37 protein-coding genes, 2 tRNA genes, 1 pseudogene and 1 riboswitch are annotated in these 41,706 nt (G+C 70.3%); of the genes and pseudogenes, 22 read left to right on the top strand and 18 right to left on the bottom strand.

Annotated elements, in window-relative coordinates:
* Window positions 1-2,387: arabinosyltransferase domain-containing protein (locus ABZ342_RS41605; RefSeq protein WP_360485465.1), on the top strand; the 2,387-nt coding region annotated here is incomplete at its 5' end.
* Here the strand turns inward: ABZ342_RS41605 and ABZ342_RS41600 are convergent.
* Genes ABZ342_RS41600 through ABZ342_RS41580 form a run of 5 tightly spaced genes read right to left on the bottom strand, consistent with a single transcriptional unit; the run spans window position 2,384 to window position 6,525 of the window.
* On the bottom strand, window positions 2,384-3,109 hold the full coding sequence (locus ABZ342_RS41600) for a GNAT family N-acetyltransferase (RefSeq protein ID WP_360485462.1): 726 nt from the start codon (window positions 3,107-3,109) through the stop codon (window positions 2,384-2,386). The genes ABZ342_RS41605 and ABZ342_RS41600 overlap by 4 nt on opposite strands.
* Window positions 3,088-4,578, bottom strand: a complete 1,491-nt coding sequence (locus ABZ342_RS41595; RefSeq protein WP_360485459.1) for a precorrin-2 C(20)-methyltransferase — start codon at window positions 4,576-4,578, stop codon at window positions 3,088-3,090. Before ABZ342_RS41595 ends, ABZ342_RS41600 begins: the two co-directional genes overlap by 22 nt.
* On the bottom strand, window positions 4,575-5,198 hold the full coding sequence (locus ABZ342_RS41590; RefSeq protein WP_360485456.1) for a precorrin-8X methylmutase: 624 nt from the start codon (window positions 5,196-5,198) through the stop codon (window positions 4,575-4,577). Before ABZ342_RS41590 ends, ABZ342_RS41595 begins: the two co-directional genes overlap by 4 nt.
* Entirely contained in the window at window positions 5,195-6,259 is a 1,065-nt protein-coding gene (locus ABZ342_RS41585) for a precorrin-3B synthase (protein ID WP_360485453.1), read from the bottom strand. Before ABZ342_RS41585 ends, ABZ342_RS41590 begins: the two co-directional genes overlap by 4 nt.
* Window positions 6,260-6,264: 5 nt before the next feature.
* Window positions 6,265-6,525: a DUF6191 domain-containing protein gene (locus ABZ342_RS41580; RefSeq protein WP_360485450.1), complete on the bottom strand. Its 261-nt coding sequence runs from the start codon at window positions 6,523-6,525 to the stop codon at window positions 6,265-6,267.
* 162 nt (window positions 6,526-6,687) lie between these two features.
* On the opposite strand from ABZ342_RS41580, the gene ABZ342_RS41575 reads away from it, so the two are divergent.
* From ABZ342_RS41575 to ABZ342_RS41565, 3 genes are read left to right on the top strand one after another with little or no spacing between them, the layout of a single operon-like run.
* Complete coding sequence (locus ABZ342_RS41575; protein WP_360485447.1) at window positions 6,688-7,614, top strand: ABC transporter ATP-binding protein; 927 nt, start codon at window positions 6,688-6,690, stop codon at window positions 7,612-7,614.
* Window positions 7,611-8,462, top strand: a complete 852-nt coding sequence (locus ABZ342_RS41570; RefSeq protein WP_360485444.1) for an ABC transporter permease — start codon at window positions 7,611-7,613, stop codon at window positions 8,460-8,462. The genes ABZ342_RS41575 and ABZ342_RS41570 overlap by 4 nt, the downstream gene beginning before the upstream one ends.
* 3 nt (window positions 8,463-8,465) lie before the next feature.
* Complete coding sequence (locus ABZ342_RS41565; RefSeq protein ID WP_155541712.1) at window positions 8,466-8,699, top strand: helix-turn-helix transcriptional regulator; 234 nt, start codon at window positions 8,466-8,468, stop codon at window positions 8,697-8,699.
* On the opposite strand, the gene ABZ342_RS41560 is transcribed toward ABZ342_RS41565, so the two are convergent.
* The gene (locus ABZ342_RS41560; protein WP_360485440.1) at window positions 8,696-9,424 is read right to left on the bottom strand and encodes a hypothetical protein; all 729 of its coding nucleotides are present in this window, start codon (window positions 9,422-9,424) and stop codon (window positions 8,696-8,698) included. The genes ABZ342_RS41565 and ABZ342_RS41560 overlap by 4 nt on opposite strands.
* 91 nt (window positions 9,425-9,515) lie before the next feature.
* Window positions 9,516-9,628, top strand: a riboswitch (cobalamin riboswitch).
* A gap of 49 nt (window positions 9,629-9,677) precedes the next feature.
* Between ABZ342_RS41560 and cobN the strand changes: the two genes are divergently transcribed.
* Entirely contained in the window at window positions 9,678-13,241 is a 3,564-nt protein-coding gene (gene cobN / locus ABZ342_RS41555; RefSeq protein WP_360485437.1) for a cobaltochelatase subunit CobN, read from the top strand.
* Here the strand turns inward: cobN and ABZ342_RS41550 are convergent, their stop codons facing one another.
* A complete protein-coding gene (locus tag ABZ342_RS41550) occupies window positions 13,242-14,000 on the bottom strand; it encodes a hypothetical protein (protein WP_360485434.1) in 759 nt (252 codons plus the stop codon). It lies immediately after the preceding gene.
* 58 nt (window positions 14,001-14,058) lie between these two features.
* Here ABZ342_RS41550 and ABZ342_RS41545 point away from each other — a divergent pair, with 58 nt between their 5' ends.
* From ABZ342_RS41545 to ABZ342_RS41530, 4 genes are all read left to right on the top strand, one after another.
* Window positions 14,059-15,912: a glycosyltransferase family 39 protein gene (locus tag ABZ342_RS41545; RefSeq protein WP_360485431.1), complete on the top strand. Its 1,854-nt coding sequence runs from the start codon at window positions 14,059-14,061 to the stop codon at window positions 15,910-15,912.
* 35 nt (window positions 15,913-15,947) lie between these two features.
* Window positions 15,948-16,604 carry a response regulator transcription factor gene (locus ABZ342_RS41540; protein ID WP_360485430.1) on the top strand — a complete coding sequence of 219 codons (657 nt, stop codon included), beginning with the start codon at window positions 15,948-15,950 and terminating at the stop codon, window positions 16,602-16,604.
* Window positions 16,601-17,683: a HAMP domain-containing sensor histidine kinase gene (locus ABZ342_RS41535; protein ID WP_360485427.1), complete on the top strand. Its 1,083-nt coding sequence runs from the start codon at window positions 16,601-16,603 to the stop codon at window positions 17,681-17,683. Before ABZ342_RS41540 ends, ABZ342_RS41535 begins: the two co-directional genes overlap by 4 nt.
* A 273-nt stretch (window positions 17,684-17,956) precedes the next feature.
* On the top strand, window positions 17,957-19,165 hold the full coding sequence (locus ABZ342_RS41530) for a chitinase (RefSeq protein ID WP_360485424.1): 1,209 nt from the start codon (window positions 17,957-17,959) through the stop codon (window positions 19,163-19,165).
* 57 nt (window positions 19,166-19,222) lie between these two features.
* Here the strand turns inward: ABZ342_RS41530 and ABZ342_RS41525 are convergent, their stop codons facing one another.
* Window positions 19,223-20,314, bottom strand: coding sequence for a dihydrofolate reductase family protein (locus ABZ342_RS41525; RefSeq protein ID WP_360485421.1), 1,092 nt, complete (start codon window positions 20,312-20,314; stop codon window positions 19,223-19,225).
* 54 nt (window positions 20,315-20,368) lie between these two features.
* Here ABZ342_RS41525 and ABZ342_RS41520 point away from each other — a divergent pair, with 54 nt between their 5' ends.
* Together ABZ342_RS41520 and ABZ342_RS41515 are read left to right on the top strand one after the other, a co-directional pair.
* Window positions 20,369-20,620, top strand: a complete 252-nt coding sequence (locus ABZ342_RS41520) for a hypothetical protein (protein WP_360485418.1) — start codon at window positions 20,369-20,371, stop codon at window positions 20,618-20,620.
* Between the two features lie 301 nt (window positions 20,621-20,921).
* On the top strand, window positions 20,922-21,095 hold the full coding sequence (locus ABZ342_RS41515) for a hypothetical protein (RefSeq protein WP_360485415.1): 174 nt from the start codon (window positions 20,922-20,924) through the stop codon (window positions 21,093-21,095).
* Here ABZ342_RS41515 and ABZ342_RS41510 read toward each other — a convergent pair.
* The 3 genes from ABZ342_RS41510 to ABZ342_RS41500 form a co-directional block, all read right to left on the bottom strand.
* Complete coding sequence (locus ABZ342_RS41510; RefSeq protein ID WP_360485412.1) at window positions 21,092-22,324, bottom strand: aldehyde dehydrogenase family protein; 1,233 nt, start codon at window positions 22,322-22,324, stop codon at window positions 21,092-21,094. The genes ABZ342_RS41515 and ABZ342_RS41510 overlap by 4 nt on opposite strands.
* A gap of 117 nt (window positions 22,325-22,441) precedes the next feature.
* Window positions 22,442-23,215, bottom strand: a complete 774-nt coding sequence (locus ABZ342_RS41505; RefSeq protein WP_360485409.1) for a M50 family metallopeptidase — start codon at window positions 23,213-23,215, stop codon at window positions 22,442-22,444.
* Window positions 23,216-24,236: 1,021 nt separating this feature from the next.
* On the bottom strand, window positions 24,237-25,139 hold the full coding sequence (locus ABZ342_RS41500) for a DNA-3-methyladenine glycosylase 2 family protein (RefSeq protein WP_360485406.1): 903 nt from the start codon (window positions 25,137-25,139) through the stop codon (window positions 24,237-24,239).
* Window positions 25,140-25,281: 142 nt separating this feature from the next.
* On the opposite strand from ABZ342_RS41500, the gene ABZ342_RS41495 reads away from it, so the two are divergent.
* The 3 genes from ABZ342_RS41495 (at window position 25,282) to ABZ342_RS41485 (ending at window position 28,517) form a co-directional block, all read left to right on the top strand.
* A complete protein-coding gene (locus ABZ342_RS41495) occupies window positions 25,282-26,034 on the top strand; it encodes a methyltransferase domain-containing protein (RefSeq protein WP_360485403.1) in 753 nt (250 codons plus the stop codon).
* Window positions 26,035-26,073: 39 nt separating this feature from the next.
* Window positions 26,074-27,396 carry a M20 family metallopeptidase gene (locus ABZ342_RS41490; protein ID WP_360485400.1) on the top strand — a complete coding sequence of 441 codons (1,323 nt, stop codon included), beginning with the start codon at window positions 26,074-26,076 and terminating at the stop codon, window positions 27,394-27,396.
* Between the two features lie 98 nt (window positions 27,397-27,494).
* Complete coding sequence (locus ABZ342_RS41485; protein WP_360485397.1) at window positions 27,495-28,517, top strand: trypsin-like peptidase domain-containing protein; 1,023 nt, start codon at window positions 27,495-27,497, stop codon at window positions 28,515-28,517.
* A gap of 114 nt (window positions 28,518-28,631) precedes the next feature.
* Here the strand turns inward: ABZ342_RS41485 and ABZ342_RS41480 are convergent, their stop codons facing one another.
* Together ABZ342_RS41480 and ABZ342_RS41475 are read right to left on the bottom strand one after the other, a co-directional pair.
* On the bottom strand, window positions 28,632-29,009 hold the full coding sequence (locus tag ABZ342_RS41480) for a DUF3224 domain-containing protein (RefSeq protein WP_360485394.1): 378 nt from the start codon (window positions 29,007-29,009) through the stop codon (window positions 28,632-28,634).
* Between the two features lie 71 nt (window positions 29,010-29,080).
* Window positions 29,081-30,616, bottom strand: a complete 1,536-nt coding sequence (locus tag ABZ342_RS41475) for a helicase HerA-like domain-containing protein (protein WP_360485391.1) — start codon at window positions 30,614-30,616, stop codon at window positions 29,081-29,083.
* Between the two features lie 102 nt (window positions 30,617-30,718).
* On the opposite strand from ABZ342_RS41475, the gene orn reads away from it, so the two are divergent.
* From orn to proP, 3 genes are all read left to right on the top strand, one after another.
* Window positions 30,719-31,318: an oligoribonuclease gene (gene orn / locus ABZ342_RS41470; RefSeq protein WP_155541695.1), complete on the top strand. Its 600-nt coding sequence runs from the start codon at window positions 30,719-30,721 to the stop codon at window positions 31,316-31,318.
* A 76-nt stretch (window positions 31,319-31,394) separates the two neighbouring features.
* A tRNA-His gene (locus tag ABZ342_RS41465) sits at window positions 31,395-31,470 on the top strand.
* A gap of 130 nt (window positions 31,471-31,600) precedes the next feature.
* Window positions 31,601-33,007, top strand: a complete 1,407-nt coding sequence (gene proP, locus ABZ342_RS41460) for a glycine betaine/L-proline transporter ProP (RefSeq protein WP_360485387.1) — start codon at window positions 31,601-31,603, stop codon at window positions 33,005-33,007.
* Here proP and ABZ342_RS41455 read toward each other — a convergent pair.
* Window positions 33,004-33,675, bottom strand: coding sequence for an alpha/beta fold hydrolase (locus ABZ342_RS41455; RefSeq protein WP_360485384.1), 672 nt, complete (start codon window positions 33,673-33,675; stop codon window positions 33,004-33,006). The two genes, proP and ABZ342_RS41455, sit on opposite strands and share 4 nt — an antisense overlap.
* A 119-nt stretch (window positions 33,676-33,794) precedes the next feature.
* On the opposite strand from ABZ342_RS41455, the gene ABZ342_RS41450 reads away from it, so the two are divergent.
* Window positions 33,795-34,133, top strand: coding sequence for a helix-turn-helix domain-containing protein (locus ABZ342_RS41450; RefSeq protein WP_360485381.1), 339 nt, complete (start codon window positions 33,795-33,797; stop codon window positions 34,131-34,133).
* On the opposite strand, the gene ABZ342_RS41445 is transcribed toward ABZ342_RS41450, so the two are convergent.
* Window positions 34,130-35,314, bottom strand: coding sequence for an Ig-like domain-containing protein (locus ABZ342_RS41445; RefSeq protein ID WP_360485378.1), 1,185 nt, complete (start codon window positions 35,312-35,314; stop codon window positions 34,130-34,132). The two genes, ABZ342_RS41450 and ABZ342_RS41445, sit on opposite strands and share 4 nt — an antisense overlap.
* A 166-nt stretch (window positions 35,315-35,480) precedes the next feature.
* Between ABZ342_RS41445 and ABZ342_RS41440 the strand changes: the two genes are divergently transcribed.
* A tRNA-Lys gene (locus tag ABZ342_RS41440) sits at window positions 35,481-35,553 on the top strand.
* 206 nt (window positions 35,554-35,759) lie between these two features.
* On the opposite strand, the pseudogene ABZ342_RS41435 reads toward ABZ342_RS41440, so the two are convergent.
* Window positions 35,760-36,302: pseudogene (locus ABZ342_RS41435) on the bottom strand (site-specific integrase); the annotation flags it as partial.
* Between the two features lie 2,134 nt (window positions 36,303-38,436).
* Between ABZ342_RS41435 and ABZ342_RS41430 the strand changes: the two are divergent.
* The 3 genes from ABZ342_RS41430 (at window position 38,437) to ABZ342_RS41420 (ending at window position 41,034) form a co-directional block, all read left to right on the top strand.
* Window positions 38,437-38,970, top strand: a complete 534-nt coding sequence (locus tag ABZ342_RS41430; protein WP_360485375.1) for a sigma-70 family RNA polymerase sigma factor — start codon at window positions 38,437-38,439, stop codon at window positions 38,968-38,970.
* A 55-nt stretch (window positions 38,971-39,025) separates the two neighbouring features.
* The gene (locus ABZ342_RS41425) at window positions 39,026-40,312 is read left to right on the top strand and encodes an ABC transporter substrate-binding protein (RefSeq protein ID WP_360485372.1); all 1,287 of its coding nucleotides are present in this window, start codon (window positions 39,026-39,028) and stop codon (window positions 40,310-40,312) included.
* 113 nt (window positions 40,313-40,425) lie between these two features.
* Window positions 40,426-41,034, top strand: a complete 609-nt coding sequence (locus ABZ342_RS41420; RefSeq protein WP_360485369.1) for a hypothetical protein — start codon at window positions 40,426-40,428, stop codon at window positions 41,032-41,034.
* Window positions 41,035-41,194: 160 nt separating this feature from the next.
* On the opposite strand, the gene ABZ342_RS41415 is transcribed toward ABZ342_RS41420, so the two are convergent.
* Together ABZ342_RS41415 and ABZ342_RS41410 are read right to left on the bottom strand one after the other, a co-directional pair.
* Window positions 41,195-41,458, bottom strand: a complete 264-nt coding sequence (locus tag ABZ342_RS41415; RefSeq protein ID WP_360485366.1) for a hypothetical protein — start codon at window positions 41,456-41,458, stop codon at window positions 41,195-41,197.
* A gap of 120 nt (window positions 41,459-41,578) precedes the next feature.
* On the bottom strand, window positions 41,579-41,706 hold a 128-nt coding region (locus ABZ342_RS41410), incomplete at its 5' end, for a sigma factor-like helix-turn-helix DNA-binding protein (RefSeq protein ID WP_360485468.1).

Here is a 41,706-nt window from a genome sequence, read left to right as displayed (position 1 = left end):
TGATCGTCGCGCTCGGCGCGTGGGTCTTCATCGGGCCGGTGACCTCGGACGACGGCTACATCCTGACGATGGCCCGGGTCACCGAGCAGACCGGGTTCCTCACGAACTACCACCGCTGGTTCGGCGTCGCCGAGGCGCCGTTCGGCTGGTTCTACCACGTGTTCGAGCTGATGGCGCACGTCAGCGTGGTGCCGCCGTGGATCCGGCTGCCGTCGTTCCTGCTCGGCGTGCTCAGCTGGCTGCTGATCAGCCGCGAGGTGATGCCGCGCCTCGGCACCCAGATCCGCACCAGCCGCCCGGCCAGCTGGGCCGCGGCGACGGTGTTCCTGATCTGGTGGATGCCCTACAACAACGGCGTCCGCCCGGAACCGGTGGCCGCGCTCGGCTCGCTGCTGGCGATCTGCGCGGTGGAGCGCACGCTGGTGACGCGGCGGCTGCTGCCCCTGTGCCTCGGCCTGACCGCGGCCGGGTTCACCCTGGCCGCGACGCCGACCGGGCTGATCGCGGTGGCGCCGTTCCTGGTCGCCGCGCGCCCGCTGTTCAAGCTGATCCGCCAGCGCGCCAACGAAAACGGCTGGCTGCCGGTGCTCGCGCCGGTCGCCGCGGCCGGGCTGCTGGTGCTGGTCGTGGTGTTCGCCGACCAGACGTTCGCGACCGTCCAGGAGGCGACCCGGATCCGGACCCAGGTGGGCCCGAACCTGTCGTGGTTCCAAGAGCTCGCGCGCTACCAGCTGCTCTTCGCGGACCTGCCGGACGGCTCGGCGCCGCGCCGGTTCCCGGTGCTGCTGGTCGTGCTCTGCACCGCCGCCTGCCTGGTGATGTTGCTGCGCCGCGGCCGCATCCCCGGCGCGTCGCTCGGCCCGGCCCGCCGCCTGATCGGCACGACGGCGGTGTTCTTCCTGCTCCTGGCCCTGACTCCGACGAAGTGGACGCACCACTTCGGCGCGTTCGCCGCGGTCGGCGCGTCGATGGCGGCGCTGGCCGCGCTCGCGACCAGCTCGACGGTGCTGCGGTCGAAACGCAACCGCGCGGCCTTCCTCGCCGCGCTGCTGGTGGTCGCCGCGCTCGCCGCGACCGGGCCGAACACGTACTGGTTCGTTTCGCGCCTCGGCGTCCAGTGGACGAACGTGGCGCCGTCGGTCGGTGGCATCCCGCTGTCGACGATCCTGCTGGTGGCGGCGGCCGTCGCGGGGATCTACGCGTTCGTGGAGAACGTCCGCGCGCACCGGCCGGGGCTGCCGGCCCAGCCCCAGGAAGGCCGGCTGCGCGCGCTGCGGCTCGGATCGCTGTCCCTGGTGGTGGTCTGCGGCCTGGTGGCGGCGGGCGAGTTCGTCACGATGGCCTGGGCGATCCACAACCAGGCCGGCAGCTACAGCCTGGGCGCGGCCAACGTCGGGCACCTGTTCGGCAAGAGCTGCAACCTCTCCGACCACGTCATGGTGGAGCGCGACGCGGCGACGAGCATCCTGCACCCCCAGTCCGAGCAGCGGACGGTCGCGGAGAAGCCCAAGGAGCCGGAGTCCCCGCTGCCGAACCCCGACCAGGACAACGGCCGCGTCCAGACCGGCTTCCACATGCGCGCCGTCGACGACAAGGACCCGCTGGCCGAACCGCCGCACGGGTTCACCCCGGAGACCGTGCCGATGTGGTCGAGCTACCTCGACCAGGAGACGCGCGCGGGGCGCCTGCGCAGCGACTGGTACGCGCTGACGGAGAAGCCGGCGGACGGCCAGATCGTGGTGGCCACAGCCGGCGAGGCCCGCCGCCCGACGTCGGTGAGCCTCGACTACGGCGTCAACACGCCGGAGGGCGTGAAGGTGCTGCGCAGCCAGTTCGTGCTCCCGCCGGGCTCGGGCACGGGCGGCTGGAACGACACCCGCATCAACCTGCGCGACCTCCCGGCGGAGACGAACGCGGTCCGCATCAACATCGTCGACAACGACCTGACGGAGGACGGCTGGATCGCGGCGTCGGCCCCGCGCGTCCCGACGTTCACGACGCTGACGGACAAGATCGGCTCGAAGCCGGTGTACATCGACTGGCCGGCGTCGTTCGTGTACCCGTGCGCGCAGCCGGTGACGTCCCACGACGGGATCTCGCAGGTCCCGGAGTACCGCATCACGGCCGGCGGCCTGGCGGACGAGGCGGAGTGGGCGTCGTCGACCAACGGCGGGCCGATCGGGTGGCTGGAGGAGCTGGCCGAGGAGCCCGAGGTGCCGAGCTACCTGATCGGGCAGCCGAGCCAGTCGTGGGGCCAGCTGCTGCAGATCGAGCCGTTCACCGAAGGCATCGCGCCGACGGTGGTGCACGGGGAGAAGACCGTGCCGGGGTGGTGGTCCCCGGGACCGGGCCCGAGCCAGCCGAACGGCAAGGACCCGACGCGCTAGGCCTTCGTCCACGCCGTCCGGCGGTGGAGGCGGAACCCCGCCCGCTCCAGGTTCGCCACGCTCGGCGAGCCCGGGCGGGCCGTCGCGACCGCCAGCGTGCAGCCCTCCGCGGCCGCCGCTTCGAGCCTGCGGCGCAGCAACTTCGGCTGCGCGCCCCGGCCGCGGTGCTGCGGCAACGTCGACGCCGCCCCCAGGATCGCGACCCTGGCGTCGATCGTCATGCCCGCGGCCGCGATCGGCGTCTCCCCCTCCCACGCCAGGAAGCGCCGCATGATCGGGAGGCGGTGTTCCGCGGCCATGTACTCCGCCACCGGTCCGGTCACCTCGAACCCGGCCAGCAGGACGCGCAGGAAGACCTCCGCGTCGACCGTTTCCGGCGGCGGAGCCCACCCGGGCTCGAGCCGGCGGACGGCCAGGAACCGGTCGCCCGCCGGGGCCAGGCCCGGCACCGGCAGCCCCGCCGGGGCGACGACCGCCGGGTGGACGCCGTCCCACTCCGGCGAACGCAGCAACCCGGCCACCTCGGGCAGCGTCTCCGGCGTCACCCCGGTCACCGTCGACAGGTACGCGAGCGCGGGGTCGGTCGCCAGTACCGCCAGCAAACCCGCGCGCTCCCACGCCCGGAAGCGGCCGGGTACCTTCGCGGCCGACGCCGCCTCGCCCGCCAGGACCGCCCGGCGGTGCAAGGCGGACTCGGCCGTCAGTAGCTGCGCGGAGTCCACACCACGCCGTTCTCGGCGCGGGTCTTCGACGAACCCACGATCAGCAGGCAGCGCATGTCCACTGTGGACGGATCGAGGTCGCCCAGCGTCGTGACGCGGATGTCCTCCTCCGGGCCGCCGACGTCCCGCGCGACGACCACCGGCGTCGATGGCGCGCGATGGCGGAGCAGTACGCCCCGAGCGTCGGCCAGCTGAGTCGTCCGGGACCGCGACGCCGGGTTGTACAGCGCCAGCACCAGGTCCGCCGCGCCCGCCGCGTCCAGGCGCTTCTCGATGATCTCCCACGGCTTCAGGCGATCCGACAGCGACAGCACGCAGTAGTCGTGCCCGAGCGGCGCGCCGACGCGGGACGCCGCCGCCTGCGCGGCCGTCACCCCCGGGACGATCCGCACGCGGACACCCGTGCCGTGGCCCGAAGACACCTGCTCCAGCACCGCCGACGCCATCGCGAACACCCCCGGGTCACCCGAGGAAACGACCGCGACGCGCGCGCCCGAAGCGGCCAGGGACAACGCATCCCGAGCCCGGTCCGCCTCGACGCGGTTGCCCGACGCGTGCCGCTGCTGGCCCGCTTTCTGCGGCACGCGCGCGACGTACGGCCCGTACCCGACGATGTGCTCAGCGGCCGAAAGCTCCACCGCGGCCTCCGGCGTCAGCCACTCCGGACCGGCCGGACCCAGGCCGACGACCACGACCTCGCCACCGGAAGCCGGCGAAGGAGACGTGGCAGGCGCGGGCGAAACCCGGGACGCGTAAGCCGGCGAAGGCAGCAGCGCCAGCGAAAAGTAAGGCACCGTCGAAGGATCGACCGAAGCGAGGGGCTCGATCCGCTGCTGTCCCCAGGTCGCGCGCTCGACGAAGACGGCGTCGTCCAGCTTCCCGGCCTCTTCGAACGCCTCCCGCACCGAGCCGAACGTGCGGCCGAGCTTCAGCACCGCCGCCGCGTCGGTGTCCGCGAGCCGCCGGGCCAGCTCCGGCGCCGGCAACGTGCCCGGCAGCACGGTCAGCACCTCGTCGCGCTGCACCAGCGGCCGGCCGAGCACCGCCGACGCCGCGCTCACCGACGTCACGCCGGGCACGACGACCGCCTCGAACCGGCCGGAAAGCCGTTCGTGCATGTACATGTACGAGCCGTAGAAGAACGGGTCGCCTTCGCAGAGCAGGACGACGTCGCGTCCCGCGTCGAGGTGCTCGGCGAGCCGCTTCGCGCTCAGCTCGTAGAAGTCCGCGATCGCGCCCTCGTAACCGCCGGGGTGGTCGGTCGTCTCGGTCGTGACCGGGTAGACGAGCTTCTCTTCGACCTGCCCCTCGCGCAGGTACGGCTCGGCCACCGACCGTGCGATGCTGCGCCCGTGCCGGGCGCAGTGGTAGGCGATCACCGACGCTTCGGAGATCAGCCGGGCCGCCTTGACCGTCATCAGTTCCGGGTCGCCGGGGCCGAGCCCGACGCCGTAGAGCGTCCCGGTCATTCTTCGGCGCTCGCGAGGGCGTTGATCGCGGCGACGGCCATCGCGCTGCCGCCGCGCCGGCCGTGCACCACGAGGTACGGCGCCGGTGCCCGCTTGGCCAGCTCCACTTTGGACTCGACCGCGCCGACGAACCCGACCGGCACGCCGATGATCGCCGCGGGCGCGCCGACGCCTTCGTCGAGGATCTCCAGCAGCCGGAACAGCGCGGTCGGCGCGTTGCCGATCGCGACGACCGAGCCGGGCAGCTTGTCACGCCACAGTTCCAGCGCCGCCGCCGAGCGCGTGGTGCCCATCCGCTCGGCGAGCCCCGGCACCGAAGGGTCCGAGAGCGTGCAGACGACTTCGTTGCCCGCGGGCAGGCGCCGCCGGGTGACGCCGCTGGCGATCATCTGCGCGTCGCACAGGATCGGCGCGCCGGCTTCGAGCGCGGCGCGGCCGGACTCGACGACGTCGAGCGTGTAGCGCAGGTCGTCGACCAGATCGACCATGCCGCAGGCGTGGATCATCCGGACCGCCAGGCCCGCCACGTCGTCGGGCAGGATCGCCAGGTCCGCCTCCTCGCGGATCGTGGCGAACGAGTGCCGGTAGATCTCGGCACCGTCCCGCAGGTAGTCGATCACAGCTTCCCTTCCATCTCGTCGAGCGGCACCCACCGGCCGTCGATGCGATAGCCGCCCGCTTCGGCGACGACGTCCACATGGGACTGCGACGGCTTCCCGCACCGCCGTTCACAGCCCGAGAAGTGCGCGCGCAGGCCCGGCCGGAAGACGGCATCGGCCCGTACGTCGGCGCGCGACTTCGCGCAGCCGGGCCGTCCGATGCACGCGCTCGTGCCGAGCGGCACGCCCCCGAAGCCCAGCCGCTCGAAGACGTCGGCGGGCACGTCCGGCAGGACCAGCGACTTCCACGGCGTGACCAGCGCCGGACCGAACTCCGCCAGGGCGCGGGCCTGCTCGGCGGAGAGCTGCCCGAAACGCGGCACGACCCCCGCCGCGACCCCGGCGATCATCCCGACGGGCACCGGGACGTCACCCCGCGGCACCGGCGTCCCCCGCCAGGCGGGGTCGTCGAGTTCGGCGACGCGCCAGGCGGATCCGCGCACCCGGCCGAACTCCAGCGCGACCTCGATCAGCGCGGAAACGGCGTCGGCGAGACGCACCCGACGTCCGGTATCGCCCCCGGCGAGCAGCAGGGTTCCTTCGTCCGCGGCGAGCGCGCGCCAGCAGACGTCGGCACCTTCCCCGGCGACGTCACCGCGGCCGTCGTCGAAGGCGAAGAGGAACCGGCCGGGCAGCGAGGCCAGCTCCGGCGTCGAACACAGCACGGCATCGAGCGACGCGGCCAGCCCCCGGACGTCGGCGAGGCCACCGTGCAGCCCGCTCAACGGCGAGGCCAGCACGTTCCGGACCCGCTCGTGCGACGGCGAAGGCAGCAGGCCGGCGTCGGTCAGCCGCGCCGCGAGGCCGGGCCGGGTGACGCCGCGCAGCTGGACGTTGCCGCGCGAGGTGAGGTGGAGGTCGCCGTCGCCGCACTCTTCGGCGGCATCCGCCAGCGCGCGCAGCTGCGCCGCGGAAACCGCACCTCCGGGCAGCCGGACGCGGGCCAATGGGCCGTCGGCGGCGTCGTGGGGTGCGAAAACACCCGGGCACGCGTCGGCTCGCACACGCGCTGGGGTCGGCATGGGAGTCACTGTAGCTGGCGGTTTTCCGGCTCCGGCGGGTCCGCGCGCGGCCGGATCCTGGCGATTCCGGCGTCCAGGTCCACGTCACGCCACGGAGGCGCGCCTTCGGCGTCCTGCTCGACGAGCATCGACATCGTTTCCCGGTGTTCCAGCTCACGCCGCTTGGTGCCGTAGAGGAACGCGGTCGTCTCTTCGATGTAGGTCGCGGACAGCCGCGCCTTGAAGCGGGAGCCGTTCTTGCGCGGCCGCAGCTCGATCGCGGCCATGACCAGCAGGATCCACGACGCCGCCCGGCAGAGCCAGCCCCAGCCAAGTACCCATGCCCGGCGAACCGGATGACCGCGAGTCAAGTTCCCGGCACAGCAGAAGTCTGATCGAATGTAGTAGGTGTGCTACATTCGATCGCACCAGTTCGATGGGGGTTCGAGATGAGAGATCCAGCTGTCCCCGTGGTCCGCGTGCGCGGGCTCCGGATGCGCTACGGCGCGAACGACGTGCTCCACGGCGTCGAGTTCGAAGCCCACCGGGGCGAGGTCGTCTGCCTGCTCGGGCCGAACGGCGCGGGCAAGACGACGACGATCGAGATCCTCGAGGGTTTCCGCATGCGGTCGGCCGGCGAGGTCAGCGTGCTCGGGATCGACCCGGCCCACGGCGGTGAAGACTGGCGGGCGCGGCTGGGGGTCGTGCTCCAGTCGTGGCGCGACCACGGGAAGTGGCGCGTCCGGGAGCTGCTCGCGCACCTCGGCCGCTACTACGCGCCGTACTCGACGGCGTCGCACCAGCGGCCGTGGGACGCCGACGAGCTGATCGCGGCCGTCGGGCTCGCCGAGCACGCGCAGAAGAAGATCAAGACGCTGTCCGGGGGCCAGCGCCGGCGGCTCGACGTCGCGATCGGCATCGTCGGGCGCCCCGAGCTGCTGTTCCTCGACGAGCCGACCGCGGGTTTCGACCCGGAGGCGCGCCGCGAGTTCCACGACCTCGTGCACCGGCTCTCCGACGAGCTCGACACCACGATCCTGCTCACCACGCACGACCTCGACGAGGCCGAGAAGCTGGCCGACCGGATCCTCATCCTCAACGGCGGGCGGATCATCGCCGACGGCTCGGCCGACGCGCTGTCCCGCCGGATCTCCGGCGAGGCCGAGGTCCGCTGGACGATCGACGGCCAGCGCTTCGTGCACTCGACGACCGAAGCGACGAAGTACGTGTACGACCTGTTCAAGCAGCACGGCGAAGCCGTCTCGGACCTCGAGGTCCGGCGGGCGTCGCTGGAGGACACCTACATGACGCTGGTGCACCGCGCGGAAGCCGGCGGCGAAACCGAGATCGGCCTCCAGGAAGCGGGTGCGCGATGAACGCCAGGACCGTCGCCCTGCGAGCCGGGCTGGACCGCGGCTGGATCGAGTTCAAGCAGACGTGGACCAACCGGGACGACGTCATCGGCCAGTTCGTCTTCGTCGCGCTCTTCCTCGGCACGCTGTTCTTCATGCGGAACGCGACCCTGCCCGGCACCGGCTTCTCGCTCGGCGCGGCGACCGTGCCCGGCGTGCTCGGCGCCGGGATCGTGTTCAACGGCTTGAACAGCACGGCGGGCTACCTCGCCATCGACCGCGAGGACGGCACGCTGCTGCGCGCGAAAGCGACGCCGAACGGCATGCTCGGCTACCTGGTCGGGAAGACGACGGCGGTGGCGATGGCGCAGGTCACCGGGATCCTGCTGGTGCTGGTCCCGTGCCTGTTCCTGTTCGATTCCCTGGCTCCCGACGGCGTCTGGTCGTACGTGCACCTGCTGTGGGTGCTGGCGCTCGGACTGGTCGCGACCCTGCCGCTCGGGGCCGCGCTGGGGTCGCTCACCAACAGCCCGCGGTCCATCGCGCTGATCACGCTGCCGATCATGGGCCTGGGCGCGATTTCGGGGATCTTCTACCCGATCACGGCGCTGCCGAGCTGGGTGCAGGGCATCGCGCAGGCGTTCCCGATGTACTGGCTGGGCCTCGGGATGCGCTCGGCGCTGCTGCCCGACAGCGCGGTGGTCGTCGAGATCGGCCAGTCGTGGCGGCCGTTGCCGACCCTGGCCGTGCTCGTCGCGTGGTCCGTGATCGGATTGGCACTGGCCCCGGTCCTGCTCCGCCGCATGGCGCGGCGGGAAGCGGGTTCGTCGGTGGCCGAACGGCGGGAGAAGGCCATGCAGCGTGTGGGGTGAATCATGAGCGAGGTCGTCTACAACCGGATCGCGATGCTGCGCGCGGAGCGGTCGATCTCGCGGCGCCAGCTGGCGGAGGCCTTGGGCGTGCACTACCAGACGATCGGCTACCTGGAGCGCGGCGAGTACAGCCCGAGCTTGTTCGTGGCGCTGCGGATCGCGGAGTTCTTCGAGGTCCCGCTGGAAGTCTTGTTCTCGACGAAGCCGTTCCCGCGGCTGGGAGAGCAGTCCGCCTAGGGCTTGCGCAGGTCGGCCTCGACGAGCGCGCGGACGACGTCGTCGCGCCGGGTCTCCCGGACCGTCCGGCTGAGCTCGACGTGCAGGAACGGCGTGCCGCCGGCGGCCTGGCTCTGGACGTTCGTCGTCCCGGCCAGGCCGCGGCACGGGTCGGCCCAGGCGCGGCAGACCCGGAACCCGGCGTCGGCGAGGCGGTCGGCCGCGCGGCGGGCGGCGTCCCCGGTTTCGGCGGCCCCGGCGGAGACCACGACGTCCGCCGAGATCAGCGTGGTGTCGTTGAAGCCGTGCAGCTGGACCTGGGGCAGGCCGCGCCGGGCCAGCAGCGTGGTGACGACGTGGAAGACGGTCCCGGTGTCGTGCGCGGGGTCTTCCCGGCGCCGGTGGGCGCCGCCGACCGCGAGGATCGCGCCCGGGGTGCGCCGGAACAGCTCGAGACCGATCAGCTCGGTGCGCAGGTCGGATGAGGCGTGCGGCGCCTCGACCACCAGTGACGGCGGCGCGGACCGGTCGAGCGCGTACAGGCCCCAGGCCCGTTCGGAGTCCGGCTCCTGGCGGACGAGACTGCCGTCTTCGACGGAAAAGCCCAGCTCATCGAGGTCGTGCGGGGCCTGGTCGAGGAGCGCGGCGAACCCGGCTTCGGCGGCCGCCAGCTCGGCCGCGGTCGCCCGGCGGTAGGGCCCGCGGCTCGACTGGGCCGCGGTGAAGTCACGGAGGAAGGCTTCCAAGCCGCCAGGCTACCGAGGGCCGGTCAACGTCACCTTGACGCACCTCGACCGGCACCGGAGAGTGGAGCCGATACCCACGCGTCGGCAGGTGGAGGAACCCGGTGAGAGTCCGGGGCGGTCCCGCCACTGTCATCGGAGAGCGCTGTGCTCGATGTCCCCTCCGCGGGAGGGAGTACGTCGGGGCTCTCCGGGAGCCAGGAACTCCGGCCGGCGCGACCGTCGACCCGGGGCGCGGACCCCGAGGAGGAACCTCGTGATCCTGCTTCTGTCCACTTCGGACACCGACCTGCTCAGCGCGCGCTCGGCCGAGGGCGAGTACCGGCTGGCGAACCCCTCGCGGATCGACGTCGCCGAGCTGCCGGCCCTGCTCGACGGCGTGCGCATCGTGGTCGTCCGCATCCTCGGCACCCCGCGGACCTGGCAGGAAGGCCTGGACAGGCTGCGCGCGTCGGGCGCGCACGTCGTCGTCCTGGGCGGGGAGCAGACGCCGGACGCCGAGCTGATGAAGCTCTCGACGGTCCCGGCCGGCATCGCCGCCGAGGCCCACGCCTACCTCGCGCAGGGCGGCCCGGCGAACCTCACCCAGCTGCACCGGTTCCTCTCCGACACGCTCCTGCTCACCGGCGACGGCTTCGAGCCGCCCGCCCGGCAGCCCGAATGGGGCGTCCTGGAGCGGTCTTCGCAGGCCACGGGCCCGGTCATCGGGATCCTGTACTACCGGGCGCACCACCTGTCCGGGAACACGAACTTCGTCCACGTCCTCGCCGACGAGATCGAAGCCGCGGGCGGGCGGGCGTTGCCGATCTACTGTGCTTCGCTGCGTACGCGCGAGCCGGAGATGATGGCCGAGCTGGCTTCCGTGGACGCCTTGCTGGTCACGGTGCTCGCGGCGGGCGGCACGCGGCCGTCCGAGGTGGGGGCCGGAGGCGACGACGAGGCGTGGGACGTCGCCGAGATGGCCGCGCTCGACGTCCCGATCCTGCAGGCGATGTGCCTGACGAGCGACCGTGAGACGTGGACGGCGAGCGACGAAGGCCTTTCGCCACTCGACGCCGGGAACCAGATGGCCGTCCCGGAGTTCGACGGGCGCCTGATCACCGTGCCGTTCTCGTTCAAGGAGCTGGACGAAGACGGCCTCCCCCGGTACGTCCCGGACGCCGAACGCGCGTCCCGCGTCGCTCGCATCGCGCTGGCGCACGCTCGCCTCCGTCACACACCGCCTGCTTCCCGGCGTATCGCGCTGATGCTGTCCGCGTACCCGACGAAGCACTCTCGCGTCGGCAACGCGGTCGGGCTGGACACGCCCGCGTCGGCGATCGAACTGCTGCGGCGGATGCGCGAACAGGGCTACGACCTGGGCGCGGACGCTTTCCCGGGCGTCGACCCGACCGGCACCGACCAGCCCGACGGTGACGCGCTGATCCACGCGCTGATCGCGGCGGGCGGGCAGGACCCGGAGTGGCTGACCGAGGAACAGCTTTCCGGTAACCCGATCCGGGTGCCCGCCGCCCGCTACCAGGCATGGTTCGACGCGCTGCCCGCGGAGCTGCGTTCGGGGGTGGAAGAGCACTGGGGCCCGGCGCCGGGCGAGCTGTACGTCGACAACGGGGACATCGTGCTGGCGTCGCTGCAGAGCGGCAACGTCATCATCATGATCCAGCCGCCGCGCGGGTTCGGCGAGAACCCCGTCGCGATCTACCACAACCCGGACCTGCCGCCGAGCCACCACTACCTGGCCGCGTACCGGTGGCTGGAGGAGGAGTTCGGGGCGCACGCCGTCGTGCACCTGGGCAAGCACGGGTCCCTGGAATGGCTGCCGGGCAAGACGGCCGGGCTCTCGGCGTCGTGCGCGCCGGATGCCGTGCTCGGGAACCTGCCGCTGGTGTACCCGTTCCTGATCAACGACCCGGGCGAGGGCGCGCAGGCGAAGCGGCGGGCGCACGCGACGATCGTCGACCACCTGATCCCGCCGATGGCGCGGGCGGAGTCGTACGGCGACCTGGCGCGGCTGGAGCAGCTGCTCGACGAGCACGCGAACATCGCGGCGATGGACCCGGCGAAGCTGCCGGCGATCCGCGCCCAGATCTGGACGCTGATCCAGGCGGCGAAGCTGGACCACGACCTCGGCGTCGGCGAGCGGCCGCACGACGCGGAGTTCGACGACTTCCTGCTGCACATCGACGGCTGGCTGTGCGAGGTCAAGGACGCGCAGATCCGCGACGGGCTGCACATCCTCGGCGCGGCGCCGGTCGGCGAGGCACGCGTCAACCTCGTGCTGGCGATGCTGCGGGCGTCGCAGATGTGGGGCGGCCGCGAAGGTGCGGTGCCGGGGTTGCGGTCGGCACTGGGGCTGAAGGAAGACGCGTCGACGTCCGAAGTGGACGCGGTCGAGAAGACGGCGCGGGAACTCGTCCAGACGATGGAGATGCGCGGCTGGGACGCCACGGCGGTCGAGTCGGTGGCGCCGGATCCCGAGGTCGCCCGGGTACTTTCCTTCGCGGCCACCGAGATCGTCCCGCGGCTGGCGGGGACGTCCGCCGAGCTGGACGCGGTGCTGCACGCGCTGGACGGCGGGTACATCCCGGCCGGGCCGAGCGGGTCGCCGTTGCGCGGGCTGGTGAACGTGCTGCCGACCGGGCGCAACTTCTACACGGTCGACCCGAAGGCGATCCCGAGCCGGCTGGCCTGGGAAACGGGACAGGCGCTGGCGGACTCGCTCCTTCGCCGCTATCGCGAGGACAACGGCGACTGGCCGCGCTCGGTCGGGCTGTCGGTGTGGGGGACGTCGGCGATGCGGACGTCCGGCGACGACGCGGCGGAAGTCCTGGCGCTGCTGGGCGTCCAGCCGGTGTGGGACGAGGCATCGCGGCGGGTCACGGGCATCGAGGCGATCCCGCTGGCCGAGCTGGGCCGGCCCCGCATCGACGTGACGATCCGGATCAGCGGCTTCTTCCGCGACGCGTTCCCGCACGTGATCGCCATGATGGACGACGCGGTGCGGCTGGTGGCGTCCTTGGACGAGCCGTCGTCGGAGAACTTCGTCCGGGCCCACGTTTCTTCCGACCTGGCCGCCCACGGCGACACCCGCCGGGCGACGACCCGGATCTTCGGCTCGAAGCCGGGAGCGTACGGCGCGGGGCTGTTGCCGTTGATGGACAGCGGAAACTGGCGCGACGACAAGGACCTGGCGGAGGTGTACGCGGTCTGGGGCGGCTTCGCCTACGGCCGCGACCTCGACGGACGCCCGGCGCGCGAGGACATGGAGAGCGCGTACAAGCGCATCGTGGTGGCGGCGAAGAACACGGACACGCGCGAGCACGACATCGCGGATTCGGACGACTACTTCCAGTACCACGGCGGGATGATCGCGACGGTCCGCGCGTTGACCGGAACGGCCCCGACGTCCTACGTGGGCGACAGCACGTCGCCGGACGCGGTCCGTACGCGGACTCTCGGCGAAGAGACGGCACGGGTGTTCCGCGCCCGGGTGGTGAACCCCCGCTGGCTGGCGGCGATGCGACGTCACGGGTACAAGGGCGCGTTCGAGCTGGCGGCCACAGTGGACTACCTGTTCGGCTTCGACGCCACGGCAGGCGTGGTCGGCGACTGGATGTACGAGAAGCTCACCGAGTCGTACGTGCTGGACGAGGTGAACCAGGAGTTCCTGCGCCAGGCCAATCCGTGGGCGCTGCGGGGAATCGTGGAGCGGTTGAACGAGGCCGCGGACCGCGGGCTGTGGGCGGAGCCGGACCCGGAGCTGCTGGCTCGCATGCGTGAGGTCTACCTGTCGCTGGAAGGTGACCTGGAGGCACAGTAGCTAGCCGTGCCACCGGACGGCTCGGGTGATCGTGCCGACGAGCCGATCGACCGTCCCCTCGGCGAACGTCCCGGAGTGCCGGCCTCGTCCGTGTTCGGCGGCGACGAGGCCGGCCAGCTCGGTCCAGGTCAGCCAGGCACAGGATTCCGCCACCCGCGCCTGGAGCTCGGCGAGCGACCACGGGTGCGGAGCGGACTTCGCGTGGACGGACTCCAGGTTCACGGCCACCGCGTCGGCGACGTCGAACCGCCCGCTCCGTCCCCTGATCGCGACCGGCGGCGGAGTGCCCAGCACGAGGAGAAGCAGGGGCGTCCGCGTTCCGGCCATCGCGGTGACAGCCAGGTACTCGCGGGCGAGTTGTTCCGGCCCGAAGGTGCCGGACCGAATCGCCTTCGCTTCCAGGAGAACCAAGGTATTCGGCGAGGCGATCGTCGCGTCCGGCTGCACGATCAGCCGCTCGCCGCGCCCCGCCGCCGTGGAGTTGAGGGCGAATTCCTCCGGAAGGAACACCATCTCCGCGGCTTCGGCCTCGTCGGCCGCCTGTGCGGCAGCGTCCGCCGCACCATGTGCGTGCCGGAGAACAGCGGCCAGATACGCATCACGGGGTAAGTAGTCCAGTGCGGTGAGGACTTCCGCCGTGAGCACGTTCTCCTTACCGCGCCCGCCGTCGCGGTACTTGACGACCGATCGGCCCTCCCACGAGATCTCCTCCAGCAGGCGGGACAACGGGGTGCGGGGCACATCGCCGGGCGTGGTCACCCTGGCCACTGTAACGCGGAAACGCCCGGGAAACGCGGGCCGGAGTTGGGTGGCGGGCATGATCACCGCCGCTCCTCCGAAGACCCGTCCCTGGGCGCTTCCGCTCATCTGCCTCGGTGCCGCCGTGCTCTACGCCTGGAAGATCGGCGACGGCCAGCTCGGCAACACCTACTACTCCGCCGCCGTCAAGTCGATGACCGGCGGCTTCACGAACTTTCTCTTCGGCTCCTTCGACCCCTACGGCGTCGTCACGGTCGACAAACCGCCGATGGCCCTGTGGCCGCAAGCGCTTTCCGTGCTGATCTTCGGCTTCCACGGATGGGCGCTGCTGCTGCCGCAGGTCCTCGAAGGCGTCGCGACCGTCTTCCTGCTCCACCGCACCGTCCGGCGGTGGGCGGGCGAGAACGTCGCTCTCCTGGCCGCGACGATCCTCGCCCTGACGCCGGTCACCGTGATCATGGACCGCGACAACAACCCCGACACGCTGCTCGTCCTGTCCCTGGTCGCCGCCGCCTACGCGCTCACCCGTGCACTCGAAGACGGCCGGAAATGGCTGTGGTGGTGCGCTTTCTTCGTCGGCTGCGGGTTCCTGACGAAGATGCTGCAGGCGTGGATCATCGTGCCCGCCCTCGTCGCTGCCTACCTCGCCGGGACGAGCGGGCCGCTCAAGCGCCGCCTCCTGGACCTCCTCGGCGCCGGCGCGGTCCTGGCCGTCTCGTCGTTCTGGTGGATCGCGCTCCACGACTGGTGGCCCGGCGCCAAGCCGTACACCGGCGGCAGCGAAGACGGCTCCGCGTGGGACCTCGTCTTCGGCTACAACGGCTTCGGCCGCCTCTCCGGCGACGGCGAAAGCGGCGGCATGATGATCATGCGCAATGGGCAGCAGACCATGACGTCTTTCGGCGGCGATCCCGGGCCGTTCCGGATGTTCAACGACCTCGTGGGCGGCCAGATCTCCTGGCTGCTGCCGCTCGCGCTGCTCGTCCTGGTCGTCCTCGGCCGCCGATGGCGCGACGCCGGCTGGCTGCTCTGGGGCGGCTGGCTGCTCGTGACGACCGCCGTCTTCAGCTTCGCCGGCGGCATCTGGCACCCGTACTACACGACGGCGATGGCCCCCGCGATCGCGGCGATCTCCGCCGCCGGGCTCGCGCTGCTGTGGCGGCACCACCGGCGGACCCTGCTCCCGATCGCCATCGCGGGGAGCGCGGCCTGGGCGTTCGTCCTGACGTCGCGCGACACGACCTTCTACGGCTGGACGCGCTGGGCCGTGATCGGGACAGCGCTGCTCGCGATCGCCTGGCTGGTGGTGGCGCCGCAGCGACGCGCGCTCGTCGCCGCGCTGGTTCCGCTGCTGCTCACCCCGGCCGTGTGGTCGTTCGACGCCGCGCAGAGCACGTCCGCCGGGACGCTCCCCGCCGCCGGACCGGCCACCGGTCCCGGTGCGCCGCCACCGCCGATGTCACCCGGTGGACCGCAACCACGGCTGACGCTCTCCGGCGGCGACGGCACGGCCACGCTGTCCGACGAGCAACGCCGCATCCTCGACTACGCCCGCCGGAACGGCACCGAGATCACCCTGGCGGTGAACGCCGAAGCGGGCGCGGTCGCGCCGTTCCTCATCGACTCGGACGCGACCGTCATCGGCATGGGCGGCTTCGGCGGCCGCGACGACGCGCCGTCGGTCGCGCAGCTCGACCAGTGGCTCGCCGAGGGCAAGCTCCGGTTCGTGCTGAGCGGCGCGGGAACCCCGCCCGGGCCAGCACGGAGCCCGGTCCAGGCCGAACGCCGGCGCTGGATCGAGCAGCACTGCACGGTCGTCGACCCCGCCGCGTACGGCGGCCGTCCCGCCCCCGGCCCCGGCGACGGTCCGGTGCGCGTCGGCGGCGCGGACACGCTCTACCGGTGCCGCTAACGGCGAGGAAACACCGCCGCGGCGATCATGGCGGCATGCGGGTCCTGGTGGTGGAGGACGAGCCGATGCTCGCGGACGCGATCGCGGAGTGGCTGCGCGACGAGGCGCACGCCGTCGACGTCGCCCACGACGGCGGCGCCGCGCTCGAGCGGATCGCCGTGCACGACTACGACGTCGTCGTGCTCGACCGGGACCTGCCGGTCGTGCACGGCGACGACGTCTGCCGCCGGGTGGTGGCGTCCGAGGCGGCGACGCGGGTGCTGATGCTCACGGCGGCCGTCGAGATCACCGACCGCGTCGACGGGTTGTCGCTCGGTGCCGACGACTACCTCACCAAGCCGTTCGCCTTCCCGGAGCTGGCCGCGCGCATCCAGTCGCTGGGGCGGCGCTGCCGGCCGGCCGCGCCACCGGTCCTGCGCCGCTCCGGCGTGACGCTCGATCCGGCGCGCCACGAGGTGTTCCGCGACGGGCGCTATCTGCCACTGTCCAAAAAGGAGTTCGCCGTGCTCGCCGAGCTGCTGCGCGCCGACGGCGCCGCCGTGTCCGCGGAACACCTGCTGGAGAAGGCGTGGGACGAGCACGCGGACCCGTTCACCGGCGCGGTCCGGCTCACGATCCTCAAACTGCGCCGCAAGCTCGGTGACCCACCGCTGGTGGAGACGGTCACCGGGGTCGGCTACCGGCTCCGGTGAGCCTCCGGCTGCGGCTGACCGTGCTCTACGGCGGCCTGTTCCTGCTGGCGGGCGGCGCGCTGCTGGGCGTCACGTACCTGCTGTTCACGCGGCAGGTCGGGCAGCGGGTCACGTTCCTCGCGGGCACCGGGCCAGCCGGCTTGCCGTCGCTGCCTTCACCGGAGACGTTCGACGAGCAGGCGCGTCAGGTGCGCGAGGCGGCGGCGACGTCGCTGCTGACGCAGGGGGCGATCGCGCTCGGCGCGGTGGCGGTGCTCGCAGCGGGGCTGGGCTGGCTGGTCGCGGGCCGGGCGCTGGCCCCGTTGCGGCAGGTGACGGACACCGCGCGCCGGATCGCGGCGGCCGCCGACCCGGGCGGCCAGCCGCGGATCGCGGTGCGCGGGCCCGACGACGAGGTGAAGACGCTCGCCGACGCGTTCGACGTGATGGTCGAGCGGCTCGACCGGTCGTTCGACGCGCAACGCCGGTTCGTCGCGAACGCGTCGCACGAGCTGCGCACCCCGCTGACGCTCAACCGCTCGCTGGTCGAGGTGGCGATGCACCGCCGCACGGCTTCCGACGACGTCCGGCAGCTCGGTGGCAAGCTGCTGCGGATCAACGCGCGGCACGAGAAGCTGATCAGCGGGTTGCTGCTGCTGGCCCGGTCGGAGAGCGCGCTGACCGAGCGGTGCCCGGTGGATCTGGCGGCGGTGGTGGCGCACGTGGTGCCGCCGGAGGTTTCGGCGGACCTCGGCGAGGCGACGGCACTGGGCGACGCGCTGATGCTGGAGCGGCTGGCGCACAACCTGGTGGAGAACGGCCTCCGCCACAACATCGAGGGCGGCTGGGTGCGGGTGACGACCCGGGCGTCGCCGGGCCGGGTGGAGCTGGAGGTGGCCAACAGCGGCCCCGTGATCCCCCCGGCCGAGGTGCCGGCCCTGTTCGACCCGTTCCACCGGCGCGCCCGGGTGGCCGCGGAGGGCGCCGGACTGGGGTTGTCGATCGTGCGGTCGGTGGCGCACGCGCACGGCGGGGAGGTGACGGCGACAGCGCGGCCGGAAGGCGGGCTGGTGGTCGTCGTGTCGCTGCCGCGGGCTTGAAGCCGCTTGCCCGTTTCTCCGCCCCTTCTTACCCCGCTGTGCCATCGAACCCCGCCTCAACGCGCGCCGATCCGGTCGTCGCCTTACTCTCTGGCGCTCTCCGTCGTTCGCTTCGCCCGATCCTCACCCGTGCGGCGCCATTATCGGACGAATATCGGACACCGCGGCGCTTTTCACCCGTCGATTCCCCCTATCCGACCTTCGCGTCTTGACTTCATCAATGGTCTAGTCCAATAGTTTGTCCACCCTCGATCCCCACCGGGAGGACAGATCATGCGCAGAAGCAGACTGGCCGCCGTCGGGCTCGCCGCCGCCACCTTCATCGGTACAGCTGTGAGTCTCGTGATCGGCGCACCCTCCGCGACAGCGGCGCTGAGCAACAACTGGTACGCCGCGGCCCCGTACCTGATGCCGGTGAGCAACAATCCGCCGGACCCGATCACCGTGATGAACGCGACCGGACTCAAGGCCTTCCAGCTCGCGTTCATCCTGGCGCCCAACGGCGGCGGCTGCAGCCCGACCTGGGACGGCACCAACGCGGTCTCCTCCGACACCACCGTCGCGAACGTGATCTCCCGGGTCCGCGCCAACGGTGGCGACGTCTCGGTGTCCGTCGGCGGCTACGGCGGCACGAAGCTCGGCCAGACCTGCGGGAACGTGGCCGCGACCGCCGCCGCGTACCAGCAGGTCATCAGCAAGTACTCGCTCAAGGCGATCGACTTCGACCTCGAAGAGCCCGAGTACGAAAACACCGCGGCCATCGCGAACGAGCTCGGCGCCGCGAAGACGTTGCAGGCCAACAACCCCGGCCTGTTCGTGTCGGTGACCATGCCGGGCACCGCGGCCGGCACCGGCTGGTTCGGCACGCAGCTGCTCGACCAGGCCAAGTCGATCGGCTTCACGCCCAACAACTTCTCGATCATGCCGTTCGACGGCGGCTTCAACGGCGGTTCGTCGCAGGTGTCCGCGCTCGAGGCCCTGCACGGCCTGCTGATGTCGCACATGGGCTGGGACAGTGCGACCGCGTACTCGCACGAAGGCTTCTCCGGCATGAACGGCAAGTCGGACGCCTCCGAGATGTTCTACACGGCGGACTTCCAGACGGTCTACGACTACGCGACCAGTCACGGCCTCGGCCGCTTCACGTTCTGGTCGGTCAACCGCGACCGCGCGTGCGTCGGGACGACCGACAACGGCGTCTGCAGCAACGTCCCGCAGAACGACTGGGACTTCACGAAGTTCAGCGTCCGGTTCGCCGGCGCGACCCCGCCGCAGACGACGCCGACCCAGCCGACCACGACTCCGACCACCCCGGGCGGCGGCTCCTGCACCGCGGCGGAATGGGACCGCACCAAGGTCTACGTGAAGGACGACGTGGTCAAGCACAACAGCCACAAGTTCACCGCGAAGTGGTGGACCCAGGGCGAAGAGCCGGGCACGACCGGCGAATGGGGCGTCTGGGTCGACAACGGCGCCTGCTAGACCGTTTCGAAGCGAGCCGGGCAGGCCACCTCGCGGTGGCCTGCCCGGCTTTCGGTTTCAGAAGGTGAGGTGGGTGTTCTCGCGCTGGACCTCCGGGGTCAGCGCGGGCACCTCGACGACGTGCCGCCCGGCGTCCCGCAGCAGCTCGGTGCCGCGGGCGTCCACGAAGACGGGCGGCTCGCGCCACGCGAAGACGACCCGCGGGATCCCGGCGTCGAGGATGAGCTCGGTGCAGCTGCGCGGGTGGGAACTGCGGTGGCTGCACGGCTCCAGCGAGCTGTACATCGTCGCCCCGGCCAGGCGCGGGTCGCCGGCGCACTTGGCGAGCGCGGCTTCTTCGGCGTGGTTCAGGGGGTCACCCTCACCGGAATGCCCGGTCGCGACGACTTCGCCGTCGGCGTCGGTGATGACGGCCCCGACCCGGAAGGTGTGGCTCGGCGGGCACTCGGCGGCGAGCGCGATGGCTTCCCGCAGCCGACGGACGTCCCGGCCGGTCGGCTCGGCCGCGGCCCGGTAGCGGAGGATCGCCATGTCCTGGAGCTCTTCCACGCCGACGAGCGTCAGCGGACGCGGGTAGAGCCCGGGCCCGACGAACCGCGGCGCGTCCGGCTGCCCGACGAAGAACGGCGCGATCGCGAGCCGCAGCTCGTCGGCGAGCCCCTCGGTGAGGAACCGGGTGTGGATCCCGCCGCCGCCTTCGACCAGCAGGTTCCCGATGCCACGCGCGCCGAGGTCGTCGAGGACGCGCGAGAAGTCGGCCGGATTTCCGGCGTCGACGACGGTGGCGACGTGCTTCAGCGCGTCCGCGGCTCCGGGCGGCGCGTAGACGATCTTTTCGGTGTCCCCGACGGTGAAGAACTGCGCGTCCGGGTCGAGGCCGCGGGTGGTGACGGTGATCTTGACGGGCTGTTCGGGCTTCCCCTGCTCCAGCCGCCATTTCCGCAGTTCCGGGGAGCGCACGAGCAGCCGCGGGTTGTCGGCCCGCACCGTCCCGGCCCCGACGAGGATGGCGTCGGCCTCGGCCCGCAACCGGTCCACGACCGCGAAATCGTCCTCAGTGGACAGTACGAGCCGCTCGGGCGAGGTGTCGTCGAGGAAGCCGTCGAGCGACTGCGCGGCGGACAGCAGGACGTGCGGCCGGGTGATCACCCGGCCCAGTATGCCGCGCCGTAACAAGCCTGGCGATCGCGGCGTCTATCCGGCATGGGCACGCGCGGCTGGTACCACGAACGGACCCTCACCACGGTCGACACCGTCGGCCGGGAGGTACAGGTGTCGACCGGTCTCACCCGCGACCCGGAGGGCAGGCTGGTGGCGGCAATAGCGATCAGCGACGGCCCGACGGCGATCTTCCGCTACGCCAGCGAGACCGAGAACAGCACCGAACTACTGGACAACACCGAGCAGACCGTAAAGGAACTCCGGCGGCTCGCGAGCGTGCCACCGCGGATCTGATCTGCACCGTCGCGGTGTGAGGCCGCTTGACGTCTCGGGCCGTCATCGGCGGTAACGCGTGAGCCGGCCGCAACGACGACGACGATGAGTCGGAGGGTTTCGGACGACCAGGAGAGGCGGCCGGATGACAAACCCATTCGCGCCACCCCATCGCCGCTGGGTCACCTACCTCGCGAGCGACGGCCACTGGAGGAGTGCCCCGTCCGAACCGACTCGGCGTGGCCCGCTCCTCTTGGTCAACGAGGCGCTCCACGCGGACACCTGTCCCTGCCGCACCGCGCAACCGACCAACCTCGACTATGTGATCGTAGGCTTGGGCGCCGTCGACACGGCTTTGCGTGGCCTGCTCGGCACAGCGCTCGACGTCGGCAACACGGAAGCCGCGCGGCTGGTGGTCGAGCAGCTGGGACACCTCGGCGAGACGGTACGGACGGTCGCGTCATACCGCGATTTGCTCGCGGAGTCGCCGGGCTAGACCGGCAAAACGGCGTACTGGCGGACGTAGAGGTCCGTGTACGTCACCGGGCCGCGGGGGCCGGGGACCTTGTCCAGGTTGATGCCGGTTTCCGGGACCGCGAGCAGCTTGAAGCCGTCGAGGAGGCGGGTCGGGGCGTTCCAGAAGACGCCCGTGCCGGTGTAGCCGTCGAAGAAGGCGTCGGCGGCTGCCGTGTCCTCGGTGGCGATGCCCGCCGCCAGGCCCGACGTCTTCTCGTTGGCGATCTCGACGGCGTCGGCGAGATCGCCGACCTTGGCGACCGTGACGGTCGCCTCGTGGTCGGAGTCCAGGGCCCATTCGTAGCCGATGGCGTGCTCGTGCGGCGCCAGCGAGGGCGTGACGCCCCGCTCGGCCAGCGCGTCGGCGATGCCCGGCCAGACGTCGTCGTGGATGCCCTCGTGGATGAGGAGCAGGTTCAGCCGGTTGCAGACGCCCAGGCGGTCGAGGCTCGCGAAGACGAGGTCACGCGCCTTCGTGACGTCCGCCCCGCGGTCGATGTACAGGACGCCGCCGCCGTCGGCGTGGGCCAGCGTGCGCACGCCGTGGACGGCCGCCTCGGTGGCCAGCGCCCGGGTGCTGTCACCGCTGCCGCGCAGGATCACCAGCGGCACCAGGTTCGGCAGCCGCACCAGCGCGGACGCCGCCTCGCGCTCCACCCGCGGCACCAGCTGGACGCAGTCGGCGTCGATGCCGGCCTCGGTCAGCGCCGGGGCGATGACGACCTCGCGCAGCCGCTGGGCCGACCCGAGCGCGGCCGAACCGGTGCGCAGGACGCCGCCGTTGCGCGACTTGACCAGCTGCGAAGCGACGTCGACGGTCACGTTCGGCCGTGCCTCGTAGTTCGCGCCGATCACGCCGACCGGACGTCGCCGCTCGACCAGCTTCAGCCCGCCGTCCAGGGTGGACACGTCGACCGAGCGCTCCTGGTGCGGGGCGCCGGCGAGCAGGTGCAGCTGCTCGGCCATGCCGGTCAGCCGCTCCGGGGTGATGGTGAGCCGGTCGAGCAGACCGGCGCTCATCCCCTCGGCCTTCGCGCGCTCGACGTCGGCCCGGTTCGCCTCCAGGATCTCGTCGCGGTGCGCGAGCAGCCGCTCGGCCATCCCGGTCAGCGCGGCATCGACGGCGTCGGCGGAAGCGGCGGCGAGCGACGGCGCGGCCAGCTTCGCCGCCCGTGCGCACTCCTCCACGGCCTTGGCGACCTCGTCCATCGTTCGTCTCCCTCCGCGCGGACCAGCGAGAGACCAGTTTGCCGCATGGGCGTGGTCACGAGGTCCACCGGCCCCGGCGTCGCGACCAGGGCCGCCACCCGCTCGGCTACCGCGTGGTCAGGCGGCCACGGGCTCCAGCAGCCACAGCCCGCCGGCGATGAGGCAGCTGACCGTCGCCACGGCGAAGACCAGCACCCACAGCACCGGCGGCACCGCGGTGAGGCGGCCCAGCTGGTCGGCGTCGGAGTCGCGGGCGCGGCCCCGCCGCCGCTTGACCTGCAGCTCGACCACCGGCCGCACGCCACCGAACAGCAGGAACCACGTCACGAGGTAGCTGAACGGAGCCTGCACCTCGACCGGCGCGACGAACGCGACCAGCGCCAGTACGGAGGCGCTCGCGACGACGGTGAACACCCCGTAGGCGTTGCGGACCATCACCAGCACGCCGAGCAGCAGCAGCGCGATCAGCACGAGGACCGTGCCGACCAGGTCGGCACCCAGCAGGCTGGCGAACAGCAGCCCGAGCACCGACGGCGCCAGGTAGCCGGCCATCGCGGTGAAGGCCATGCCCGGCCCTTCGGGCTTGCCGCGCGAGACGGTGACGCCCGAGGTGTCCGAGTGCAGCTTGATCCCCTGCAGCCGCCGCCCGACCAGCACGGCGGCCAGGGCGTGCCCGGCCTCGTGCACGATGGTGACACCGTTGCGCGCCAGCCGCCACGGGCTGCCCCCGACGAGCACGACCAGCAGCGCCACCCCACCGGCGACCAGAGTGATCACGGCCGGGGTCTGGGCCTGTTCGAGCAGCGACGGAGTGGCGGCAGCCGCGCGAAGGGCAGCACCGGTTCCGGTACCGGCCGGATCGCCGAGCGCGAGTTGAACGGGCGAGCTCACCCGGACACCTCACCACAGGCGATATCTGGCTACGGTGAGTCCCCACCGCTGGGGGTTTCGGCGGCTCCGGTATTGAGTCGATGCGATCTCCTTTCTCGGCGGGTGTGGCCGCCGCGGTGGGTGCGGGTGGGCATCGGCGGCGCCGGGCCCGGGACAGGCGGCTCGCGCTGCTTGTTCGCGCTTGTCCGCCGCGGAGTGGCGCACCGGCTTCGGGCGAGGACGCCGACGCCGGACTCGCACGGTCGGTGCGGCTGCAGCCGCACCGACGCAGACCGCGACATCGAGGCCTGAGCGCTTGGCCCGAGTTCCAGTTCCGGGCCACCGCTCCGCGCCGGCCAAGCAGGGCGGACGAGCTGAGCCGCAGCAGGCACAGCGCTGATGGCTCGACACTCGCGCGGTCGGTCGGCCCGCGAGCAGCTACACCCGGTGCGCGCCGGTCGAGTGGCCCGCCCACGAGCACCCCACCCGAAGCCGCCGCGGACGCTGCTCGCCGGAAATCGAGCCGGTGAGGGACCTCGGACCCGCGCCGAAGCTCGCGCTGCCCGAGGGCACCGCGGCGAGCGAGTTCGGGCTGCACCCGGCTCTGCTGGATTCGGCGCTGGGCGCGACGGACTTCTCTCGCCGGTGCCTGAACCGCGCGATCGACACCGCTGCGGGTTTCGGCGGCTCCGCGGTATTGGGTCGATACGTTCTCCTTTCGTCGTGGTGTGGGCGGGACACCGCTTCCGGGCTCACAGTGAACGGACTGACGTGGCGCTCGGCATGGGCGACCTGCTGGCCACACCGCCGCGGAACTCGGCTTCCGACGAGGTGAGCCGGAACGACCCCTGCCGCAGCGGCGAGGCCGCAGCCCGCGCAACGGCCCGCCAGCTCGGGCCGGCGGCGCGGCGTCCGCGCGGAACCTGCTGATGCGGCTGAAGCCGGAACTCACGTGATCAAGGCCGAGACTCGCGTGCTTGAAACCGGAACTCGCGTGATCGGAGCCGGAACCGGTGAGCGAGCGAGAACGCGAGTGGTCAGGTCATCGGGACTCCCTCATCCGGGCCTCGCCTTCCACTCGGAACAGGAACGACACCCAGCTCCGGAACGGGGCCCACGCCTCGGCGATCTCCGTCAGCTCCTCCACTCCCGCCTCCGGGAGGTGGTACGCGTCGCGCATGATCTCGTGGAGGCGGGTCTCCGCTCGGGGGAAGACGTCCGGGTGGCCGGCACCGCGGATCAGGATCAGCTCCGCGCTGAAGCGGCCTATCCCTGGCAACAGCTGCAGCTGTTTCAGCGCTTCGTCCGCCGGCATCGCCCGCAACATCGCCGCGTCCAGCAGGCCGTCCGCCGCCGCCTCGGCTATTGCTCGAAGGCGCTGCATCTTCGGGCCCGACAAGCCCGGCAGGTACTCCAGCTTCGCCAGCACCGCCGGCGCCGGGAACGTCGTCAGCACGGTGCCGCCGACGTCGACCTCCGTTCCGTGGCGCTCGGCGAGGCGGCGGCGCAGCCGGACCGCCTGGGTCATCCAGATCCGGTGGCTCAGCACCGCCCAGCACGCCGCCTCGTACGGGGACGCGAACAACACCGGCCGCAATCCCGGATGCATCCCCTGCACCAGCGAGACCACCGGATCGCGGGCGCCGACCTCCTCGAACCCGGCGCCGTCGACGTCCAGCGAACACATCCTCCGCACTTGCGCCAGCACCGCGTCCGCCCGCGCAGGTGGGCCGTGGACCTCCACCGCGACCTCGCCGGGCGATCTCTGGCGCAGGACCGCTCCCACCGGTGTCCACTCGCCGTCGAGCGGGAACGCCACCCGGAGCGCGCCGGGCTCCGCTTCCGGCCGGCCGGCGGGCGCGAACCCGGTCAGGAACCGGGCCGCCGCCGCCAGGTCGAACTCGCCGTGCACCGTGATCTCACTGCCCAGCAGGGAAATCGTCATCTGTCCTCCTCGGATCGGGGTCTTGCCTGCGACGCTAGGCAGCAGCACCGACAATTCCGGCCTCGAACGCCTGAGCCCGCGGATTCTTCACTCGTTCGAGTGGCTCAGATTTGACATACTGCCGGTATCCGAGAGGAGAGCAATGCGCACGAAGACCGCCACCGAACGCCTCGAAGACCTGCTCGAGACGCCCGCGAAGACCGAAGACGGCTACCTCGACCTGCTGGGCGCCGTCCACCAGGCGGGCCCGCCGACCGGCCTCACCCAGCGCCTGATGCGCACCACCCTCCTCCCGCGGGTCTACGAGCGGTACTGGCGCCCCGCGCTCGGCCGCGCACTCAAAGGCCCCCTCGGACCGAGCATGGCGGGCGAAATCAAGCTCGCGACCGAGCTCCTCGACCTGAAACCCGGTGATACCGCGCTCGACGTCGCCTGCGGCACCGGCCGGTTCACGCGCGCGTTCGGCGAGGCCGTCGGGCCGGGCGGGCTCGCCATCGGCCTCGACGGCGCGCGCACCATGCTCGCCAAAGCCGTCGCCGAGGGCGGACCGGCCTCCGTCGCCTACCTGCGCGCGGACGCTGTGCACCTCCCCCTGAAAGCGTCCACTGTGGACGGTATTTGCTGCTTCGCCGCTCTCCACATGTTCGCCGAGCCCGAAACCGCGTTGGACTCCTTCGCGCGCGTACTGCGGCCCGGCGGCCGGATCGTGCTGCTCACGAGCGCCCGGCGTGGCTGGCAACCCGCGCGAGTCGCGGAGTCCGTCGGCGGGATCCTGAGCGGGCAGCGGATGTTCGACCGCGGCGAGATCGCCGCGAGCCTGCGCGCCCGCGGCTTCGCCGGGATCACCGAGCGGTACGCCGGCGTCACGCAGATCGTGGCGGGCCGGCTGAGCTGAGCACCGCGGATTGTCGGAGCCTGCGGTTAGCATCGCCCCATGACCCACCACGAGCCCGTCCCGCCCGACGACAGCTACCTGCGTTCCCTGGTCGAGGCGACCGCCGACGCCGTCGCGGCCGCCGAACCGCTGTCCTCGCCGCACCCCGGCGCGGACGAGGCGACGCGGGCCGAGGTGACCGCCGCCGTCGAGCGCAGTTCACCCGATCTGGTGGCGTTGAGCCAAGATCTGCACGCCCACCCCGAGGAGGGGTTCGCCGAGCACCGTTCGGTGCGAGCACTGGCGGACCTCCTGAACCGCCACGGCCACGAGGCGACCGTCGGGGTCGGCGGTCTCGACACCGCGTTGCGCGTCAGCACGCCCGAACGGGATGGCCCGCACATCGCCGTCCTCGCCGAGTACGACGCGCTCCCCGGCCTCGGCCACGCGTGCGGTCACAACGTCATCTGCACGACCGCCGCGGGCGGCTTCCTCGGCGCCGCGACCGTCGCCGAGCGGCTCGGCGGCCGGGTCAGCCTGATCGGCACCCCGGCCGAGGAAGGCGGTGGCGGCAAGGAGATCCTCGCCCGCGCCGGCGTGTTCGACGACGTCGACGCGGTGATCATGCTGCACCCGTTCAGCCACGACATCGCGCTGCACCCGTTCCTCGGGCGGCGTCAGCTGGAGATGGTCTTCCACGGCGTCGGCGCCCACGCGAGCGCCCAGCCGTTCATGGGCCGCAACGCGCTCGACGCCGCCGTCGCGGCCTACCAGGGCGTCTCGGCGCTGCGCCAGCAACTCCCGCAGAGCGACCGCGTCCACGGCATCTTCACCGACGGCGGCGCCCGGCCGAACGTCATCCCGGAACGGGCCGCGCTGCTGTTCTACCTCCGTTCCCAGTCCCCCGACACACTGCGCGACCTCGCCGCGCGCATGACGTCGATCGCGGAAGGCGCGGCGGCGATGACCGGCTGCGGTGTCGAGCTGACCTGGGACGCCCAGGCCGCCTACCTGCCGATCCGGTTCAACACCGCGCTCGCCGGCCGGTGGACGGTCAACCAGGTGGGCACTGGCCGCAAGCCGCTGCCGCCGGGCATCGTCCCCGAGTCGCTCACGGGATCGACGGACCTGGGCAACCTGTCGTACCGGATGCCCGCGCTGCACCCCATGCTCGCGGTCTCGGGCCCGACGGTCGCCTTGCACACCAAGGAGTTCGCGGCCGCGGCCGGTTCGGAGACAGGCGACGCGGGTGTCCGCGACGGCGCACTGGGCCTGGCCCTGACCGCCGCCGACTACCTGGGGGACGCCGAGCTGCGGAAAGCCGTCCACGACGAGTTCGAGGCCGCGGGAGGCGCACTGGACGTGCCGTCGTTCTTCGCCTGACGCCTGAGGATTCGCTGAGTTTTCTCAGCTGATTCTTCTCAGCAAAGCCTGAGGTATTTCCACAGGTTGCTCACAAGCACAGGCGCGAGTCTGGTCCCATGACCGAGAACGAGAGTCGGCCCGGCCCCGCCTCACCCGGTGGGCACCAGCCGCACCACAGCACCCAGCAGTACGGGCCGTACGCGCAGCAGCAGCCGCAGTACGGCTACCAGCACCAGGCCGCGCCGAACCCTCTGTTCACCCAGCCGCAGGCGCCGACGGCGGTGAAGACCAAGCCGCGCAAGGGCGGCCGCGTCGCGATGATCGTCAGCGCGACCGCCCTCGGTGCCGCGCTGGTCGGCGGCGTCGGCGGCGCCGCGATCGTCGGGCTCACCACGAACTCGGCGGACGGCGCGACGACGTCGGTGACCACGCCGGCCGCGAACGGGCAGACGGTCTCGAACTCGACCTCCGGCGACGTCAGCGGAGTCGCGGCGAAGGTCACGCCGAGCGTGGTCCAGATCAACGTCACCACCGGGCAGGGCGAGGCCATCGGCTCCGGCGTCATCCTCACCTCGGACGGCCGGATCCTGACCAACGCGCACGTCGTCGACGGCGCCCAGAACGTCGTGATCACGACGTCCGACGGCAAGAAGTACCAGGCGAACGTGGTCGGCGCGGACACCAAGGCGGACATCGCGGTGGTCCAGGCGCAGAACGCCAGCGGGTTGACGGCGGCGTCGCTGGGCGACTCGAGCAAGCTCGTCGTGGGCCAGGAGGTCGTCGCCATCGGCTCGCCGGGCGGGCTGCAGAACACCGTCACGACCGGCATCGTCAGCGCGCTCAACCGGAACCTGTCCGACATCGGCCAGGGCCAGCAGCAACAGCAGTCGCCCTTCAGCCGGACCTCGAACCAGTCCGAGAACGCGCCCAGCTACACCGCGATCCAGACCGACGCCTCGATCAACCAGGGCAACTCCGGCGGCGCGCTGGTCGACGCCCAGGGCAACGTCATCGGCATCAACTCGGCCCTCTACAGCCCGACGGCCTCGGCCAACGGCTCGGCCGGCAGCGTCGGGATCGGCTTCGCCATCCCGATCAACGACGCCAAGAAGATCGTCGACCAGATCGTGAACAACTAGGACGCGGACGGGCCGTGGTCGGGGCGGTCCGTCCCACCCGCTTTCGGGGAGCGGGGAACGGCGAAGGCCGTTTCGAGAGTCAATCGGGGGCTCTCGAAACGGCCTTCGCGCTGTCTACAGCTCGTAGGTGAGCGTGAAGGTGTGGTTCTGCTCGGCGTCCATCTCGATGTCCGCCGTGCCGGAGATCCCGGTCAGCTCACCCGAGCCCGAGCCGGTGACGATCTTCAGCGTCAGGCCGGACTCGTCCGCCGAGTGGTGCAGGACGAAGGCGCCCTTGCGGCCGTCGACCGAGACGGTGAGACGCTCGAAGCCGACGTACGCGCGCGAAGTCGCGTTGGACGCCGTCAGCATTTCGACGGTGCTGGTCCCTTCGACCGCTCCGGTGAACGTCTTGGCGATCGCCACCCGGGCGAACTCCGTGCCCGCGGCCTCGTCGGTCGCCTGCGGCGCCCACTCATCGAGGACGAACGACGCGGTGGCAGTGCTGGTCATAGCTGATTTCCCCTGTCTCGAAGGTGAGCCGAGCATCGCAGCCATACCTGACAGAGCGCGTCAGGTATTCCTCATCGCTTCCGGTTGCCGAACAGCCCGCGCGTGATCTCCCGGCCCAGCGCGCTCGCGGCGGACCGCATGAACGACTTCACGGCCGGGTTCTTCATCGCCGACTCGATGAACCCCGGATCGTCCTTCCCTTTTTCCGGAGCAGGAGCCGGCGGAGGCGCATCGGTCTCCGGCGCGGGGGCGGCCGGAGGGATCTTCGCGGCCAGCTTCTCGTACGCCGACTCACGATCGATCGTCTCGGCGTACTTCGCGTGCAGGTCCGACGAAGCGACCGCGGCGGCGACGGCTTCCGGACCGATCGAACCCATCTTCGACCGCGGCGCCCGCAGCCGCGTCCACGCCACCGGCGTCGGCGCGCCCCGCTCCGACAGCACCGTGACGATCGCCTCGCCGATGCCCAGCGACGTCAACGCCGTGTCGAGCTCGTAGAACTTCGTCTTCGGGTAGGTCTTGACCGTCTTGGCCAGCGCCGCCTGGTCGTCCGGCGTGAACGCCCGCAGCGCGTGCTGGATCCGGGCGCCCAGCTGCGACAGCACGTTGTTCGGGATGTCGGTGGGCAGCTGCGTGCAGAAGAACACGCCGACGCCCTTCGACCGGATCAGCTTCACGGTCTGCTCGATGCGCTCGAGGAACGCCTTCGACGCGTCGTTGAAGAGCAGGTGCGCCTCGTCGAAGAAGAACACGAGCTTCGGCTGGTCGAGATCGCCCTCCTCCGGCAGCTCCTCGAACAGCTCGGCCAGCAGCCACATCAGGAACGTCGAGAACAGCGCCGGCTTCGCCTGGAGGTTGTCCAGCTCCAGCAGCGTGACGACGCCCTTGCCGTCGCGGTCGCGCATCAGGTCGTGGACGTCCAGCTCGGGCTCGCCGAAGAAGTCCTCGCCGCCCTGAGCCTCCAGATTGGACAGCGCGCGCAGGATCACCCCGGCCGTCGCGGCCGACACCCCGCCGATGCCCTTGAGGTCTGCCTTGCCCTCGTCGCTGGTCAGGTGCGTGATCACCGACCGCAAGTCCTTCGTGTCCAGCAACGCGAGGCCGCGCTGGTCGGCCCAGTGGAAGATCAGGCCGAGCGTCGACTCCTGCGTCTCGTTGAGCCCGAGCACCTTCGACAGCAGCACCGGCCCGAAGCTCGTGATCGTCGCCCGGATCGGCGAGCCCTTCCCGCCCGTGCCCAGCGACAGGAACTGCACCGGGTAGGCCGTGCCCGCCCAGTCGTCACCCAGCTCCTGCGAGCGCTTGCCGACCTTGTCGTTCGCCTCGCCGGCCGCGGCCAGCCCGGACAGGTCGCCCTTCACGTCCGCGAGCACCACCGGCACCCCGGCCGCCGACAGTTGCTCCGCGATCAGCTGCAGCGTCTTCGTCTTGCCCGTCCCCGTCGCCCCCGCGACCAGGCCGTGCCGGTTCAGCGTCGCCAGCGGCAGGCGCACCGCGGCCGCGGCGTCCGTCTTGCCGTCGATCACCACCGCGCCCAGTTCCAGCGCGGCACCCTCAGTCGCATAACCGGCGGCGATCTCGCTCGCCGGCGACCCCTGCTCCGTCACTCGCTGCTCCCCGATCGTGTGTCCTGCACCACACCGCGAGCGTAACGCGCCGTACGCGCAGGTAACGCCCCTCTCATCCCCGTGTCGGGTTAGGGTCACCAGGTGACCGACCGCCTAGTCTGGATCGACTGCGAAATGACGGGGCTCGACCTCGGCAAGGAAGCGTTGATCGAAATCGCCGCCCTCGTCACCGACGCGGAGCTGAACGTGCTCGGCGACGGAGTCGACATCGTCATCCACGCCGACGAGGAAAAACTCGCCGGGATGCCCGACGTCGTCCGCGAGATGCACGCCCACTCCGGCCTCACCGAAGAGGTCCGCGCCTCCACCGTCACCCTCGAAGAAGCCGAGAGCCGCGTCCTCGAGTACATCCGCGAACACGTCCCCGAAGCCGGGACGGCGCCGCTCGCCGGCAACTCCATCGCCACCGACCGCGGCTTCATCTCGCGCGACATGCCGGAACTCGACGCCTACCTCCACTACCGCCTGGTCGACGTCTCGTCCGTCAAGGAGCTCGTCCGGCGCTGGTACCCGCGGATCTACTACGCCAAGCCGGAGAAGGGTCTCGCGCACCGGGCGCTCGCCGACATCAAGGAGTCCATCGGCGAACTCGACTACTACCGGCGCGTGGCCTTCGTCCCCCAACCGGGCCCGACCAGCGACGAAGCCAAGGCGGCCGCCGCCGAGGTGCAGCAGAGGTAACCCCCTGCAATCCGCTCGAGGGCACCCGCTACGATTATCCCCGCAAGGTGATCGTAAGTGGATCCCCTCGGCAATGGTGGGCGTAGCTCAGCTGGTAGAGCACCTGGTTGTGGTCCAGGAGGTCGCGGGTTCGAAACCCGTCGCTCACCCCATCACCCCAGTTTGGATCCTCGGACCGAACTGGGGTTTTTTGCTTTTCGTGGTCGTTCGGCCACAGGTGGCAACCCTCACGACCGGATGGCCCAGCGTGCGCGCGGCCGGTCGGCGGTGCACCGTGGAGTGGTGGCACGTTCAGGACCGAAGATCAGGCGGAAGAAGAAGCTGAGGTACGAGGACATCACCGTCGTCGATCGATCGCTGCTCAAACGGGCGGTGGGGGCGGCCGCCCTCGGCAACGCGATGGAGTGGTTCGACTTCGGCGTCTACGCCTACATCGCCGACACCATCGCCGAGGTCTTCTTCCCGCCGACGGTCTCCCCGGGCGTCAGGCTGATCGGGACCTTCGGGGCCTTCACCGCCGCCTTCCTCATGCGGCCGCTCGGCGGGCTCGTCTTCGGGCCCCTCGGCGACCGGATCGGACGGCAGAAGGTCCTCGCCGTCACCATGATCATGATGGCCATCGGGACCCTGTGCATCGGGCTGATCCCGTCCTACTCCTCCATCGGTGTCTGGTCGCCGATCCTGCTCGTGGTCGCCCGGATGGTGCAGGGGTTCTCCACCGGCGGGGAGTACGGCGGCGCGACGACCTTCATCGCCGAGTACTCGCCCGACAAACGCCGTGGCTTCATGGGCTCCTGGCTGGAGTTCGGGACGCTGTCCGGGTACGTGCTCGGCGCGTCCGTCGTCACCGGCATGAAGGCTTGGGTCCCGCACGAGACGCTGCTCGACTGGGGCTGGCGCGTCCCGTTCCTGGTCGCCGGCCCGCTCGGCATCATCGGCCTCTACATGCGCCTCAAGCTCGAAGAGACGCCGGCGTTCCAGAAGCACGCCGAAGAGGCCGAGAAGCGCGGCCGCTCCGGCGAGCCGTTCTGGAAGATGTTCACCGACTACTGGCCCGCGCTGCTCATCTGCGTCGGCCTGGTGCTCGTGTTCAACGTCACCGACTACATGTTGCTGTCGTACATGCCGACGTACCTGTCCGAGCAGCTGCACCTCGACGCCACCCACGGCCTGCTGCTGATCATCGTCGTCATGGTCGTGATGATGCTGATCATCCTGGTCGGCGGCCGGATCACCGACAAGGTCGGCCGCAAGCCCGTCATGATGGCCGGCTGCGTCGGCTTCTTCGTGCTCTCCTGGCCGTTGATGCTGCTGGTGCACGACGGCGGCCTGGTGCTGACGTTCCTCGGGCTCATGGGCCTCGGCCTGCTGCTGCTCTGCTTCGAGGTCTCGATGCCCGCGGCGCTGCCGGCCCTGTTCCCGACCGCGATCCGCTACGGCGCGCTGTCCATCGCGTTCAACATCTCCGTGTCGCTCTTCGGCGGCACGACACCGCTGGTCATGCAGGCGCTGATTTCGTCCACCGGCTACGACTTCTGGCCCGCGTGGTACCTCATGGCTGCTGGTGCGGTCGGTGCCGTCGCCGTCTACTTCAGCCGGGAGACGGCGAACAAGCCGCTCTGGGGCTCGGGGCCCGCGGTGGCGACCGAAGAGGAGGCGCGGGAACTGGTGCGCAGGTCGACGGCCTAAGCCGTCTCGAGCAGCAGTTCGGTCAGCTCGGCGGGCATGGTGATCATGCAGTCGTGGCCGGTCGGCAGCTCCCGCACCGGCTCGCCCGCCGGAACGGGACGGCGGGTGATGCCCGTCGGCTCCCCGCCGACGCAGTGGATGTGCGTGCGCGGGATCGCTTTCGCCGCCGGGTTGCCCAGGTGCACGGGCTCGGTCAGGCACCGCACCGGCTGGTCGGACAGCATCGAGCGCAGCCAGGCGACGTCGTCGGGGCCGGTGACGCCGAACAGGCCCATCGGCGGCACCCGCCAGCCGTCGACCGCGTCGTCGATCAGCTGCTTGGTGAGGGGGATGACGTCGGCCGCGGTCTCGCCGTCTTCGGGGACCATCGCGTCGAGGAACACCAGACGCGCGATCCGGTCCGGGAGCCGGTCGGCGGCTCCCGAGATGACCATCCCGGCGTAGCTGTGCCCGACGAGCACGACGTCGCGCTCGTCCTGGAGGAGGTTGACGACGTCGTCGATGTGCGTGCCGAGCCCGACCTCCGGGCTCAGCAGGTGAGCCTTGTCGCCGTAGCCGGTCAGCGACGGCGCCAGCACGCGGTGGCCGGCGGATTCCAGGCGCGGGACCACGCGGTCCCAGCTCCGGCCGTTGTGCCAAGCGCCGTGGACCAGCAGGAATGTTGACATGCGTGCCTCGGTTCTCGATAGTTCCTCGGTACCATTCGGTAACCGGAACCATCGTGATCCACTCGACGCGCACCGGGCAATACGGCACTTTTCCGTGCCCCGGTTCCCAGGAGGTAACCATGGAGGACCCGTGCGAGGCCCGCGGAGTGCTCGGGATCGTCGGCGACAAGTGGGCGCTGCTGGTCGTGCGGATGCTCAAGGACGGGCCGCGGCGCTTCACCGAGCTCAAGCGCTCGATCGACGGCATCAGCCAGCGCATGCTCACGGTGACCCTGCGCGACCTCGAGCGTGACGGGATCCTGACCCGCACGGTCCACGCCGTCATGCCGCCGCACGTCAGCTACGAGCTGACGTCGATGGGCCGGACGCTGCGCGAAGCCACCGCGCCGCTGCTCGAGTGGAGCATCGAGCACCTCCCGCTCATCACGGCGGCCCGCGCGGAGTACGACGACCGCTAGTTCGCGGCCGTCTTCCACTCGTCCCAGGACAGCTGCCAGACGCTCCAGCCGTCGGTCGGCTCGAGCTTCGGGCCACCGCTGTTCTGCACGGTGACGACGTCGCCCTTCCTGGACGTGTCCATCAGCCACTTCGTGTTCTCGGTGGACAGGTTGAGGCAGCCGTGGCTGACGTTGCTGTGGCCCTGCTGCCGCACCGACCACGGTGCGGAGTGGTAGAAGATGCCGCTGTAGGACAGGCGGATCGCGTACTGGACGAAGGTGCTGTAGCCGCCGGGAGCGTCCTCGGGGACGCCGTAGGTGGCGGAGTTCATCGTGTAGCCGGTGTGCTCGCTCATGACGGTGTAGGTGCCGGCCGGGGTGTTGTGGCCGGGCTTGCCCATGGAGGTCGGCATGGTCTTGACCTCCTTGTCGTTGATCGAGACGGTCATCTGGTGCGTCTGGCCGTCGGCGACCGCGACGAGCTTGTCGCCGATGGTGCCGGTGATCTTCTTGTCCTCGCGGCCGTAGCTGCCCTTGCCGAGCGCCTTGCCGTAGACGGCGGCGTCGACCGTGATCTTGGTGCCGCTCTTCCAGTAGTCCTTCGGCCGCCAGGTCACCTGCTTGTCGCCGGACCAGCGGAAGGCGCCCTCGGTGGCCGGCTCGGCGGTGACCTTCAGCGCCTTCTCGGCGGCGGCCTTGTCGGCGACGTTCCCGCTGAAGGTGAAGATCAGCGGCATCCCGACGCCGACGGTCTCGCCCTGGTCGAGGTTCACCGAGACGCCGAGCTGCCGCGCGGGCTTGACGGTGCTGAAGCTCGACTCGGCGCTGACGGGCTTGCCGTCTGAGCCGGTCGCGGTGGCGGTCAGCTTGTAGGCCTTGTTGTAGCCGAGCGGCTCGGCGGAGTCCCACCCCGAGCCATCGGCGCGCGCCTTCCCGGCGACGACCTTGCCGTCGGCCCCGGTCAGCCGCACATCGCCGACCTTCCCGTCGGCAACGGCGACACTGACGGGTTCGCCGGGCGCGACGTCCTTGGCATCCTTCGCAGGGCTCAACGTGAGCACGGCGGCCTTCAGCGCGGGCGTGGGCGCACTCGAGGACGGCGTCTCCTTCGGAGATTCACCCGAAGGACTACTGCTGCAGCCGGCCACCGTGATGCCGACCACCCCCGCGGCCACCAGCAGCCGCACCCCCACACGCGTCATGTCCACCTGCCTGTTTCGCCGTCGATGTCCGACTACAGTGTGCCCGACCAGCCCCGACACCGGGGCGGCAACGCCGGAACTCGCCAACGGGACCCCCCTGAAACAGGCCCCGGAACCGGGTGCTAATCTTTTCCACGTCGCCGAGGGAAACCTCCGGCAGACACCGGCGCCATTAGCTCAATTGGCAGAGCAGCTGGCTCTTAACCAGCGGGTTCGGGGTTCGAGTCCCTGATGGCGCACACCCACTCCCCAGGTTGAAGATCCCTTTGACCTGGGGATTTGTGGTATCTGAAGTCATTTCTTCCGCTTCCTCTCTGTCCACTGTGGTCGTTCGGGAGCCCGAGGGGAGCCCGAGAGCGCAGTCCGGGTGCAAAACCCTCCTCGGGATCGCCCCGGCCAGCTTCCTCGCCGCGTCCGCGGCCACTTCCTCGCCGACGTTCGTGTAGAGATCCATCGTCACCTTGATCGACGAGTGCCGAAGCATGTGCTGGATCACCTTCATGTCCACACCGGCACCCAGAGCCAGTGTCGCGGCGCCATGCCGGAGGCCGTGCAGGGTGATCGGGGGCAAGCCGGCCAGCTTGATCAACGTGGCGAATTCGTCGGCGACGTCGGCCGGGTGCAGCGGGCGGCCGTCGGGCTCGGTGAAGAGCAAGTCCTCCTCGACCCAGTCATCCCCGAGGCGAGCTTCGGCCTGGTCCTGACGCGCCAAGTGAGCCCGCAGCACCAGCACGGTGTTCGGATCCAAGGCGACGATGCCCTCCGAGGACGGTGTCTTGGGCTTGCTCTGCCCGGTCTCCCAGCCGTACTGCACGATCTGGTTCGCCACCTCCAGCGACGCCGCATCCAAGTAGGTGTCCGAACGGCGCTGTCCACAGGCCTCGCCGCGCCGGAGTCCCGTGTGCGCGATCAGGTGGAACAAGGCGTACAGCCGGTGGTTCACCGTGTAGTCCAGGAACGCCCCGGTCAGGTCGCCGGTCCACACCATCACCGGGTAGGGCACCTCACCGGTCCGGCGCCACTTGGCGATCCGCTCCGGGGTCCACAGCTTCGGCTTCGGCCGCACCGCCGCCGGCAACTCGACCAACTTCGCCACGTTGTGCGTCAACAGGCCCTGATCCACCGCCGGGCGCAGGATCGCCCGTAGCGTCTCTTTGATCCGGTGCAGCGACGTCGGACCGACCGGACGCTGCCACTTCACCGCCGCGACCTTCCGCGGGTCACCGCTGGCCCGGTACTCGGCGATCAGCTCGTTGCGCTCCACGATCGCCTCGAACATCGCATCCAGATGCCCCACCCGCAGCCGGTCACGCCGGACCTTCGCCAGGTGCGGGCGTAAATAGAGGCGGACGTGGGACTCATACGAGCGGTACATGTTCCGGCTCACCGTGCGCTTCTTCCGCGCCAGGAACTCGTCGAACACCACACCCATCAACGGCTGTTCCAGCACTGCCGATCCCGCCCGAACGAGACGGCGCACCGTCTCGGTCTCGGGCAGCGGCTCCTGCTGCGAGATCAGGCCCGCGAGCAAGTCCCCGATCTTGCGAGACGTCTCGTCGTCGCCGTCCTCGGCGATCCCGAGCAGGTCTCGCACTCTCTGCAGGCCTTTCTCGGCCTCGGTCGCGTTCTCGTAGCCACCGCGGCGCCGCGGCCGGCGGTTGCCCCGCAGATCCTTCGGCAGCTCGATCCGGAAGTACCACTGCCCGTGCCGGTTGTTCTTCAGCTTCGGGCACGCGTCACCCAGAGACTTCCTGTTCTCGTCCCGGCAGGAACACCGACCCATCAGCCATCGAGAACTCCCCTTTCGTTCGTCAAGCACCCACCAGGGGCTTTCTCACCGCCCGATACTCGCGCTGCGACCACCACTCGGGGAAGCCTGAGCCCGGGAAAGATCACCGGATCAGGTGGCCAGACCCAGCAGCCGCAGGGAATCCACCCCCACCAGGCACTGCGGACACATGACCTCGGGCGCGCCGGATTCACGCGCTGCGTTGACCGAGCAGACAGGAGCGGAGGTGGCGGGAACGAACGTGTCGGTGGAGGACGAAGACCGCGATCAGGATCGCGACCGCGGCGGTGGTCACCCACCAGAACGCCCCGCCAGTGAGGACGTCGCTCAAACGGAGCGACGCAGAAAAGTGCCACCCGAGCAGCAGATGCGTCGTTCTCGCAACCGACTGCGAACGCTACTCCAACGTCCAGACCGACGACAGGACGCTGGGCGAGATCGAAAGTCTCCGACACGAGGCCTCCTCCATCAATGGCTCATCGGGAGCAGTCACGTCAGCTCCTACCCGGTTCCATTCGGGCGCCGGCGTACCGCCCGCAAAAGCGGTAACGGCGGTACTTCATCGGCACCCAGCCAAAACATAGGAATTCACCGGTCGGTCCCGGGCGTTCCCGTCCCCAGTGGATTCGGTACGCAATAGCACGGTTGCGTATCAGGCAGGTAGCGATCAAGGTGCCGAGGCTCGATGCCAGCTGCGGCAGCGCCGTCGATGAAGGTGGCCGGGTAGAGCCAGTGCGATTGGTCCGTGGTCTCAGATGATGAAGTGTACAGGGCCGCGGGGCCACGCCGCGGGGTTCGGGCTTGAACGGCGTTCACCTGCCCCGGATGATGTTGGCGCGGTTCACACGGCAATGGTTCAGCCAATGAGGTCGAGCAGGTACGACGTATCGTCCAAAACAGTGAGAAGCAAGATCAAGCGACGATCCGGTGCGCTCGCGGTCCGACTCCCGAGCCCAGGTCTCCGCTTACGTCTACCAACCAGAACCACTGAGGCGGCGCCCGGCGCCGAACTCGTTCCCCGCCGCTGCTAGGAGACGGCGAATGCTCAGCCGTCGAGCTGCAGCGGCCGGCACCTGCAACGACAATTGCAACAGGTACGAGCAGTAACGTAAAAAATCAACGGTTTGATTACCTCGGTCACTCAAGCAATATCCGCCGATCGGGTGACATCTGTCGCGACGACATGATCACTTCGTCTTCTTGATATGAGCGTCGACGCTACCGACCAGGAATCGCCTGTGAAGCGCATTGCCACGGGGTGCAACCTCGGTCCAGGGCAATTCTGGGCCGTTGGTTTCCATCTCGGTCAGCGCCTCATCGAAGGCGAGTGAGCGTGACCAGTGACAGGGAAACCTTGCCCACAGGCCAAGGAAGGCCAGACCTTGCTGAACTTCTCGAGCTCGTCAGTCCCCAGATCAAGAGGTATGCACGGACTCGGACCCGTCGGATGGAGCCTGACGACGTCGTAGGCGAAACAGTACTGCGACTCAGGCTGCATCTGGATCGCAACCCCGACACCGATCCGGCGAAACTGATCCCGTTGGCGCTGACGATTGCACGTCGTCTTCTGATTGACGACTCGCGAACGAGGGGTCGCGAGGTGCTACTTCCTGCAGAGGAACTGATTACCGTCGAAGCCCTCCGAGAAGAGGACTTCGCGGACCGGCGCGCTGAGATCGTCGACGCCCTCGACGCCCTCCGCGCGCTGCCCGACGACCTGCAGGAAGTCGTGACGCTGGTGTGTCTGAACGAGCGCTCATTGCAGGAAGTGGCGGAGATCCTGGGGATCAGCGTTCGGATGGCCCAGCGTCAATATAAGAAAGGTCGAGAAAGGCTCCGGCGTGCCCTCGCGACGCACCCCAGCTGAGATCGATGTGAGCCGTGGGGGAGCAATGTACATAACGAACAAGGGAGCGGGGAGCATGGTTCTCGGATGGTTCGGCCGACAGGCCGTCGAGATCGACGAGGTCGAGCTCGACCGGCGACTTGCGGATCTTCGCCGCGCGCTGAGTTGCGCGCCACCAGGACCGGGTGACATCGGGCCTGACCACGCCGTGCGACGCCTCAGGCCGGTCGGCATGGACCTGCCGATCACCAGCGGCGGCGGCCCAGGCGCGCAACAGCCGGATGCGATCCCGGTGACACTGCAGCTGGTGCGGCCCCGACGGAAAGCTCGACGCCAAGGCGTAGCTGTTCATAGCCTCGAGTCGGGCAACGAACGGAGCCGCCGTAGGCGCCGGCTGCAGCAGGCTGCGGTCGTGGTGGCAGTGCTGATGGTGTTGTCCGCGATCGTAGGTGGCTTCTACTGGTACCGCGGATCCGGGCAACCGGCGGAGCCGCCGCCGGTAATGCTCCGGGTGGGCGTGCTGCCGTTCGTCGATGTCGCGGCGTTCTACCGATCCGTCGACCAGGGGTACTTTCGAGCTGCGGGTCTGGACGTCCAGGTGGTCACCGTGGCCAGCGGTCCGGAAGCAGTCCGAGGACTCGAGACGGGCAGACTCGACGTCGCGTTCAGCAGTTATCCGGGGATGTTCATGGCGCAGGCCACCCACGCGGCCGACTTGAAGATCATCGCGCCGGCTTACATCGCGAAACCCGGCCACCTGATGCTCGTCGGCTCCCCGAACCGCTCCTTCACACGACCCGACCAGGCCGCGCACAAGCGGATCGCGGTCACCAGCCGGGGATCGATCTCAGACCTGCTCGCGATATCGGAAATGCGGCAAGCCGGCGGAGATCCGGCCAGCGTCTCCTGGGTCACCATGGACATGCGAGCGATGGTTCCGGCGATGCAGCGCGGCGAGATCGACGGTGCAGTCGTCGCCGAGCCGTTCGTCACGACGGCCGACGACGCCGGTGCAGTCCAGCTGCTCGATCTCGGACTCGATTTGAACTTCGAGATCGCCATGTCGGGGTGGGTGGTCCCGGCGAGTTTCGCCGCAAGCCGGCCAGAAGTGATCGACGCGTTCCAGCACGCGCTCAACCGCGGAGTCGGCGACGTTCAGAACCGCGATGTCCGCGAGCAGATATTCCAGCAGTACCTGGGTATCGACGCCAAAACCGCCCGAGAGGTCCGAGTCGGCAGCTTTCCCGCTCATCTGGACCTCGGTGAGCTTCAACGCGTCGCCGACCTGATGCTGGAGCAGAAGATGCTGTCCGCGCCGTTCGACGTCGCGACCATGATCCTGCCCGGGCTACCAGGATCTTGACCAGCCAATAGCCATGGCATACGCGTCAAACAAGGAGAAACACAATGCCGAATCGAGAGACCTCGGCCCCTCGACGGAACGTCGGGCAAAGGGCGCTTCGCCTTGCTCCCGTCGTGAACGCCGTGCACTACACGATCCTCGCTGTCGACGTGGAACGCTTCAACGCTCCCCGCAGAACCAACCTTCACCGGCTCATCGTCCGATCCGGGCTGTACCGGGCGGTCGAGGACGCCTTCGCGACCTCGGGCGTCCGGTGGCGGGATTGCCACCGGATCGATCTCGGCGACGGGGTCCTCGTGCTGACGCCAGGCGATTACCCCAAGGCCGTCTTCGGCGAACGAGTGCCCCAGGAACTCGCGAAGAATCTCTCCACGCACAACAGTGCGCACACGACCGAGGAGCAGATCCGGTTGCGGATGGTTCTGCACGCGGGCGAGATAACCCGCGACGCACATGGCTTCACCGGGTCGGCGATCATGCACGCGTTCCGGCTTCTCGATTCCCGTGCGGCCAAGGACGCGCTGTCCGCCTCCGACGGAGATATCGCTGTCATCGCATCGGACTGGTTCTACGAAGAAGTCATTCGCCACATCAAGTTCGGTGACCCCAAAAGCTACACATCGGTGTTCGCTGCCGTGAAAGAGACCACGACGCGGGCGTGGGTACACCTCCCGAGCACTGACGCAGGTGCCACCGAGATCGGCCACGAACTGGCGCAGTGAAGAGTCTTGAACGACGAATGAGTGCAGACTGGAGCAGAGCTCTTCGCACTTGCTCGGTGTGACGGCCAGGTCTCGCCCACCGACAGCGGGTTCGCGGCCATGATCGGCGCGAACCCGCTGTCTTCGCGAAGCACTCGGGCCACAACAACACGGGTAGCCCTCAGCTGCGAAGACCTGACGACTCCGAGGGGCCGCTGCCCGGCAGCGTGGAGCAGCCGAGCAGCAACGCGAGCAGACCCGTGATCTCGGTCACCGACCACTTGGCGATCATCCCGATGAACACGATCAGCAGCCATGGCACCGCACGGACCAGGTCACCCCACGGCAGGGGGCTGCCGACGGCACCGCCTGGCCGTGGGAGCGCGGCGATGAGAGCTGGGGCGGTGACGCGGCGGCCGACCTCGCCACGCTGTTCGTTGAGCACTGGATCTCCTTGCTGACGGTTCACGCTTCACCACGGCACTTCGACACGAGGACACGACCCGGCGGCCCTTTCGTCGCGACCGGCCACTCAGACTCGAGGCCACTCCACATCCCCATGAGCTCAGAATTCTTCGTCGCGGATCATGCCGCGCAGCCGGGTCAGGGCGCGGTGCTGCGTCACGCGGACGTTGCCCGCGGAGATCCCGAGGGCTTCGGCGGTCTCCTGCGCGGAGAAGCCGACCGCGATGC

Source organism: Amycolatopsis sp. NPDC005961 (assembly GCF_040629235.1).
Classification (GTDB): Bacteria; Actinomycetota; Actinomycetes; order Mycobacteriales; family Pseudonocardiaceae; genus Amycolatopsis; species Amycolatopsis camponoti.
This window is presented reverse-complemented; position numbering and strand designations above follow the sequence as displayed.

Bases quoted from the DNA above. Each gene is read 5' to 3' on its own strand.
- ABZ342_RS41565 (WP_155541712.1), top strand. From the start codon at position 8,466: ATGAGCGAGGTCGTCTACAACCGGATCGCGATGCTGCGCGCGGAGCGG.
- ABZ342_RS41545 (WP_360485431.1), top strand. From the start codon at position 14,059: ATGATCACCGCCGCTCCTCCGAAGACCCGTCCCTGGGCGCTTCCGCTC.
- ABZ342_RS41500 (WP_360485406.1), bottom strand. From the start codon at position 25,139: ATGACGATTTCCCTGCTGGGCAGTGAGATCACGGTGCACGGCGAGTTC.
- ABZ342_RS41520 (WP_360485418.1), top strand. From the start codon at position 20,369: ATGGGCACGCGCGGCTGGTACCACGAACGGACCCTCACCACGGTCGAC.
- ABZ342_RS41485 (WP_360485397.1), top strand. From the start codon at position 27,495: ATGACCGAGAACGAGAGTCGGCCCGGCCCCGCCTCACCCGGTGGGCAC.
- ABZ342_RS41445 (WP_360485378.1), bottom strand. From the start codon at position 35,314: ATGACGCGTGTGGGGGTGCGGCTGCTGGTGGCCGCGGGGGTGGTCGGC.
- ABZ342_RS41455 (WP_360485384.1), bottom strand. From the start codon at position 33,675: ATGTCAACATTCCTGCTGGTCCACGGCGCTTGGCACAACGGCCGGAGC.
- ABZ342_RS41595 (WP_360485459.1), bottom strand. From the start codon at position 4,578: ATGACCGGGACGCTCTACGGCGTCGGGCTCGGCCCCGGCGACCCGGAA.
- ABZ342_RS41510 (WP_360485412.1), bottom strand. From the start codon at position 22,324: ATGGACGAGGTCGCCAAGGCCGTGGAGGAGTGCGCACGGGCGGCGAAG.
- ABZ342_RS41580 (WP_360485450.1), bottom strand. From the start codon at position 6,525: ATGGCCGCGATCGAGCTGCGGCCGCGCAAGAACGGCTCCCGCTTCAAG.
- ABZ342_RS41575 (WP_360485447.1), top strand. From the start codon at position 6,688: ATGAGAGATCCAGCTGTCCCCGTGGTCCGCGTGCGCGGGCTCCGGATG.
- ABZ342_RS41495 (WP_360485403.1), top strand. From the start codon at position 25,282: ATGCGCACGAAGACCGCCACCGAACGCCTCGAAGACCTGCTCGAGACG.
- ABZ342_RS41530 (WP_360485424.1), top strand. From the start codon at position 17,957: ATGCGCAGAAGCAGACTGGCCGCCGTCGGGCTCGCCGCCGCCACCTTC.
- ABZ342_RS41585 (WP_360485453.1), bottom strand. From the start codon at position 6,259: ATGCCGACCCCAGCGCGTGTGCGAGCCGACGCGTGCCCGGGTGTTTTC.
- ABZ342_RS41480 (WP_360485394.1), bottom strand. From the start codon at position 29,009: ATGACCAGCACTGCCACCGCGTCGTTCGTCCTCGATGAGTGGGCGCCG.
- ABZ342_RS41450 (WP_360485381.1), top strand. From the start codon at position 33,795: ATGGAGGACCCGTGCGAGGCCCGCGGAGTGCTCGGGATCGTCGGCGAC.
- ABZ342_RS41490 (WP_360485400.1), top strand. From the start codon at position 26,074: ATGACCCACCACGAGCCCGTCCCGCCCGACGACAGCTACCTGCGTTCC.
- ABZ342_RS41540 (WP_360485430.1), top strand. From the start codon at position 15,948: ATGCGGGTCCTGGTGGTGGAGGACGAGCCGATGCTCGCGGACGCGATC.
- ABZ342_RS41570 (WP_360485444.1), top strand. From the start codon at position 7,611: ATGAACGCCAGGACCGTCGCCCTGCGAGCCGGGCTGGACCGCGGCTGG.
- ABZ342_RS41425 (WP_360485372.1), top strand. From the start codon at position 39,026: ATGGTTCTCGGATGGTTCGGCCGACAGGCCGTCGAGATCGACGAGGTC.